Here is a 57671-nt window from a genome sequence, read left to right on the forward strand (position 1 = left end):
CCGCACCCCTCTCAACGCCATCATCGGCATGACCGGCCTGCTGCTCGACACTCCTCTGGACAATGAACAGCGCTACTTTGCCGATACCGTGCGCGGCAGCGGCGAAGTGCTGCTGACCCTCATCAATGACATCCTCGATTTTTCCAAGATCGAAGCCCAAAAGATGGAGCTGGAGGAGCAGACCTTTGATCTGCGCCGCTGCATAGAAGAAGCCCTCGATCTGACCGCCCCCAAGGCCTCGGAAAAGAAGATCGAGCTGGCCTACATGATTGAAAACGACCTGCCGATGTACATGGTGGGGGATGTCACCCGCCTGCGCCAGATTCTGGTCAACCTGCTCAGCAACGCGGTCAAATTCACCGAGCAAGGCGAGGTGGTCGTTTCGCTGACCGGTGCATTGTTTGAGGGCGGCCAGTACCAGCTGCATTTCAGCGTGCGCGACACCGGCATGGGCATCCCCCCCGACCGCATGAACCGCCTGTTCCAATCCTTCAGCCAGGTGGATGCCTCCACAACGCGCAAATTCGGCGGCACCGGCCTGGGGCTGGCCATCAGCAAACGCCTGTGCGAAATGATGGGCGGCAGCATGTGGGCCGAAAGCAGCGGCGTGCCCGGCGAAGGCTCCACCTTCCATTTCACCATCCTGCTGCACGAGGCGGAAGATCAGACCCCCGAGCCGGCCGTCAACCAGCCTGTGGATCTGACCGGGCTGCGTGTGATGATCGTGGATGATAACCGCACCAACCGCGAGATCCTGCTGCGCTATCTCAGTTCCTGGAAAATGGTTCCGACCGCCTACGAATCGGGGCCGCAGGCGCTGGAGCAGCTGCAAAACGGCGCCCAGTTTGACCTGGCCATTCTGGACATGCAAATGCCCGAAATGGACGGGGTCAACCTGTGCCGTTCGATTCACGAGCTGCTCAAAGACAAATCCTTCCCTTCCATCCTGCTGTCTTCGCTGGGCTATCACCGCGCGCAGGATGACGAAGCCTTCTTTACCGCCTATTTGACCAAGCCGATCAAACCTTCCATCTTGTTCGACAGCCTGGCCAGTTCCGTTAACCGAAAACCAACCGTAGAAAAGGTTAATTTTGTGGCTCCAATCTCCACTTTTGATCGCGAAATGGGGCAAAAACACCCCCTGCACCTGTTAGTGGTAGAAGATAACACGGTCAACCAGACGGTGGCCCTCAGCATGTTGGGCAGAATTGGCTACCGGGCAGATGTGGCCAGCAACGGTATCGAGGCTCTGCAAGCCTTGGAACGCCAGACCTATGACGTGGTGTTCATGGATGGGCAAATGCCGGAAATGGACGGCGAAGAAGCCACCCGCCAGATCCGGCGGCGGCTGCCGGCCAATCGCCAGCCGCGCATCATCGCCATGACCGCCAACGCCATGCAGGGCGACCGTGAGCGTTATTTGGAGGTAGGCATGGACGATTACATCAGCAAACCCATCCGCATGGAAGAATTGGTGCGCACGCTTTCCGCCAGCCAGCCGCTTTCGGCGGATGACGCGCCCGCCAGCCCTTCCGGCGCCGAAGAACAGCCTGTCAGCGCCAACGCCCAGGGTGCCCCGGTGGATTTCACCGCCCTGCGGGAATTTGAGGAAATGATGGGCGAGGGCGGCGCCGAAATGGTGCGCGACCTGGTGAACATGTACCTGCAAAATGCAGCTGCTTTGATCGCCGAAATGCACAGCAGCAAGGCCGAAGCCAACTTTGAGGTGCTTCGCCGTGCGGCGCACACCCTGAAAGGCAACAGCCATCAGGTGGGGGCCGTTCCGCTGGCAGAGCATTGCGCCGAGCTGGAAAAGCTGGCCAAAGCCGCCAGCCTCGAAGGGGCTGATGCGCTCCTGGTGCACATCCAGGCGGAATTTCAGCGTGTAAACGCCGTCCTGCAAAAATCTATTCAAACCGCGGCCTGATCCGTCCAGTCTGAAAAAGGAGGTGTTTTGATGACCAACAAACCCATCCAAGATTTTCCATCCCTCGCTGAGGTGGAAAATGAGGTTGAAAAACAGAGCGCAGCGCAGGAGAAGGCTCAGGCGCGCTCCCGGCGGCCCTGGACGCGCTACCCCACCATCGCCCTGTTGATTCTGGCGTTGGGGCTGACCGTCCTTCAGCTCCTCCCCCGCGGCGCTGCGGCCCCCGCAAACGGCACAGGCGGCGTAGCCGGGCAGGTGGTCAACCAGAGCCTGACCCCCATTCCGGCCGAGGTGTACATCCTCCAGACCGAAAACGTCACCACTGCCGACTCGTCCGGAGCGTTTACCTTAAGCAGCGTGCCCGAAGGCCCGCAGGAGCTGATGGTCAGTTACGGCGGCGTGGGGTATTCCACCCGGGTGACCATTGAACGCGGGAAGACCTTCAATGTTGGCCAGATCCGCGTGCAGGAAACCATGCTGCCGCCCGAGCAGTGAGAAAAGGGAGAGCCATGATGAAAAACCATTCACTGCGCAGCGAAAAAGGACAGGGCCTGATCGAATATGCCTTGATGATCGCCCTGGTTGTGTTGGTTGTGGTGCTGGCCCTCTCCCTCACCGGCACCAGCCTGGCGGATGTGTACTGCAATATCGTGCGCCAGATCGCCCCCGACACCGCGCCGGGCTGTTCCGCCTATGTGGAAGACGAATTTATCACCATGGGCGATTGGATCACCGTCTACGGCAAGGCCGACTGGTCCATCAACGACGGTGAAATCGAAATGCGGGGCGGCGATCAGCGCATCATCAACACCGCCGAGCTGCCCGACGATTACCGCGTCACCGTTAACCCGGCCGTTCTGGAAGGCGGACCCGGCTACGGCATCCTCTTCCGGCAAACGCCCAACGGCACCAGTTATTCCGGCTATTCCTTTCAGGTGGACAAGGGCCTGGGTAATAAGTTTGCCTTCCGCCGCTATGACAAAAACGGTGTGGAGCTGGGCGCGCCCCTGGCCGTGGTCAACACGCCCGGCAAGTTCGACTGGCAAGGGCCCCACAAAGTGGAGGTCGAGGTTCGAGGTTCCACCTTTAAAGCCTACATTGACGGCACCCTGGTGCTCACCGCCACCGACAGCACTTACCCCACCGGCAAGGCCGGCCTACGCACCTGGCACGGCACCAAAGCCACCTTCGGCAGTTTCACCGTTTCCCCTCCCTAAGAAGCCAGATCGGGTAGAATCAAACGGTCACGACACCCCTGCCGGTTGGAGATGCTCTGATGGAATCTGCGCATATTTTAGCAGTCGAAGACAGCGAAATCACCCTCTTTAAGTTAAAAGCCATCCTGGTGCGGTTGGGCTACACCGTCACCACCTACGCCAATCCGGTGCTGGCCCTGGAATGGCTCAACACCTCCGGCGTGAAGCCCGATCTGGTGATGACCGACGTGATGATGCCGGAGATGGACGGCTTTACCTTTGTGCGCAGCATCCGCGCCATGCCCAGCCTGGCCGCCGTGCCCATCATCATGCTCACCTCTGTTTCCGACGTGGAAGCCCGCGTGAACGGCCTCAAAGCTGGCGCCGATGATTATCTCAACAAATCCGTCACCCCCACCGAGCTGGAACTGCGCGTCAAGGCCCTGCTCTCGCGCAGCCAGGCGGATGAGACCACCTTCGTTCAATCGGTGGGGCGCACCATCAGCGTCTTCAGCCAGCGCGGCGGGGTGGGCACCACCTCGGTGGCCATCAACCTGTCCATTGCCATCGCGCAGCTGTGGGGCATTGATGTCTGTCTTTGGGATCTGGCGCTCAAGGGCGGGCACTGTGCCACCATGATGAACCTCAAGCCCAAGAATTCCCTGGCCGAGTTGGGCGAGCTGGGCGGCGAGAATATCGAAGCCAGCCTGCTGGAAAAATTCCTGGTCAAACATGAGGCCGGGGTGTACCTGATGCCCGCCCCGCCCTCCGTGTCTGAATCGGAGCTGGTGACCTCCAAAGTGGTGGATCAGGTCATGCCCTTTCTGCAAGTGCGCTCCCCCTACCTCATCGTGGACGCAGGCAACCACCTCAACGAGCCGGTGATGAACGTGCTGGAGCGCTCCGACGCCATTTTGCTCACCCTGGCCCCGGATATCGCCTCGGTGAAATCCTGCAGCGACGCGCTGGATGTGTTTGAGCAGTTGGGCTACGACCTGCGCAAAGTCTATCTGGTGATCAATAATATCTTCCCCATGCGCCTGCTGCCGGTGAAGCAAATAGTCTCGGTGCTGAAAAACCGCCCCTATCACGAAATCCCCTACGACAGCAGCGGCTTTGTGCGCGCCATCAACACCGGTGAACCGCTGGTGGCCACCGCGCCCAAATCGGAGGCCGGGCTGGCCCTCATCTCATTGGCCTACCGCCTGAGCTACAAGAGCATGGAAACCAGCAAAAAGGCCGAAAAAGCCTCCCCCCTGCTGGATTTGTTCCACAAGCTGCGACCGCAGTAAACCGCTTGCCCTATTTTCCACCCCAGCCCCTTGGCGCTCCTGCCGCCCTGGGGCCTTTTTTTTATGGGGGCAATTGACCTCTTGACAAGGAATAATAAACGCTGTATATTTATTATATATACACCGTTTATTTAAAGAGGCCCCGCATGTCCCCACGCCCGCGCCGCAGCGCGCAAATCCCCCACCTGCAAGCCGCCATCCAGGAAACCGCCTGGGCGCAGATCGCCGAGTTCGGCGCCGCTGCCCTCAGCCTGCGTGCCGTGGCCCGCGCCCTGCACATCACCGCCCCGGCCATCTACAACTATTTCCCCAGCCGCGACGACCTCGTCACCGCCCTGATTGTGGATGCCTTCAGCTCGCTGGCCGATTCGCAGCAGGCCGCCCTGAGCCGCCTGAGCGCCGCTAGCCCGCAGGAGCAGCTGGTTGCCCTGGGGATGGATTACCGCCAGTGGGCGCTGCGCTACCCCCAGCGCTACCAGCTCATCTTCGGCACCCCCATCCCCCATTACCACGCCCCCGAAGACGTCACCAACCCCGCTGCCAGCCGCGCCCTGCTGTCTTTGATGCAGGTCATCCAGCGCCTCTACACGATCCAAAATCCGCCGCGGCCCCACCTGGCCCCCATGACCCCCGCCCTGGAGGCCATGCTGACCGCCTGGCAAAGCGCCGGGCTGCCCCTGGAGCGCGAGGTCATTTATCTGGCCGTGGTCATCTGGAGCCGGGTGCACGGCCTGGTGCAGTTGGAAATTGGTCGTCAGTTCCCACCCCACATCACCGACCCTGGCGAAGTCTTCCAGCGGGAAATCCGCAGTATGCTGATTCAATATTCATTGAATGGAGAATAACCATGTCTGAGCTTCACGTCATTTTTGGCAGCGGGCCGCTGGCCCAGGCTGTGCAGCGCGCCCTGCTGCGCCGCGGTCGCAAAGTGAAAATGGTCAACCGCAGCGGCAAACGCCCCGCCGGGGTACCCGCCGAAGTGGAAATCGCCGCGGGCGACGCCTACAACCTGGATTTCACCCGCACCGTCACCCAGGGGGCCGCGGTGGTGTATCAATGCGCCCAACCGCCCTATCACCAATGGGTGACCCAATTCCCACCCCTGCAGGCCGCCATCCTGGCGGGCGCGGCCGAAAACCGCGCCAAACTGATCGCCGCCGAGAACCTGTATATGTACGGCGACACCGACGGCCAGCCCCTGCACGAGGGTCTGCCCTACAGCGCCCGCACCCGCAAGGGCAAAGTCCGCGCCCAGATGGCCCTGGCCCTGCAGGAAGCCCACCGCAGCGGCAAAGTGCAGACCGCCTCGGCCCGCGGCTCCGATTTCTTCGGCCCGGGCGTGCTGGGCTCCGCATTGGGCGAGCGCACCTTCCTCCCCCTGCTGCAGGGCAAGCCCGCCGAGGTGACTGGCGCGCTGGATCTGCCCCACGCCTACACCTACATTGACGACTTTGGCGAAGCCCTGGCCGTGCTGGGTGAGCGCCCCGAGGCCCTGGGACGCGCCTGGCACGTGCCCAACGCCCCCGCCCTCACCCAGCGCCAACTGCTGACCCAGTTCTTTGAAGCCGCCGGCCTGCCGCCCAAATTCACCGTGATGAGCAAATTCATGCTGGGCCTAGGCGGGCTGTTCATCCCCGCCGCCCGCGAGATGGTGGAGATGGCCTATGAATTTGAAAAGCCCTTCCAGGTGGATGCCAGCGCCTTCACCCAGGCCTTCGGCGATATCGCCACCCCCCTGGCGCGCGCCGTGCCCGAGACATTGCAGTGGTACCGGCAGCACCTGGCCGCGCATAGAGGGCAAGCCTAAAGTTAAAGAAAAACAGATGCAATAAAGGATCTTCCCCTGCCCAGACGTTCGCGCTCAGCTGCGCTACCAGAATGGGCAGGGATTTTCTGTATTTGGCTCCCAGCCGTTCGGGAACCGGGCACGAGGTCAGCCAGTTCTGCCTCGACGCTGAGCCGTGACCCAGACGCACTGCTGGCAAGCGAATCTCTTGGCAAACCTGTGGAGGGCCAAAATGCGGAAGCCGATGTTGTTGTTCCTGTTGTGAGGATTGTTGTTGTTGCGGTTAGACACCCGCGCGTTGTCTTGATTGTTGTTCCAGGAGCCGCCGTGCCCTTTGACCCGCGCCCAGAAAAGGGCTACTTGCTGCCCATTTCGTCTTTGATCCAGCCGCCCAGGCAATTGCCAGTTTCTGTCACCATACGGGCAAAATGCTCGTACTGCGGCACCGAGATCAGTTTCTGATCCCGCGCAAAGCGCATCCACAAGCGCAGCTGCTCCAAACGGACATCCGCCTGCCGCAAATGGGTTTGACGCTGGCTGGCACGGCTTTTGCCTGCCGCAATCAATTGGTCTTGAAAATCGAGGGCAATATTCTGGATCCGCTCTGACAAACTGAAGCGGTACGCGCGGGGAAATCCCTGAACCTGCGGAATCAGCCACAGCAGTAAATCGTACGTGCGGGTAAAAACCGGGGATTCATTCATAATACAATCGCTCCTAGAACAGCCTTCCGCAGACCCCAGGTGTCGCCAAAGCGCACATGGTTGATCCAGCCCTGGATGCAGGCGTTGAGTTGGGTGATAGAAACGCCGCCGGTGGAATATTCTTCCAACTGGCGGCGCAGTTTGCGGCGAAAATGGACGACCTTGCGGTGTTTGATGCGCCGGTGATCTGGGTAAATTCGAAATCCCAAGAACGGGATACCGGTAGCGGTTGGAAAGACCTGCGCGCGTTTCTCATGCAGGGTCAAACGCAAGGATGCCATTTTTTCAAAGATAGCGTTGCGCCAATTCAGAAGCGAACTGATGTCATCCCCAAAGAGCAGGAAATCATCCACATACCGGATGTAGGCCGGGCATTTCAGGTCGCGTTTGACGAAGTGGTCGAAGGTATTGAGATACACATTCGCCCAAAATTGGCTGGTAAGATTGCCGATCGGAAGCCCGCGCGGACGGATGGCTGCCAGCAAATCGTCTCCTGGGAAATACACCGTTTCATATTCTTCCTGCAAAACGCCCTCCCCGCTGCGCAAAATTTTGTCGCACAACCAGAGCGTGTTCTCATCGGGGATGAGCCGGGCCAGCTCAGCGCGCAGAATGGCTAGATCAATAGATGCAAAAAATTGGCGCACATCGCATTGCAGCACATAGCGGTATTGGCGGGCAAACTGGGTGGTGCGGTCCAGCGCACGGTGGGTCCCTTTTCCGACCCGATTGGCATAGCTGTCGTAGATGAAGCGGTTTTCCCAGATGGGTTCCATCAACCGGCAAAGCGCATGGTGCACCACCCGGTCGCGGAAGGGTGCAGCAGAAATCAATCGTTTCTTGGGGTCGTGGATATAAAAGCTGTGGTAGGGACCGGGCTGGTAGGTGAAATGCTGCAGTTCCGCTTGCAGAGCCAACAGCTCCTCCTCCTGAACACGTTCAAAAGCAGCCGCTCCTTCACGATACCGCTTGCCTTTGCGAGCCTTTCGCCAGGCATCATACAGGTTTTCAAACGAACAAATCTGCGGATACAAGTTTCGATAGGTTTTCACAGGCCTCCTCATGGTGTTTTTTAACGCGGCCCCGCTGCGCGGGGTTGGCAAAGAACCCCTTTGCTCAGAGTCAGACAATGACCGACCGAGCAGGACAGAACACCGAAAACAGAAAACGGAACGCAGCCCCTTAACTGGGGAGGGCCAAAATGCGGAAGCCGATGAAGTAGTCCCTGAGGTGAGGATTGCCGTTGTAGCGGACAGACACCCGCGCGCGGCCTAGATTGAAGTTCCAGGAGCCGCCGCGCAGGGATAAAACATCGTGATCCTTATCGCGGTAATTGGCCAGCCACTCCCAGACGTTCCCGCTCAGATCCATCACCTCACGTGGGCTGGCGCCCTGCGGGTACATCCACACCGGCGTGGTGCGATTGATCTGGCTTTCGCTGGTGTTGGCGTAACGGGAAATTTCTTGACTGGGGGTGCCCAGTTCACCAAAGGCAAAACGACCCTTTTCGTCCCCGCCTGCCGCTGCTATCCATTCCGCCTCCGTCGGCAGCCGCAGTTGGGCCGGCCTCGCCAGGCCGCGCTGACCCTCTTCCAGCTTCTCCCAGTGGGTCCACAGCCATCGGCAGTAGGCGTTGGCTTCATACCACGAAATTCCCACCACAGGGGCATTTGTCCGCCGGGCCCCAAAGCGGGCGTCCTGCCAGTAGCGCGGGAGGAGCACACCGTTTTCTTTTTTCTGGCCTTGCAGCCAATCCCAAGCCTGGCTGCCCCAGTTGCCGATCGGTTTGTAATTTTCTTCGGGCTCAGCCAATTTCGGGAAGCCTTCCCACAGTGAACGATCCGCGAAGTTCTCCGGCTGCAAAAAGCGCGCATACTGGGCGTTGGTCACCGGGTATTTACCGATGGAGAATCGGGTGAGACCCGTCCCGATCTCCACAAAATCAAAAACATCCTGCGGTGCAAAACCCAATTCGTCAGCAACGTCAGCCGCATTGGCGCGGGATGTTGGAGGAAATTCGGAGTTTTGTGCAAGGCTGACCAAGTGATTCTGCGCCATCCTATGCTGCGGGCCTTGGGTGTCAGGCTCTCGTTCCTTCAGCGCAGCCAGCACTTCACGGATTTTTGCCAGGTCGCCGCTTTCCAATTCACGCGCCCAGTCTTCCGAAAGCTGCAAAGGGGGTGGAGCACCGTCCACAGTATCCGGCTCAAATGCGCCCACCAACCCCACATAAACTTGCACTTCGCTTCGCGTCAGGCCGCCAAACCGGGCACGCTGAGACCCCTTCCCGGCTTCTAAAGGGTAGCGCAGCAGTTCTGCCAGCAAGGCATACTTCTGGCGGTCATTCAAAAATGGCGCCATCAGTCCCGACGCCGCCGGGCGCCGCGCAGGTCGAAGGGATGCCTCACGGTCAGCATTCCCGGCACTAGGCTGCACCTTCTCACCCGGCGTTTCCTCAACGTTGAGGCCGCGCAAAAGCTCATCTTCCGAAACCGGCTGGCGTGTGTATTCGTCTTCCAGGGTCTGGATCAGGGTGGGGTATTGCCGCCAAAGCTTGTAAAGTTCTGGCCATTGGCTCTGGATGAGAACCGTTTTCGCCAATAAGGGAAAGGCCAGGAAATCCTTGGGAATTAACGCTCGCTTTTCCTGTTCTTGCGCCACCTGCTTTAACAAGAAAAACACGTTCAACGCGCGCTTCACCTGACGCGGGTTGGGGTACATCCCGCGCGCAAAGGCCTCACGGGTCATTTCATCCAGATGGTAATCAGCGGGGAGGTCGGTTTCCAGGTTCTGAATGAACTTTTCGCGAGCCTTCATGTCCAGCGGCGGCAAGTTGAACGGGATTTGGATGATTTTTTGCAGATAGACATCGCCGTTGATGGGCATTTCGTCTTCGCTGCTGGTTTTGAGTAAGGCGCCGTAATGAGCTTCGATGCCGCGCCGGACAACCTCCCGATCCATTCCCAAAACAAAGACGGTACCGGGCACGTCTAAAAAGAGTTTGATTGCTTCCAGCACTTCAATGGCTTTTTCAGGCAAGCAGCGGTCCAAATCATCCACAAAAACCACCAGCCGCCCATCATTTCCTAAAACCAGTTGAATGGCTTTTTGAAATTCTTCAGCAAACTGCTCCATATAATTCAACTGGTTCAAATGGTGTTCGCGCACTTCGCGCTCAAGCAGTTGGGCCAAATCTGGATTGAGCCCCAGGTCTTTTGCCGCACTTCCCAAGCCCGTCAAATGAAAAGCCAGCCAAATCGGCAGTTTGCTGCCCTGTTTGAGCAGCTCACCCGTGTTAAGGCTCCACTGTCCTTCATCCTGCCAATTGACAGTCTCATAAATGCTGCGTTCCAGGCGGCCCAGGTGCTCCAATTTTTCGCGTTCGGCTTTTTCGGCGTCTTCCTTAAAATCCTCTGGCTGGTAACGCGTTCCGTCCGCCTTCCGTGGGTGCAGGCTGTCCACCACGCGCAGCATGAAGGCGCGCCAAAGGGCATCATGTTGTTCGTATTTCCAGGCGGTGAACCAGACTGTTTTCAAGGACGGGCTTTTCTGGTTATCCAGCTCATCCTTTAGCATGTTCAACAACGTGGTCTTTCCGCTTCCCCAGGTTCCAAAAACGCCCACGGTCAGGGGCGTATCAGCGGTTTGTAAAATATTCAGCAGAGCTGGTTTGAAAATCGAGAAATCCAACCCATCTTCCGAAGCTCGGTAGTCGCTGATAAACCCGCTCTTTTTGACCATACCCTCTCCCCTTCATTCAACGTTCCGGTTGTATTAACCTGGGCCGCCATGCCCATGATATGCCCTCAATCTTGCCGTTCTGAACCAAAGACACTCACAGCTTCAATTCCATGCGAGGATCCCCCATAAAGCAAAGGCCAGGATGGCGGTCAACTTGCCCGCCAGGGTATCAAAGAAATCTTTAAAGTAGGGGATAAAGCTCTTCCAATCAGGCATGTTTCCCTCCAGCCGCCCATGTGTTTGCCGTCAGGTTGATTATACAATGCGATGGAAAGGCAAGGTGAAATTTCAGGAGCCCACCTTGGGGCGCGCATCTCGGTTTTGAATCCAAAAAGCCAACCGTACTGGCTGGCTTTAGTTTGGTGCCCCCAAGGGGACTCGAAACATCCCCCTTGTGGGGATAGAATCCCCCCCGAGGGGACCCCTGTTTTGAAACAAAAAAGCCAACCGGTATCGGCTGACTTTTGTTTGGTGCCCCCAAGGGGACTCGAAACATCCCCCTTGTGGGGACCCCTGTTTTGAAACAAAAAAGCCAACCATAACTGGCTGGCTCTTCCGTAGTGCCCCCAAGGGGACTCGAAACATCCCCCCCGAGGGGACCCCTGTTTTGAAACAAAAAAGCCAACCGGCATCGGCTGACTTTTGTTTGGTGCCCCCAAGGGGACTCGAAACATCCCCCTTGTGGGGATAGAATCCCCCCCGAGGGGACCCCTGTTTTGAATCCAAAAAGCCAACCGGTATCGGCTGACTTTTGTTTGGTGCCCCCAAGGGGACTCGAAACATCCCCCCCGAGGGGACCCCTGTTTTGAAACAAAAAAGCCAACCGGTATCGGCTGACTTTTGTTTGGTGCCCCCAAGGGGACTCGAAACATCCCCCCCGAGGGGACACCTGTTTTGAAACAAAAAAGCCAACCATAACTGGCTGGCTCTTCCGTAGTGCCCCCAAGGGGACTCGAATAGAATCCCCCCTGCGGGGGCCCCTGTTTTGATACAAAAAAGCCAACCGGTATCGGCTGACTTTTGTTTGGTGCCCCCAAGGGGACTCGAAACATCCCCCCCGAGGGGACCCCTGTTTTGAAGGGTTTGCACATTAAATCAAAAGAGCCAACCGATGAAGGTTAGCTCTTCCGTAGTGCCCCCAAGGGGACTCGAACCCCTGTTTTGGCCTTGAGAGGGCCGCGTCCTGGGCCGCTAGACGATGGGGGCCAGATCATTCTCAAGCGGGTGAGATTTTATCATGCCTTATAACTCCTGTCAACGAATTGCCCGCGAAGGTTGACGCTTCCCCCGGTGCGTGATACAATCGGGGTCGAGTTTGGGCGCGTAGCTCAATGGCAGAGCAGTGGCCTTTTAAGCCATTGGTTGAGAGTTCGAGCCTCTCCGCGCTCACACAGTCCCAAACCCCAAACCTGCCTTGCGGCAGGTTTTTGATTTAACAAAGCAGAGAATTGTCGTTGCATCCCCCCGCCCCTCACCCGCTACGGGCATTGAATGAACCCCTGCGCCCAAAGGCAGCCTCCGCAGGCCGGCTGTGAATTGCCAAAGCAATCTTCCAGGTTTGCTTCGGCCATGTTGCAGCTGTTGCAAAAAACGCATGGCGAAAAATCAAATTGCAGCAGCCGCTCGCGAAATTGCTGATATTCCCCCCGCTCCCAAATCGCGCGCAATGGCTGCGCGTTCACATTCCCAAACGAAAACGACTGCGACACACGCAGATTCTGGCACAGATAATTTTCATGGGTATGCAGCAAGGGCAGGCAAGGGCTGACCTCGCCGTCCCAGCGCACCGCCAAACTGCCGCTTTCCGCAAAGGGGCAGCTGTCGCCGCCGGTTCGCACCGTTCGTCGGGCCACCTGCAGTTGGGTTCGCGCATTGTAGATCTTGCCGATCACATCCAGCACGTTCGCATCCAGGTCCATGCGCGGCAAAGAAATCTCGGTTGACCACACGGAGGACTGCAAATTGCCGTCCTGCATGGCGCGCGCATACAAACCTTCCGAAACCAGTTCCCGCGTATGCGGATACACATTGCTGACAGAAAACCTGTCGGCCCCCAGCTGCTTGCCCAAACGGATGACCTCCGGCAGCTCGTGCAGGTTGCGCCGCATGGCCACAAAAGCCACCCCGATTTTTGGATATCCCAATGGGTGTTTTTTTCGCAGGCTGTTCAGCAGCGACACATTGTGAATCACCGAAGCGAGCTGATCACCCAGGCGGACATCCGTGTAGCTTTCGCGCGAGGCCCCGTCAATGGAAACCCACACGCGCTGAACGCCGCATTCAATCATTGGCTGAATGAGCTTTTCGGTCAGCAGAGTCCCATTGGTAATCAACTCCACCGCAATCCCCAGCCCCCTGGCCGCCGCAATCATGCGGATCAGTTCCGGGTGTGCCAAGGGCTCCCCAAATCCCCCAAAGAAAAGCAGCGGGAGCGGCGAACACGAGGCCGCCCCCTGCAAAACGGCCTCGTAGGTGCGCCACTCCATTTGCCCCAGGGGTTCATCCCAGGCGTTTCGCATGCAGGTCCGGCAGCCCAAATTGCAGGCGTTGGTCGCTTCTACATAGATTTTGTTGAGATTAAATGTGGATCGAGAAAGGATAATCTCCGTATCGGAAACATCCACACGCATTTTCGCGCCGTCCGCAAAGCCAAACTGCTCCGCAAGTTCCTGCGGAATAATATACTGGCCAGCATCGTTTTTTTGAACGGTGAAGAAGAAGGACTTTTTCATGGGTTCAATCAAGAGGGGCAAACCTATGTCGGTCTGCCCCTCTTGGAAAATCCTAGCAAATATCCGAGGTGGGTTTCCCGGCCGTGACCTGCCCCTTGTACAATTTCTTCTGCAGCCAGAACGCCACATTGACCAGCCCGATCATCACCGGAACTTCCACCAGCGGGCCGATCACCGCCGCGAAGGCTTCTCCTGAATTCAATCCAAAAACGGCCACAGCCACCGCGATGGCCAGCTCAAAGTTGTTGGAAGCCGCCGTAAAGGACAGGGTTGTGGTCTGCTTGTAATCCGCGCCGATGCTCTTTCCCATCACAAAACTGACCAGGAACATCCCTACAAAATAGATCAGCAGCGGAATGGCGATGCGCACCACATCCAGCGGGATGCTGACGATCAGATTCCCCTTCAGGCTGAACATGACCAGGATGGTAAAGAGCAGCGCAATCAGGGTGATGGGGCTGATCTTGGGGATAAAGACCTTGTAAAACCAATCTTTTCCCTTGACCCGCGTTAGCACCTGATTGGTGATAAACCCGGCGATGAACGGAATGCCCAGGTAGATGAACACAGATTTGGCAATTTCACCGATGGTAATATGCACGGCCATGCCTTCCAGCCCAAACCAGGTGGGCAGCACCGTGATGAAGACATACGCATACACGCTGTAAAACAACACCTGGAAGATGCTGTTGAAGGCCACCAACCCGGCCGCATAATCCGTGTCGCCCTTCGCCAGCTCATTCCACACGATCACCATGGCGATGCAGCGCGCCAGCCCAATCATAATCAGCCCGGCCATGTATTCGGGGTAGCCGCGCAGGAAAATGATTGCCAGCGCAAACATCAGGATCGGCCCAATGACCCAGTTCTGGATCAGGGACAGCCCCAGCACCTTCCAATTGCGGAAGACTTTGCCCAGTTCATCATAATGCACCTTGGCCAGCGGCGGGTACATCATCAGGATGAGCCCAATCGCGATGGGGATGTTGGTGGTGCCCACCGACACGGCGGTGTTGAAGCTTTCCACCGCGGCGGGGAGCAGATACCCCAGGCCAACGCCGACCGCCATGGCCAGAAAGATCCACAGCGTCAAATACCGGTCCAGAAAAGATAATCGTTTGGTTACACTGGTGCTTTCCATTGCGGAGTTCTCCTTAACGGGGATTCAAGAGGTTTGATTTCGTCTGGTTTCGGCAAGTTAATGCAGGGTCAAGGCCAGGGCTGCACTGCGGGCAAGGGCAGTTCGCCATGGGCCTCGTTTTTAAGGTTTCCAATTCCAGCGGGTCAACGCCGATCAAGCCCGCCGTCTGCTCAATCACAGCCAGGATTTCGGGGTGCAGCAGGCGGTAAAACATGTTCCTGCCCATGCGCCGCGAACCCACCAGGCCCACTTTTCGCAGCACCATCAGATGCTGCGAGATGCTGGCCTGTCTGAGGCCCAGGACGGCTTCAAAATGACAGACACAGGCTTCCTGTTCAGCAATCACCATCAGAATCTGAATTCTGGCGGGTTGGCTGACAGCAGCCAGTACATTCGATATTTGAATTTCAGGGTCAGAACGCGGTGATATATTCATTTTAGCGAATGTATTTTATCAGCTTTGCTGGATCCGCGCAATTCTTTTTTGAGGGGAACAGCCGAATCTGCACCCCGCGCCGGTTCCGCCGCCGGCAGCACCTACCAAACCAGGGTCAGCGCCGTTTCTGCGGTGGTGTCCCGCACCCCCGTCCTCACCCGCACGAACGTACCGTCCCAGCTCCAGCCCACCTCCGACTGTTCCCAAACCTGCGCCGTTTGGCGCGGCAGGGCCGCCCCATTCATGAGCACCTCGCGCGGCGCGCCTTTGCCCCCCGTCACCACCTCCACCACGTTCTGACGCTGCGCCGTCATCCCCGCGTACGCTCCAATCGCCGCGCCAATCACCACCCGCAGCCCCCCATCCTCCGTCCAGCCCTGGCTCAGCAGCGTGCGCCGCACCTCGCCGCGCTGGTAGGCCGTCGTCTGGCCGTCATCCTCAAACAGCTCAAAGCTGCCCTCCCCCGCGTAGGCGCGCACGATCAGTTCATCGCGCACACTGCCGTCCTTGCGCCGTCCAAAAGCGTCCAGGGTCTGCTCATCCACAAACATCATCGGCACCACCGCCCCCGCGCGCGCATACAGCGGCACGCGGTACACCCCCTGCGCATACATGGGCACATCCTTCAGCACCTGCCCCTGCGAAACGATCTCCTCCTGGGTGTAAAAGTCAAACCAGGTGCCCGCGGGCAGGTACACATCCCGTTTCTGCAAATTCAGCCTGGCCCCCACCGCCGCCATCAGCCCCGGGCCGATCATCTTCTGATCCCCAATCGTCAGGACCGCATCGTCCTGCGGAATGGCCAGCGCCAGCGGGGGATAAACCGCCTCGCCCGCCAAATAGGCGCGGTGCGCCAGCGAGTACAGGGTTGGGATCAGCGCGTAACGCAGCCGCAGCGCGTCCAAATTGGCCTGCGCATCCCCAATGCGGTCGGGGGCTGTTTCTTTGCAGTTGCACAGGTTCTCCGTGTGCGGCCGCACCGGCACATCAAACAGCGCGCCGTAGGCAAACCACTGCGTGTACATCTCGTCCAAGTTGGCCTTGAGCATGGTGTTGCCCTCCAGCCCGCCGCGGTGGAACCCGCCGATATCTGTGCCGTAATAATCCATGCCGGAAAAAGACATGTGCATCTGCGCGTTGAAATGGGCCGCCAGACTGGTGCGGTTGGAGCCAATATCCCCCGACCACATGGCCACCCCAAAGCGTTGGCTTCCCGCCGTGCCGGAACGCGACAGGATGAACAAACGCTGCTCCACCCCGTTGCGCGCGTAGCCCTCAAACAGGCTCTGGCTCCAGAAGAAGTTGTACAGGTTGCTCACGTCGGCATGCGTGGTCAGCGGGCCGTAATCCCCCGGCAGCCCCGCGTAGCGCGCCGCCGCCGAAAACTGTTCCGGCTCGCCCAGGTCGGTCCAATGAGCCATCACGCCTAGATCCACCAGCGGCTGGCGGCGGATATCGTGCCAATAGGCCCCCGCTTCCGGCTGGGTCCAATCCAGCATGCCGCCCTTGCCCCACCAGGGGTTATCCTGCAAAAATACCGGCTCGCCGCCCTCGCCCTGCCGCACCAGATAGCCCCGCGCCGCCAGATCGGCGTGTTCGGGCAGCCCGCGGCTGATGTAAGGCTCCTCGATGGTCATCACCCCGATGCCGTCCGCGCGCAAGGCCTGAATCTTGCCCGCCGGGTTGGGAAAATTCTGCGTGTCCCAGCGCAGCGACCCCATGCGCGAATTTTCGTCTGGCTGGATGCCCCCAAACCACTGCAAATCCAGCACCACCCCGTCCACGGGGAAATTCGCCGCGCGCAGGCTGCTGAGCTTGTCGTCCATCTCGGCCCAGTTGTCAAACCCATATTCCGACACCCACATGCCAAACATCTTGCGCGGCGGAACCGGCGGGCGGCCGGTCAATTCCAGGTACTGCGCCCGCACCCCAGCCGGCCCCTCACCCAGCAGCACGTAGCCGCGCATCCAATCACCAGAGGTGGTGAACACATACGGGCTTTCGCGAAAATCCCAGCGCTGCGGGGCGGCGCTGTCCATATACAGTCCAAAGGCCTGCCCGCCCGCACGCAAAAAGGTGGCCACCGGGATCTGCGTATTGCCCACCGCGCCCCCGTTGTAGCCTTCCATCACATTCCCGTACCCCGAGCTGCTGAAGCGCACCCGCCCCAGCCAATCGCCGTTAGAAACGCCCGGTTGGGGGAACTGCTGCCCCAGGCCGTACACCCCCCGCACCTCAGGGAAATCCAGGCGCAGCCGCTTGCGGCGCTGGGTCAAATTCTCCGGGCAGATCACCCCCAGCGCCCCACCCGCGCTCAGGCGGGTATCCTCCAGGTGGATGCACAGCTCCGCATCCACCGCCGCCGCCAGCCCCCCGCTCACCATGCGCCCATCCGGCGCTAACTGCCAGGCGCTGAGGCCCGCGCCCTGTGTTTGCAGCACCGAGGGTGTGGTGAAGATCGGCTCGTCCAGGCTGCGCCCGGCAGGGATCTTGCCCATCTCAAAGTGCAGGCGGTCGTCCGCCAAAAATTCCAGAATCAGGCTGGCCTCGCCGCGGTCAAAGCGCAGGCGCATGACCCCGCCCGCCCCATCCCCCACCCAGGCGCTCGGCTGGATTCCCGTGAAAGCCGCCTCCTCAGCAGGCGCGGCCGTGGGCGCCGCCGGGGCGGCCGTGTGCTCCGGCACCGCGGTCCGGTCTACGGGGGTCGGCAGAATTTTCTCAGGTCCGCCGCACGCCGCCAGCAAAAGCGCCGCCGCCACTGCCAATCCCCAAACCCGCCCATTCCGCCGTCTGTTTGTCATGGTTCCGCTCCTCTCTGTGCGCTCCGCCCGGGTACTGCCCTCATTGTACAACATCCAGCCCCGGGCCAAAACGGGGAATAGCGGCTTTTTGGGGGAATTCAAGGGAGGCCGATGTATAATTCTTTATAGCCTTGCGCGCAGTGCCTTTTCCGGCAGGGTGCGTGCCCAACGCACCAATTACGTTTGGCCGTGCGGTGCGTTCGATGAACCTGAACGCATCCTACCCGCTACCGCCGCAACAATCGCTCGCTGCGCAGCACAGGCAAAGTTAGCCCCATTATCCGACCCTTTCACTTCACAGGTAACCCATGACCACAAACATAGATCTATCGGTTCAAGTTTTCGGCCACACCTTTCGCAATCCCATTATTCCCGCGGCGGGGCCAAATGTGGGCTCAGGAGCCATGGTGCGCCGCGCAGCAGAAGGCGCCGCCGGCGGATTATTGGCGAAAACCATTTCAAGGATTGCCGCGCCGGTCCCCCATCCCAACATGGTTCGCCTGGGAAGAGACAGCCTGCTCAACACCGAGCTGTGGAGCGAGCTGTCACCCGAACGATGGTTTGAGCACGAATATGATCTTGCCCTGGGCGCCGCCCGTGAATACCAGCTCCCCCTCATCGCCAGCGTCGGGTATACCGCCGAGGATCTGACCGCCTTAGGCCCGCGCTTAGAGCAAATCGGGGTGGATATTATTGAGTTTTCCATTCACTACCTGGATAAACAGCGGCTGATCGACACCGCCCAGGCGCTGAGGGAGGCCGTCTCCCTGCCCATCGTGGCCAAGCTCAGCCCCCATGCCGGCGATCTGGGAGAAATTGCGCAGGTGCTCGACCCGTATGTGGACGGCTTTGCCTGCATCAACAGCTTTGGCCCCACCTTAATGATTGACATCGAACGCGTTGAATCGCCGTTAGGCTCGCAGTATGGGTACGGCTGGCTTTCCGGCTCAGCCGTTAAGCCCCTGGCCTTGCGCTCGGTCTTCGAAGTGGCCCGCGCCACCCACAAGCCCGTCATCGGCGTGGGCGGCGTAACCCACGGCGAAGACGTGATTGAGTTCTTCATGGCCGGAGCGTCCCTGGTGGGCGTTTGCACCGCTGCCATTCTGAAAGGCCCGGCGGTGTATGGAAAAATTGCCGCAGAAGCCGCCCAATGGCTGGAAGCCCACGGTTACCGCAGCATGGACGAAGTCAAAGGCCTGTATCTGGAAAAATACCGCCACGGTCAGCCCGTGGTCACCACCGTGGAACAGACCGCCTGGGTCAACGAAAGCCGCTGTAAGGCCTGCGGCACCTGTGAAAAAGTGTGCCAGTTCAATGCCCTGCACGCCCCGCTCAAACAAATCGCCCATGTAGACGTGGAACACTGCGCCGCCTGCGGTTTGTGCGTGTCGGTTTGCCCGTCCAATGCGCTGGAAATGCACCAGCGGGAAATGGCCGCGTAAGCCAATTTATAAATTGCTGACAAAATACCGGGTGCTGTGGTGGCGGTGATTCTGCGGCGTTTTTAGGGATTTTCAATACTTCTCGGTATTCCGACTGCCGCACATGGTTGAGCCGCGAAAAGCGCCGCCGCTTCCCTCCTATCACTTCTTCTGTTGGTGAGCGAAAAAGAACCTTATTCTGAATGTTTCGCGAGAGGAAAGGTCACGATAACCTAAATGTGGAGCATTGATTATAGGGTCTATCGAAATGCATATATGTACTTCGGTTGCCTATTGATTTCATGGCTTCTAGCCAGCTGTGACGGCGCGCCGCTTGCCACTGCTGCTGCAACCATCAATGCCAACCAAACCCCCTCCCCCCTTCCCACCCCCTCAAAGCCCACCGCCATTCCCTCACCGACCACCCTTCTTTCCATTCCGAAAGAACCAATAATTCCTGAGGTTGTTAACCACGTAGAGGTGGTGACCCGCCTGGGGAAAGGAAAGGGTGAACAGGTGGCTTTTTCTCCGGATGGAGACCTGCTGGCTGTGGCTTCTTCGCGCGGCATTTACCTTTACCAAACCGAAGCGCCAGAAAAAGTGCGTTACCTGGATAGCGGCAGCTGGGCCTCCAGCTTGACATTCTCCTCAGACGGTCTGCTTCTAGCTTCAGGGGCAAAAGACGGCACAGTTCTTGTGTGGGGTGTAGCCAGCGGCGAGCGCCTGCGCACCTTGCAAGGTCATAGCGATTCGGTTCAAAGCGTGGCATTTGCTCCGGATAGGAAAGCCCTGGTCTCGGGAGCAATGGATGGTACAGTCATCCTTTGGGACATTCTCAGCGGCGAGCGCCTCACCACCCTTCAAGGGAATGTCACTTCGGTGCGAAGTACGGCCTACACATCGAACGGGCAGGCGCTGGCCTTGAGATACGAAGACAGCGCGGTCATCCTGAGGGATGCTGCCAGCGGCGAGATCATCTACGCCTTGCCAGAAGCCAATGATCGGATCACAAGTGCAGCCTTCTCGCCGGATGGGCGCATCCTGGCTCTAGGATCCAACGAAGGCTCGGTCGTCCTGCGGGACATCACTAGCGGAGAACAACTCCGCCTTCTACAAGTGGGAAATAGTTATGTCAGCAGTCTGGCGTTTTCATCCGATGGACGCACCCTGGCCTCAGGAGGCAGGGAGGAGATCACCTTATGGAATACGGCTACCGGGGACCAATTGGGCATCCTGCAAGGGCACAGTTGGGATGTCAGGAGCGTGGCCTTCGCACCGAATGGGCATACTCTGGCTTCCCTGGGGTCAATTGATGAAACGGTCATCCTGTGGGATACCCTCAGCGGTAAACGTTTACACATCCTGCAAGGATACGGCTCAACCGTAGAAGACCTGGCCTTTTCACCAGACGGGAGCACTCTGACCTGGAGGTCAAGCAGCAAGGTTAACGTTTGGGACGCTGTCTCCGAAGAAATGCTTCAATCCCTGCAAGGGCAAAGTATATTTGTCAACGGCCTGGCCTTTTCACCAGATAGTAGTACTCTGGCATCGGGGGTCAATGAGGAGATTACCTTGTGGGATGTATCTACCGGCAAGCCCAGAGCGAACCTGCAAGGGCACAGCGGGGATGTGCGCTGCCTAGCCTTCTCGCCAGATGGGCATATGCTGGCCTCAGGGTCAGCGGACCAAACGGTGATCCTTTGGGATGTTTCCAGTGGCAAGAGCCTGCGCACCTTGCATGTATACAGTGATTACGATGTCACCAGCCTGGCCTTCTCGCCGAATGGCCGAACCCTGGCTTCAGGGACCCGGTTCCAGATCGATCTGTGGGATGTTGCCAACAAAGAACTGCTCCGCACCTTATCAGGGCCATCTTATTTTGTAAACAGCCTGGCCTTTTCACCGGACGGTAAAACCCTGGCTGCCGCAGGTACAAACACTGCACAAGTTATCCTTATTGACCTTTCCTATCTGGATAATAGTGTATTGAAAGGCCCTAAGGGCGCTTTAACGACGCTGACCTTCTCCCCAGATGGGCGAATCCTGGTCACGGGTTCGGATGACAAGACAATCATTTTGTGGGATGCGATCAGCAAACAGCCACTCCGGACTTTGGAAGGGCAAAGCGATAATGTAACAAGTTTAGCCTTCTCACCAGATGGGCATACCCTGGCCTCAGGATCAGAGGACGGCACAGTTCTTTTATGGGGCGTACGGTAGGTCAGATCTCGCCATTCTGAAAACATGGGAATATAAACCTGTTTTTGATACGACCGGAAAATCTGGCAAAGGGCCGAATCGGTCGGTTTTCAGGATATAATTTATCCATATATGCATATTTTTTCTCCTCAGCAGGAATTTATTACGCCAAATCAGCTCCGAGCAGGAGTGCATCAGGAGCCGATCATGGAACTTCTTCTCACGTCAGCAGGTGCCACCAAAACCAGCAATCATAATATGCTGATTAACTTATTGTGCAAACTGATTGCAAAAGTCACACTCGCAATCAAAGCGCCGCCCCCGACCACCGCTCATGCTCACCGCTGGCCGGCTCTGCGAAAAAATGTTGAATCGTAAACTGCTCATTGAAGGAACCGAATCATGCGAAAAATCATGGTGCTGGAACATATCTCCCTGGACGGCGTGATTCAGGCGCCGGGCGGGCCAGACGAAGACCCCAGCGGCGGCTTCACCCACGGCGGGTGGGTCAGCCCCTTTTCCGATGAAACCCTGGGGACGTTGCTGCGAAAGCAGATGAATCTGCCCTTTGATCTGCTCTTAGGGCGCACCACCTTTGAAATTTGGGAGCCGTACTGGCCTCAGCATGGGGATGTTTGGCCCAACGTCAACAAAGCCGTCAAATACGTGGCCTCCCAAACTCGAAGCTCCAGCCCCTGGCAGCCGTCCGTGTTTTTCAGAGGGGACATTGCCGAGCAAGTGGCCCACCTCAAGCAGCAGCCGGGTGCCGATCTGCACGTTTGGGGCAGCAGCCAGCTGGTTCAGACCCTGATCCAGCATGGGTTGGTGGATACCTTCTGGCTGATGATCTATCCCATCATCTTGGGCACTGGCAAGCGCTTATTTGCCGGCAGCACACCCCCCACCGCCTTCCAGGTGACCGCAAGCACGGTCACCCCAAACGGTGTTGTGGTTATCAACTACGAACGCGCATAAGCGCTTCGCAGAAACCGGAGCCGCGCTCACACCCCAGCCCATCCCAGCGAATTCGGCCCCGTGAGCGCGCAGCCCCGGTTTTCCCCGCTAAATTCCCCCCTTCACCCCAAAAAAAGGGGTTGACAAGCCCCCCATTTTTGGTTACGATAGTCCCAGTTAAAAATTAAATATCTGGAGATCTAGCGGCTGAGTCTCGCGCCCCGCGCGAGATGACGAGGTGGAGGTTCCTCTCTGCGAAGAGAGCGCTAACCCGGTGGGGGCCAAACCGGGAAAAATCGAATGATCAGCGGATGCCTCTGAAGCCTGACCACGGGCTTCTTTCTCCCTTCCCAATCAGCACAAGCTGAAAAACGTCCGGCGACGGGCGTCACAGAGCCTGCGCAGTGGTGTCGAGCCAATTCCCGGCCCGGCCTTGTTTTCGTTTGGAAGGGATGCCCCTCATCCAAGTTGTTTGGCTATTCAACAGGCATGCCTTGCATGCCTGCATATTTTAAGTTAAGGAGATTTGGTATGGACGCAAAAGATCTATTTGCGCGCACCCGTGAAGACGGCGTAAAGTTCATCGCCCTCCAGTTCACCGACGTCACCGGCTCGGTGAAAAGCCTCGATATCCCCGTGGAACAGCTCCCCGGCGCCCTGGAAAACGGGGTGTGGTTCGACGGCTCCTCGGTCGAAGGCTTCGCCCGCATTCAGGAATCCGACATGCACCTGCGCGTGGATATGGACACCTACGCCGTCCTCCCCTGGACTCCCGCCGATCTGCGCCGCGCGCGCCTGTTCTGCGACATCTACACCCCCGACGGCCAGCCCTTCCCCGGCGACCCGCGCGGCGCGCTTAAGCGCATGATCGCCAAGGTCGAAGCCCGCGGCTGGACCTACAACGTCGGCCCTGAACCGGAATTTTTCCTCTTCAAGCGCAACGGCAGCGACACCATTCACCCCGTGCCCTTTGACGTCGGTGGTTATTTTGACTTCTCCCCCAACGACGACGCCGTGCGCGTGCGCTCTGAACTGATGGACACCCTCAACAATATGGGCCTGGAGATTGAGGTCGGCCATCACGAAGTGGCCCTGGGCCAGCACGAAATTGACTTCCGCTTTGCCGAGGCCCTGCGCACCGCTGACAACGTCCTCACCCTCAAATACACCGTCAAAGCCATCGCCGCTCAGCACGGCCTGGTGGCCTCCTTCATGCCCAAGCCCATCTTCGGCATCAACGGCTCCGGCATGCACTGTCACCAGTCCCTGTTTGACGCCAACGGCCAGAACCTGTTCTTCGACCCCACCGACGCCTTCAACCTGTCGCCCCTGGCCTACGGCTTCATCAGCGGCCAGCTGGCCCACGCCCGCGCCCTTTCGGCCGTGGTAGCCCCCTCGGTCAACTCCTACAAGCGCCTCGTTCCCGGCTACGAAGCCCCCGTGTACGTGGGCTGGGCCCAGACCAACCGCTCGGCCCTCATCCGCATCCCGCGCTTCACCAAAGGCCTGGATAAGGCCGTGCGCGCCGAGCTGCGCTGCCCCGACCCCTCCTGCAACCCCTACTTGGCCTTCGCCGCCATGCTGGGCGCCGCCCTGGACGGCATTGACCAGGGCCTCACCCCGCCCGCCCCGCTGCAGAACGTCAACGTCTATCACCTCACCGCGGAGGAACGCGCCGAATTGGGCGTGCGCGAACTGCCCGCCTCCTTGCGCGAGGCCTTGCAGGAACTGGAACGCGATTCCGTCCTGCGCGAAGCCCTGGGCGAAACCGTCTTCGAAGCCTTCTTCCGCGCGAAGTGGGAAGAATGGGACCAATACCGCATTCATGTCATGGATTGGGAAGTTCAGCGCTATTTGGAAGTGGCCTGAGCCGTCGGTTCATGGGGCTGCCCCGCGCCGGGGCGGCCCCAAATTTTTTCTTACTCCTGGGGCGCGCTGCCGTCCACCAGGCGGCAGAACAGGCACAGCCCCGCCGTGGTGGTGGGCTGACCGCAGCTTGGGCAAAATTGCAGCGGCGGCGGCTCCGCGTTCCCCTCTGCCCCGCTCGCAAAGGCCCCCTGGGCTTTGGCCTTCAAAAAGGTGCTGTAAAAGCGCAGCTTGGAGCCCGGCGACTGCTGTTCCAGCTGGTTCAGCAGCGCCTTATTCACCAAAGACGTGCTGCCCACCGCGTGCGGGCACTCTTCATAGACATATTCAATCCCGTTGAGAATGGCGTAGGCGGCTGACTCGCGTTCATAAAAGCGGCACAGCGGCTTCACCTTGCGCGGGAAGCCGGGGCTTTCGGGCAGCACCGGGTTTTGCCGCAGGAGCATATCCACCGACCAGCTCAAGGTATTGTTAAACAGCACCGCCGCCTCATCATCCAGGTTGTGGCCGGTAGCCAGCACCCCGCAGCCCAGGCGCATCGCGGCCTCGTTCATCGAGTGGCGCTTCACCACCCCACACACCGAACAGGCGCGGTGCCGTCCGCGCGCCGTGCGCGCTGCCATCTGCGGGATGGATTCGCCGTAACGCTCCGGCACATGCGTCACCTCCAGCCGCAGCCCGCGCGCCGCGGCAAAAGCCTGCGCCAGCGCCAGCGAATGATCCGAATAGCCCTCGGCTTCTTCAATCCCCAGGTGAATATACAGCCCCACCGTCTCATAGCCCAGCTTGGCCAGCACATCCCACAGCGCCAGCGAATCCTTGCCCCCCGAAACCGCCACCAGCACGCGTTCATCCCTCTTAAACATGCGGTACTTGTGGATGGTGCGCTCGGTCTGTTCCACAAACCATTCCGAAAAATGCTCCCGGCACAGGGCCAGGTTGTGCTGCTTCATCTGCACCGCGGCCTTTCCGCCGCACTTCTTGCAGCGCATCACGTTCATGCCCGCCCCCCAGAAATCACCGCGATCAACTGCGCCGTATCTCCATCGCGCAGCAGGGCGTCATCCGTCAGCAGTTCGCCGTCGCGCAGCACCAAATGCGTCTCCGATGACACCCCCAACCGTGCCAATGCCGCCGCCACGGTGATTTTTTTCTTATCCTCAATGCGGTGTTCCTGCTTGCGTAGAATTAGAATAATGGCCACGAGCACCTCCTGGGGGTATTGTACCATGCCGTGAACAGCCAAATTCGCCCCTTCAAAACGGATCGGCTTTCACTAAAATGGCGTACAATCAATTAGGACTGTTGTCATTCGGCAACGGACGCCCGGGTTATTCTATTCATCAATCTTCTGGTGACTCATGGCCTTATCTGTATCGGTCAAATACCGCATTTCGGGGGACAAACTTGTCGGTTGAGGATCAACACCCGCGTCCTTCTGGCAGCCGCGCCGCGCCCCGGCTGCGCACGCGCTACCTATGGCTCATCACGGCCAGTGTTGCGCTGATTTGGCTTGTCATGGCCGCCTGGATCCTGAACACCGCTCTGAATCAGCTCCACCAGCGCGGAGAAGCCCAGATGCTGCTGGCTGCGCGCGCCACCCAAACCCGCCTGCTGGATTGGTCGCACGAGCGTCTGACCCTGGCCTGTGCGGCCGCGGCCCAGCCCGAAGTGCGCAGCTTTGCCCGCCAGCCCTCCAGCCAAACCGCCCTGGTGGCCGAAGCCATGTCTCCCTTCACCCTGCCCAAACCCGCCGCCCTGGCCGACGGCTGGCATGTGGCGCACCTCGGCGGGGGTTCGCTGGGCAGCCTCGACCTTTCGGACCTGGCCCCCCCTTCCGCCGCCCTCATGCGCGGCGAGCCCGAATTCCAGTTCACCCGCCCCGCGGGTGAACCCCTGTGGATCGCTGCCTGCCCCGTCCGCGACCCCCTGGGCTTTCGCACCGTGGGCATCGTGCGTCTGGGCGGCAATGTCGAGTTCATCCAATCCCGCCTGATCCGCATGCGCGACACAGGCGGCATGGATGTGGATATCTGGGTCTTTGATCAGCACGGCCAAATCATCGCCATGCCCCCGGGAGCCGCGGCCCCGCCCAGCGATGCCGCCCGCCAGGCGCTGCTCTCTCAACCGGCCGCCAAACGCCAGTCCCTGCCCGCCGGAGCCCTCACCCCCAACGCAGCCCAGGCGGTGTGGGTGAGTCTGCCCGAATATTCCCTGAGCATTGTGGCCGTGCAGGACAACAACAGTTTTTACCGCCCCCTGCGCGGGCTGATCCTGCTGCTGATTTTCAGCGGTCTGGCCCTGACGGCCGCCGCGGCATTGGTCAGCGTTTATCTGGCGCGCTGGTCAGCCCGCCGCCTGGCAGCCTTCGCCGCCGCCGCCGAGCAGATGACCGCGGGCGACCCCACCGCCGCCTTTGACGCTGCCCCGCCGCTGGAATTTACCGCCCTGGCCAATGCCCTCACCACCCTGTACAACCATCTTAATGCGGCTGCCCGCGCCTTGCAGGGCCAACTGCATAGGGAAAAAAGCGCCCACACCCGTACCCGCGAACGTCTGACGCAGGAAACCGCCCAACGAAAAAAAGCCGAAGAGGCCCTGCGCGTTCAGCAGCAGCTTTTCAACCTCGGCCCTGTCATGATCCTGCGCCGGCCCGCCGTGGGTGGGCGCTACGCCCTGCAGGCCACCGACAACCTGCGCCAGTTGGGTCATCCCGCCGAGGACTTCCGTCAAGGCAAAATTTCGCTCTCGCGCCTGATCCACCCCGAAGACCGCCCCCTGGTGGAAGCCCGTATCCGCGAATACGACTGGTCTTCCCCCACCCCCCTGGAACAGGATTACCGCGTTGCCCTGCCCTCCGGCGAGGTGCGCTGGCTGCACGACACCACCTACCTGCGCCCTGACGCCAGCGGGGAGACCCTGGTGTACGACTCCTACCTGCTGGATGTCACCCGCCAAAAACTGGCCGAGCGCCTGGTTGCTGAAAACGAAGCCCTCTTCCGCACCCTCATCCACCAGATACCTGACTTCCTGCAAGTGTGGGATCTGCAAAATCACCGATCCTTATTCTGCAACCGGGGCGAGTTCCTGGGGCGGGCCGCCGAATCGTTCTTCGCCCGCGAGCAGTGGATCCATTTTGTTCACCCCCAGGACCAAACCAGAGTGCAGCACGCCTGGCAGTCGGCCCATCAGGAATATCAGGCCGCCGTGGAATTCCGCCTCCAGCGTCAAGATAACAGCTACGCCTGGTATGAAATGCGCCTGCGCCCCCTGCTCACCCCCCACAGCAGCGCCGCCCAATATCTGCTCATCCTCCTGTCCGAAATTGACACGCGCAAGATGATCGAACTTCAGCTGCGCCAATCCGAAACGAAACTGCGCGGGCTGATCGAACAATCCGAAGACGGCATTCTTCTGGCCGATTCCGACGGCTCCATCCTGGAGTGGAACCGCGGGCAGGAGCGCCTCACCGGCGTGCGCCGCGAAGACGCCCTGGGCCGAAAAACCTGGGAGATGACCGCCGCTCTGTGGCCTGCGCGCGAAAAAACCACCAGCGTGCTGCGCAGCCTGCGCGACCAGACCCTGCTCACCTATGAAAAACTGCGCCAAACCGGCCAAAGCCAACAGAGCGAATTGGCCTTGCGCACCCCCGAAGGCGGACAGCGCGTTCTGCAAACCCTCACCTTCCCCATCCATTTGGACAGCCGCATCATCTTTGGGGCCGTCACCCGCGACATCTCCGAATTTAAACAGGCCCAGCAAAAATCGCAGGAATACGCCCGGGAATTGGAAGAGCTGAACGAAGAAGCGCGCCAGTTCGTGTACATCATCTCCCACGACCTGCGCGCCCCTCTGGTGAACCTCAAAGGCTATTCCGCCGAAATCCGCCACGCGCTGGAACGTCTGCACGACCTTTCCCACACCGTCCTGCCTGCCCTGGAAGAAAAGCACGCCCGCGAGCTGCAAACCCAGCTCACCACCAACCTGCCTGAAGCCCTGGAATTTATTGATTCCTCGGTCATCCGCATGGATCATTACATTAACGCCCTCCTCAAGCTCTCGCGCGAGGGCCGCCGCGAGCTGAAATTTGAGCGGGTGGACATGAACGCCCTGATGGCCTCTACCCTTGAATCCCTCTCCCACCAGCTCACCTCGCGCGGCGTCAAGGTGCATGTGGGCCAGCTCCCCACCCTCACCGCCGACCGCACCGCCCTGGAACAGGTGTTTGGCAACCTGATCAACAACGCCGTCATCTATCTGGATCCCAAGCGCCCCGGCGAGCTGGACATCCGCGCCGAGCACACCCCCGAAGGCTTCCTCTTCCAGGTGCGCGATAATGGGCGCGGTATCAGCGCCGAAGACCTGCCCCTGGTCTTCTTACCCTTCCGCCGCGGCAAAACCTCCGACGTGCCCGGCGAAGGGCTGGGTCTGGCCGTGGTGCAGGCCCTCGTCCGCCGCCACAGCGGGCGCATCTGGGTGGAATCCACACCCGACAAAGGCACCACCTTCTTCATCAACATCCCGGCCCACTTGTAACCCCCTTTGGAGTGGATGATGAGCGCAAATCCTACAACCCGTGTTCTCGCCATCGAAGATGATCTCGGCCTTTCGCGCCTCATTCAGCGCCGCCTGGAACGCGCCGGTTATGAGGTGGAATGCGCCTTCAGCGCCGAAGAAGGCTTGCAGCGCTGGGCCGAAGGCAGTTTTCAGGTTTTGCTCACCGACCACATCCTGCCCAACAAAACCGGTCTGGATGTGCTGCGCGCTCTGGCCGAGCTGGGCGATATGCCCCCCGCGGTGATGATCACCGGCGGCGGCAGCGAACACGTGGCCGTTGAAGCCCTCAAACTGGGTGCATCCGAATACATCGTCAAAGACACCGCCGGGAATTTTCTGGATCTGCTGCCCACCGTGTTGGAACAGGTGCTGCGCCAGGCCCAGGTGCGCCGGGAACACCGTGCCGCCGTCGAAGCCCTGCGCGCCAGCGAAGACCGCTACCGCTCTGTGGTTGAAGACCAAACCGATCTGATCTTCCGCGCCAACACCCAGGGCAGCATCACCTTTGCCAACCCTGCCTTTCGCCGCTTCTTTGATTTTCCCGCGGGCATGCCCGAAATCCCCCTGGAGGCTTCCCCCTTCGCCGCCGACCGTATGCGCTTGATCCAACTGGCAGCGCAGTTGACCCCCGAAAACGCCACCGCCTCTATCGAACAGCACATTCAGGATCAACGTCTGGGCGAGCACCGCATCAACTGGACCTTCCGCGGCATTTTTGATCCCAGCGGTACGCTGGTTGAAGTGCAGGGCGTGGGCTGGGATATCACCGAACGCTATGCGATGGAAGAGCAGCTGCGCCAAAGCGAACTGAAGCTGCGCACCCTCTTTCAGCGCTCGAACGATTTCTTATTCCTCACCGACGAGACTGGCCGCATCACCAATTGGAACGCCGCTGGCGAAGCGCTGACCGGTTTCTCCTTCAACGATGTGCAGGGGAAATACATCTGGGATATTCAATACCAGTTGATCCACCCAGAAAACCGCTCTCCTGATAAATATCAGAACATTTATAATGTCCTTTCCCAGCTACTCACCGCGGTTGAGTCGGATTACAGCGGCAAAATTGTGGAATCAGAGCTGCATGCCAAAGACGGCTCCATCCGCATTGCCCAGCAAAAAATCACCGTCATCCCCACCCAAAAAGGGCACACCCTCTTTGGCATCATCCGCGACATCACCGAATACGCCCGCGCCGCCCGTGAGCTGCGCGAACGCGACTTGCGCCTGCGCATGATCGCCGATAACATTCTGGATGTCATCTGTGAAACCGACCTGAGCGGCATGCTGCGCTATGTCAGCCCCTCCAGCCTGACCGTATTCGGCTGCCTGCCCGAAACCCTGCTGGGCATGTCCATCCACCGCTTTTTCGCCCACGCCGATCAGCCCGATTTCGGCTCCTTCCTGGCGCAGGTCTCCAGCCAAAACATCCCCGGAAAAATCGAACACCGCTTTCAGCGTCCCGACGGCTCTCTCATCTGGTTAGAATCCATCGCCAGCCCGCTGAAAAATGAGGCCGGAGCTTTAGCCGGAATCGTGATTAACTCGCGCGACATCACCCAGCGCAAAGAGGCCGAGGAATCGCTGCGCGTTTTGAACCAGGAGCTTTCCACCTGGGTGTCCGAATTGGAGCACCGCAACAGCGAAGTCACCACCATCAATGAGATGGGCGAAATGCTGCAAAGCTGCCAATCCTGGCCAGATGCCTTTCAGGTGGTCAGCCGGTACGCGCAGCGCCTTTTCCCCTCCCAGGCGGGCGCCTTATTCTCCTACACGGAATCCAAAGAATGGATGGAAGCGGCCGTGTCTTGGGGCAGCCCGCAGCAGACCGCGCTCAGTTTTGGGCCGCAGGATTGCTGGGCGCTGCGCCGCGGGCGGATTCACCGCCTGAACCCCGCCCACAGCCCCCTGTTCTGCGTTCACAGCCAAAAACCCGCATCCGGCGAAGTCGCCCTCCATTCCATCTGCATCCCCCTCATCGCCCAAACCGAATCACTGGGCATTTTCTATCTGGAACTCGCCCCCGGCCAATCCATGAACCATTGGGAGGCCCTGGCGGTCATGGTGGCCGACCGCATCGCCCTGGCCCTGGCCAACCTGGGCTTGCGCGTTACCCTCCACGAACAGGCCATCCGCGACCCCCTCACCAAATGCTTCAACCGCCGCTTTATGGAAGCCACCCTGGAGCGCGAGGTCACTTCGGCCCAACGCCACGAGCGCCCGCTGGCCTTGATTATGCTGGATATTGACCACTTCAAGCACTTCAACGACCATTTCAGCTACGCCGCGGGCGACGCTCTCCTGGTGGAGCTGGCTGATTTACTGCTGCAAAACGTGCGTTCCAGCGACGTGGTTTGCCGTTACGGCGGCGAAGAGTTTATGCTCATCCTGCTGGAATCCACCCTCGATAACGCCCTGCGGCGCGCCAGTGAAATCCAGATTCTCATCCGCAACCTGCGCCTCATCCACCGCGGTCAACCCCTGGGGGCGGTCACAGTTTCGCTGGGCGTGGCAGCCTTCCCCCAACACGGCACCACCGGCGAAGAATTGCTGCGCTCGGTGGACACCGCCCTGCACCACGCCAAAAACACCGGCCGCGACCGCATCAGCATCGCCGAATAACCCCCCCTCGTTACCCTCCGAAATTCTTCACGGCCATCTCGGCGATGGCCTCGCCAATGCGGATGGAGGCGGTGGCCGCCGGGGAGGGCGCGTTCAGCACGTGCACCATGCGCTCGGCTTCCACAATGCGGAAATCATCCACCAGCATGCCGTTCGGCTCCAAGGCCTGCGCGCGCACGCCCGCCCCCCCGCGGCGCAGGTCTTCTTCGCGCAGGTCGGGCAGCAGCCGCTGCAGCGCGCGCGTAAAGGCCTTTTTAGAGAACGAACGGTAAAACTCACCCAGGCCGGTCTTCCAATACTTCATGGACATGCGCCAGAAGCCGCTGTATGCAGCGTATTCCAACACGTCCCGCGGCGAGAAACTCCAGCGGGTATACCCTTCGCGTTTGAAGGACAAAACCGCGTTGGGGCCGGCTTCCACCCCGCCTTTGGCCATGCGGGTGAAATGCACCCCCAGGAACGGGAAGCGCGGGTCCGGCACCGGGTAAATCAGATTCCGCACCAGATGCGCCTTTTCGGGCACAATTTCATAGTATTCACCGCGGAAGGGGATAATTTGCAGCTTGGGATCCAGACCGCACAGGCGCGCGATGCGGTCCGACTGCAAGCCGCCGCAGTTGATCAGATTACGGCAGTGCAGGGTGCCCTGGTTGGTCTCAATGGCAAACTGCCCCCCATCGCGCTTCACCCCCAAAAAGCGCGTGCCGGTCAAAATGCGCCCGCCGCCCGCCTGCACACGCCGCGCGTAAGCTTCCACCACCTGGGTGTAGTTGACAATGCCGGTCTGGGGCACAAACAGCCCTGCGATCCCCGCTGCGTGCGGCTCATATTCGCGGATTTCTTCGGCTTCCAGCCGCCGCATCCCCTCCAGCCCATTGGCCCGCCCGCGCTCGGTCAGCACCTCCAAAGCGGGCATCTCGCCGGGGCGGGTGGCCACCACAACTTTGCCGCAGGTCTCGTGGGGAATGCCCTCCGCTTCGCAAAAGTCCAGCAAGGCGCGGCGCCCTTCAATGCACAGGCGCGCCTTCAAGGAGCCGGGCTTATAGTACAGCCCGGAATGGATCACCCCGCTGTTGTGGCCGGTCTGGTGGCGGGCCAGGCCCTCTTCGGCCTCGATCACCGTCACCCGTAAATGCCGCCCGCAGGTTAACGCCATCGCGGTGGCCATGCCCACAACCCCACCGCCGATAATGGTGACATCGCACACGCCGTCGCTCATATCCCCGTCCTTGGGTTCGTCATCGGAACAAAGCTATCCACGGCTAAATTGTACAGAAGAACAGTCAAAAATGCAAAACTTTCTCGCACCCCCCCGCGCCGTTCCCACCTGAGTGTGATACAATCCACCCCGTGACCCGCCAAATCAACCCCCGAATGCTGCAAGCCGAACCGATGCGCCGCTGCCGCCTGCATCAATGTCAGGCTGCCTGCTGCCTGCACGGGGTATGGCTGGATCTAGGCGAAGTGGAAGCCCTGCGCCAGCGCGCGCCGCAGATTGCCCCCTTCCTGCCGCCCGAGCGCCGCGATCCGCAAGGCTGGTTCACCGGCTTGCCCGAAGAAGACCCTCACAGCCCGTCGGGGCAGGTGCTGCATTCCACCGTGCTGCCCACTCCCTGGCATTACGGCGGCACGGCCTGTGTTTTCCTGCGCCGCGACTTCAAATGTGCCCTGCAGACGGCCGCGCACAGCGCCGGTCTGCACCCCTGGGCCTGGAAACCCTTTTACTGCATCCTGCACCCCCTCGACCTGGACGACCAGGGGCGCATCACCCTGGATGAGGCCGCGCTGCTGTTGGACGAGCCCGGCTCCTGCCTGCGCCCTTCTCCCACCCCCCTGCCCCTGTTGGCTACCTTTGAAGAAGAACTGCGCTACTTTTTGGGGGACGAGGCCTACGAGGCTCTGGCCCGCCAGCAGGGGCTGCCCATGCCCCCAACCCAGAACCCGCCTTCAGCCCCCTGAGCGCACCCTTGCGGCTTAAAAGCACTCTCCCCTTAGCGGGGAGAGTGTGTGGAGGGGGGAGATAATGGCAGTTTGAATCAGCCTCAACCCGTTGAGGCGGCGGGCAGAACCCAGGGTGAAATTGCAGAGCAGACTGCCGATCCGCCCTGCAATACACCCCCCTGAGGATTACGTCTAGCGCTGCCGATTGCGCAGGAACGCCGGAATGTCCAAATCGTCCGTATTCAAAACACGCGCCTGAAATTCGGTCGGCCCAGGTTGGGCAGGCCGCTGTCCTAGCGCCGGTGTCTCCGCGGGCCGGCTCACCGGGCGAGCGGCCGCAACCGTCTGCGGATCGCGGGCGCGGTCCACCAGCGTAGCGGGCTGCATCGGTGAGCTGTGGTCAAAACCCGTGGCGATCACGGTCACGCGCAGTTCATCACCCATGTTGGGATCAATCACGGCACCAAAGATCAGGTTCACATCCGGGTGAGCCGTTTCCTTGATGATGGCCGCAGCCTGGTTGACCTCGAACAGGGTCAGGCTGTTGCCGCCGGTCACGTTGAACAGGATACCGCGCGCACCGTCAATGGTGATGTCCAGCAGCTGGCTGGAAATCGCCGCTTCGGCCGCCACACGCGCCCGTTCCTCGCCCGAGGCCGTACCCACGGCCATCAGCGCCGCGCCGCCTTCGCTCATGATGGCGCGCACATCTGCAAAGTCCAGGTTGATCAGGCCGGGGACGGTGATCAGCTCGGAAATGCCCTGAATACCCTGGCGCAGCACGTCGTCGGCCACCATAAAGGCTTCCTGCAGGCTGGCGCGCTTATCCACGATTTGCAGCAGCTTATCGTTGGGGATCACGATGAGGGTGTCGGCGTGTTCCTTCAGGCGAGAAATGCCGCCTTCCGCCGATTTCTGCCGCCGCATGCCTTCGAAGGTGAAGGGCCGCGTCACCACGCCGATGGTCAGCGCGCCCACGTCCTTGGCGATCTGGGCCACAATGGGAGCCGCGCCCGTGCCGGTACCGCCGCCCAGGCCCGCGGTCACGAAGACCATATCGCTCCCGCGCAGCACCTCGTAGAGCGCTTCCGCTGACTCTTCGGCCGCCTTGGCCCCCATCTCGGGGTTGCCGCCCGCGCCCAAACCGCGCGTGGACTTATCGCCAATGCGAACCCGGGTTTGCGCCTTGGAAAGCTGCAAGGCCTGTCCATCCGTGTTCACGGTGATGAACTCGATCCCTTGCAAACCTTCGTCAATCATCCGGTTGACGGCGTTGCAGCCGCCACCGCCCACACCGACCACCTTGATGCGGGCAAACGACTCGTTTTGGTTCTGACCGAACTGTTCCATGGTTTCCTCCTCCACATTAATGATGAACCGCAGTCATTTTCGAGATAATTACGGAAGCATACGCTTCAAGAAATTTTTGATGATTTCCCAATTGACATTACCTCCTCCACGAGGCCGCCGTCCGCGGGGTGAAACCGGCATGGTCTCGCTCATCATCAAGGCCCAATACAGCAGCCCTACGCTGGTGGAATACGCCGGTGAATGTAATTGATCCACCAGGCCCACCAAATTGTCCGGCTTGGCAATCCGCACCGGCAGCCCCAGCACTTCGCTGGCCAGGGTGCGGATCCCCGGTAAATTGCTCATCCCGCCGGTCAAAACCATCCCCGCCGGAAGCATGCCGTCGTACCCGGAACGCTTAATCTCTTGCAGCACCAGGTCGAAGATCTCTTCCACCCGGGCTTCAATGATGTGCGCCAGGTCTTTGCGGCTGACAATTTCTGCCTGCTCTTCACCAAAGGGGCGCATGGTAAAGGTGTCGTCCGCCGCTACCTCGCGCTCCAGAGCATACCCGTATTGTTTCTTGATCTCTTCGGCCTGATCCATCGGCAGCCGCAGGCCGTGGGCGATGTCGGAAGTCACGTGGTTGCCCCCCACCGCAATCACCATGGTGTGCCAGACATCCCCGTCAATGTAGATGGCCAGGTCTGTCGTCCCCCCGCCGATATCGCAGACCACCGCGCCCATCTGCCGTTCGGTTTCCGAAAGCACCACCTCGGCCGAAGCCAGCGGGTTCAGCACAAATTGAGTGGCCTCAACCCCCGCTGCCTGCACGCTCTGGCGCAGATTTTCCACCGTGGTGGCCGCGGCGGTGATGATGTGGGCTTCCATCTCCAGCCGGAAACCGTGCATCCCTACCGGCATGCGAATGCCGTCCTGCCCGTCCACCACAAAACCGCGCTGGATCACGTGAATGATCTCGCGGTTATGCGGAATGGCCACGGCCTGGGCGGCTTCGAGGGCGCGCTCCACATCATCCTGATCAATCATGCGGCCCGAAACGCCCACCACCCCACGGCTGTTCACCGAGGAAACGTGCGAGCCAGCCAGGCTGACCAAAGCCGAGGTGATCTCCAGGCCGGATGTGCGCTGCGCCTTTTCCACCGAACGTGCGATGGACTGTGTGGCTGCCCCCAGATCCACAATCGTCCCTTTGCGAATACCCTGAGACGGTTCGATCCCTACGCCCAAAATGCGCAGCCCGCGTTCGCCTTCTACCCGCGCCACCAGGGTGCAGACTTTGGTCGTGCCGATATCAATGCCCACCACAATAGGTTCGTCCATAGCCGTCATTCCTCCAGCCTGTAAAAGGGCGCGTGCAGGTATGCCACGCTCACCAGGGCCGGTTGGATGCCCTTCTCTTGAAGTGCCTTCACAATATGTTCATACAAAGCCAGTTTCAGGTCAAAATCCTCAAGGGAGACTCCGACGTATACCTTCCAGCCCAGAGGGTCATTCCACCCCAGACCATTGCTGCTATTATACGTCAGGCTGGTCTCCGGCGGCAATTTCTCAGACAGAGCAAAAATAGCCTTCAAGAACTCCGGCGAAACCTGCTTGGGGACCCTGGGCTTGTTGGCGGGTTTTTCCGCCGCCGCATCCTCAGGGGTAGGGGTGGGGTCTTCCACCAGGGCCGCCAGTGAATCCACCGGCGTAAACAAAGGCGGGGCGCTGTCGGCCACGATGGTCAGCAGCGGAACCGTTGGTTCGCCGCGCGCCGGAAAGATCATGCCTTCCGCATCAATCCAGATCAGGTTGGTGTCGTACTCCCAGGCCAAAATCGGCTGGCGCTCCACCGCGCTGATGATCACGCGGTTAGGCAGCATCACCTTGACGGTGATATCCTTCAATTCGGGGTAAGCCCGCGCCACCTTCGCCTGCACCTGGGCCGGCTGCACTAGGAACACCGGCGTGTTCTCCAAGCGCAGCGTCTCGCTCAAATCCTCGGCGCTGATGCGCGTCAGCCCCGCCACCTCCGGAACACCCACCTGGAACGTGGGAGCCGTGAAACCCATGATCACAGCAGCGCAGCACAGCACCACCAGCAGCCCGCTCACCAAGCGCCACCCTGGGCGAATGGCGGGCAGAGAAGGCAGCTGCATCTCCGCCCCCGGCGAACCCAGGCGGACGTTCACCTGGCGCCGTACCTGACTGCGGGTGCGTTGGATCACCGGCGTGCCCATGCCGCCCCGCATGGTCAGCGGCGGCGTCACCGCCGTGTAGCGCACGCGGGTGGCTGCCTGTTGACTGTGCTGTTGGCTTTCCCGGCTGCGCCGTTCGCGCGCCAGTTCGGCCCGGGTTTTTCCGCGATCACTGCGTGGCGTGTTCATGCTGCACTCCTGTAGGTGTGTTCGGTCGCGCGGCGCTCCGCCTGCCGTTCCAGGGCCAGACGGATCAACTCATCCACCAGCGCCGTGTACGAAAGCCCGCTGGCCTCCCACAATTTCGGATACATGCTCACCGTTGTAAACCCGGGGATGGTGTTGATCTCGCTGATATACACCTTCCCTGAGGTCTTTTCCATCAAAAAGTCCACACGCGCCATGCCCGCCGCGTCCACGGCCAGGTAAGCCCGCCGCGCCAGTTCTTGAATGCGCCGCGCCGCGCCCTCTTCCAAATCGGCCGGGACTGCCAGGCGCGTGCCTCGATCCAGATACTTGGCCGCATAGGTGTAAAACTCTTCCGCGGGGAAGATTTCGCCCACGGCCGAAACGCGCACCTCTGCGTTGCCCAAAACGCTCACTTCCAACTCGCGCGCCTCGATCCCGCGTTCGATCATCACCCGCCGGTCAAACCGCGCCGCCTCCACCAGCCCCTGGTACAGCTCTTCGCGGCTGCGGCATTTGCGAATGCCCACGGAGGAGCCCAGGTTGGCCGGTTTGGTGAAGAACGGGTAATTGCTCAGGCTCTCGGCCTTCAGTAGAATTTCATCCAGCCGCGCTTCAATCTCATGCCGGTTCACCAGCATCGAATCCAGCACCGGCAGCCGGTAGGCGCGCATCACATCCTTAAATAGGGCCTTATCCATGCCCACCGCCGAGCCCAAAACCCCCGCGCCCACATAGGCGACGCCGAGGATCTCAAACAGCCCCTGCAGTGTGCCGTCCTCGCCAAAGGTGCCGTGCAAAACCGGGAAGATCACATCCACAGGCGTCACCGGCCGCAGCACGCGCCCCGATTGACCCTCTTCCAGCGCGTAGAGGACATGGTTCCCCGGCTCCGGCAGCATCGTCACCGCCGTCAGGCCGTCCAGCGACTCCTGTGCCAGCTTTTCCAGCACGTTCTCGCCCGTCCACCAGCGCCCGTCGCGGGTAATGCCCACCGGCGTCACCGCGTAGCGATCGGGGTGCAGCACGTTCAAAATGGAACGCGCGGACATCAGGGAAACTTCATGTTCCCCTGAACAGCCCCCGAACAGCACCGCGATGTGAATCTTCTGCGTTGTCATCGTCATCCTTAATGCCGCCTAAGCCGCGGCCTCCTCAAAATTACCCAGCAGTTCAATTTCCAATTCCAGGCTGATCCCAAAGCGCTCCAACACGGCCTTCTGAGCTGTGCGGATGAGAGCCATCACATCCGCCGCTTTGGCACCTTCATCATTGACAAAGAAATTGGCGTGCACCGGGCTGATCTGCGCCCCCCCCACGCGCGCCCCTTTCAGCCCCGCCGCCTCAATCAGCCGTCCCGCGTAATCACCGGGCGGGTTCTTGAACATGGACCCCATGCTCGCCCCCGGCGGCTGGGTGGCCTTGCGCCGTTCGTTATACTGCTCCATCGTCTCCTGCACCGCCTGCGGGGTGCTGTAGCTCAGGCGCAGCGTGGCGGTCAAAATGACCACCGGGCTGGGGGTGCGCTTCAGTGCGCTGCTGCGGTAGCTGTATCCCATCTGCTCCGCGTTCCACACCTGCCGCCCCTCTGTGCGGTGCAAGATTTCGGCCAGCATCAGGTTGCCGGCCATGTCGCCGCCGTGCGCCCCAGCGTTGCCGTACACCGCCCCGCCCAGGCTGCCGGGAATGTTGGCGGCCCATTCCAGCCCGCTCAGCCCCCGCAGCGCCGCCTGGCGGGCGATGCGCCCCAGGTTGGCGCCCGATTCGGCCCACACGCTGGGCTGGGCATCGTGCGCCTGAATTTTGACGTTGTGCCCGCGGTTCAAAACCACCACCCCGCGCAGCCCGCTGTCGGCTACCAGCACATTGCTGCCGCTGCCCAAAATCACAAAAGGCACGTCCAGATCCCAAAGCTGCCGTACCACCGCTTCCAGTTCCTGCCAGGTCTGCGCGATCACCATTCCATCCACCGCCCCGCCCATGCGGCCGGTGGTGTAATTGGAAAGGCGCACGTTCTCCTGCAGCCGCGTGCCAAAGGCGCTGCGCAGGGCGTGGATCGGTAGGGTGGAACGGCTCTTCGGGCTCATCCGGCTCCTAGAAACCCTTGAAAAAATCAATCAGGCGGTTGACCACCTGCTCTTTTTGCTCGTTTTCGGACGCCTGGGCAGCTTGCGCCTTGCCCTCGGCCCCGCTCTTATCCCGCGGCGGGCGGGGGGTCAAAACCAGCCCGTTCACCGCCGGGACGTCCAACTCATACTTGCGTTTTTCCGCCTCACGCATGCTCCCCTCCTCTTGTTCGCAGGCCGGCCAGCACCTGCGCGCTCACCTGGGTGGCGTCCCCCGCCGAAAGCACCAAAATGACATCTCCGGGGGCCGCCTCGGCCAGCAGCAGCTCAGCGGCCTCGTGCAGCTGCCGCACAAACCTCGCCTGCACACCGCTCATCTTTGCCACCACCGCCGCCGAAGAAAAATCCTGCGGTTTTTCCCGCGCGGCGTAAATCTCGGTCACAATCACGCGGTCCGCGTCCGCAAAGGACTGCGCGAATTCATCCAGCAGCAGCTGCGTGCGTGAATAGGTGTGGGGCTGCCACACCGCCCAAATTCGCCGCCCCGCGTAACGGCTGCGCGCCCCCGCCAGGGTAGTGCGGATTTCGGTGGGATGGTGAGCGTAGTCATCCACCACCACCACACCCGCTGCTTCGCCCAGCACGTCAAAGCGCCGGCCGGTGCCGCTGAACTGGCCCAGGGCATCGGCCGCCGCGTTCACATCCAGCCCCAAATGGTGCGCCACCGCCAAAGCCGCCAATGCGTTGCGCACGTTGTGTTCGCCGGGAACCTGCAAATGCACCTCGGCCAGCGGGGCTTCGGCTCCCGATTCCAGCAGCAGCGCCGCGCGGAAACTGAGCCCCAGGCCCGGACGGCTGCCGGTGATGTGCGCTCGGTAATTCGCCCCCGGCTTCAGGCCGTAGGTCAGGGCCGTGCAGGCGGGCGGCGCAGCTTCCACCAGACCCACCGCGCCCTGCTGGTCGGCGCAGGCCAACAGCAGCCCCCCCGCGCGCAGCCGGCCCACAAACTCGCCAAATGCCTGGTAGTAATCCGCCGGTGTGGGGAAGCAGTCGGGGTGATCATGTTCAACATGCGTCACCACGGCCACATCCGGGTTCAGACCCAGGAACATGCGGTCATATTCATCCGCCTCGATCACAAACACCGGCCCCTGGCCCGCGTGAGCGTTGCTGCCCAGGTTCTTGGCCACCCCGCCGATGATGTACGAGGGTTCTTGCCCCAGCGCGGTCAGCATCCAGGCGATCATGGCAGTGGTGGTGCTTTTGCCGTGCGTCCCCGCCACAGCCACGGTCACGTTCTCAGCCATCAGGCCGCCCAGGAAATCGGAGCGCTTCAGCACAGGGATACCCGCCGCCTGCGCCGCCTGCACCTCGGGGTTCTCATCTGCCACAGCGCTGGAGCGCACCACCAGGTCTGCACCCTGAATGTTCTCCGCGCGGTGGCCCACCTCTACGCGCGCACCCAAACGGGACAGCTCTTCGGTGGCTGCCGAAGCCTGTTGGTCCGAGCCGCTCACGACGTAGCCGCGCTCCAAAAGCAAGCGCGCAATCGCCGAAAGGCCGCTCCCACCCATCCCAATCAAGTGCACGTGTGTCATCAGATAAACACCACCAGAACAAAAGCGAAGGCAATCGCCACAGCGAAATAAATCGCCGGGGTGCCCAACCAATACGGCGGCATCAGCGGCATCATGCGCGCGGTCGCCTCTGCAATCGGGCCTGACATGGGCGCTATGATAACGCTAAAAGGATATCCGGCGTCATCCAGGTAATACCAGATTGAGCCAAATACCAGGTAGCCGTTCAGCGCACCCAAAAAGAAGCCCAGCAGCGAATCTTGCAGCCGTTCGCGGGCAAAGCGGTTGGTGCCGGCCAGCTTGGGGATATTGGGGCCTTGATAGCCGAAAAACACCATCGCCAGCATCAGCAAAAACCGCACCCAAAAGAGGGTCGCCCCACCGGCAAAGACCACGTTATCGCGCATGAAGGGCACAAACCGCTCCAACACAGTGATGATGAACATGGCCAGAATGACCGCAAAGCTGACCAGCAGTTCCTTGGCCCAACCGCGAGTCATGCCGATCACCGCGAACAGCGCCACAAAAATCCAAAAAAGCACATTCAAGCCTATCATGCGGGGCCTCCCGCTTTCGCATCTTCGCCTTTGGCCTGAGCCAACACCAGGGCGGCAATCCGTTCCGCCGCGCCGGGTTGGGCCAAAGAACGCATGGCCGCGCGCATTGCGTCCAGCCGGGATGGGTCTTGCAGCAAGCCCGAAACCTTCTCCAAAAGCTGCGCGCCCAGTTCCTCATCCCGCACCATCACCGCCGCCCCCTGAGCCTCCAAGAAGGCCGCGTTGACCTTTTGGTAGCGCCAGGCGTAAGGATACGGCACCAACACCGCGGGCAGACCGAATTTGGGCAGTTCGCCCAGGGTGGAGGCGCCCGCCCGCATCACCGCCAGATCGGCGCTGGCCAAAGCCGCGCCCATGTCGTGCAGGTAGGGGAAAGCCCGGTAGCGAAAGGTCAGCTCTTCCGGCAGGGCCTGCGCCGCCCGATCCACCTCTTCCCAATCCAACTGCCCGCTGACATGCACCACCTGGCAGAGCTTAAGCAGTTCGGGCAGATGGGCCAGCACCGCACGGTTCAAAGAACGCGCACCCTTGCTGCCCCCCGCCACCAACAGCACGGGCACATCCGCCTTGAAGGCGAAGCGCCGCTGCCCGCCGCGCCGGTCCCACTCATCCAGTTCGGGACGCGTGGGATACCCCGTCACCGTCATGGCCTTGCGCTGGGGGAAGAATTCCCGCGAAGGTTCCGCCGTCAGAGCAATATGGTCGGCGAAGCGCGCCAGGAATTTCAGCGCCATCCCCGGCTCAATATCCGGCACATACAGCACGGTGGGGATGCGCCAGGCCGCCACGGCCATCGGCGCGGCCACGTACCCGCCGGTCATCAGCAGCACGTCCGGACGAAATTCGCGCAGCACGCGGCCCGCCGCCAGCACGCCCTGGATCAGCTTCCACAGGTTCCCAGGCAGCGCGCGCAGACCCACGCCGTGCACCCCCGCCGCCGGAATGGCGCGGAACGGCACACCGGCGCGTTCCACCAGGTCGGCTTCCATGCCGCCCTGGCCGCCCACCCACAAGACGGACTCGAACTTACCCGCGAGGGCTTGCAGCACGGACAGTGCGGGATACACGCCGCCGCCCGTCCCGCCAGCGCAAATCAACAACCGCGCCAAAGGTCTTCCCTCCACTCGTTCCGGAATCCTGCATGCCGATCCGGTTGACATTTAACAGCAGGCCAATACCCGCGAAAATCGTGATCAAAGATGAGCCGCCGTAACTGAGGAACGGCAGCGCGTTCCCCGTAAAAGGCAGCAGCCCAAACAGCACCGCGATGTTCAGCAGCGCCTCCAGGGTGATCCACAGCGTCACCCCGCTGGCCAGCAGCTTGCCCAAGAAATCCGGCGTGCGCTCCGCAATGCGCAGCCCGCGCCACAAGATCAGCCCATAGAGCGCAATCACCACCAGGCCGCCGATCAGACCGGCTTCTTCCACCAGCACCGCAAAAACGCTGTCCGTCCAACCGAAGGGCAGGCCGGTGTTTTTGGTCAGGCTGTTGCCCAGCCCCACCCCAAACACCCCACCCCGCGCCACCGCCTCCAATGCGCGCTGCACGTGGTTCGAAGCGTTGAGCAAGTCCTTCAAGCCCTCAATGTACGAACCCATGCGGTTGCTGCCGGTGGAATACAGCCGCACCACCACCAGGCCCACAGTTGAGACCATAATTAGAAAAGTGGTGATGATGCGGAAGTTGCCGCCCGCTAAGAACAGCATGATCCCGCCCATGATCAGGATGGTGAAGGCCACGCTCATATCCGGCTGGATCATGATCAACCCGGCCATCAGCCCCATAATGCCCAACATGGGCAGCAGACCGGCGCTGATGCTGTTGATCGAGTCCTTGCGCGAGTTCATCCACACCGACAAATAGAGAACCGTCATCAGCTTGGCCAACTCCGAGGGCTGAACCGAGCCTTCCACCAGTGAACGCCCGTTGACCTCTCCCTTGATTTTGGCGATGGTGATCACCACCGCCAGGGCCACCAGGGTCACGCCCATCATCGGCACCACAAAGCGTTTCAGCCAGCGGTAATCCAGGAAATAAGCCGCGCCCATGACGGCCAGGCCCAGCACCACGAAGACGGCCTGCCGCACCAAAAAGTAGGTGGTGGAGCCGTTCTCCTGGGCCATGCCCGCTTTCCAACTGGCCGAATAAATCGCCATAAGGCCAATTAATGCCAGGGCAATCACCGCCAACAGCAGAGGAACGTCCACCGCCAGCCGTAAGTTTCTGCGCGCCGAAACCGCCGCGGGCCTTACGAAAGTTGATTGACCCATTTTCGGAACTCCTCTCCGCGCTCTTCAAAGTCGCGGAATTGATCAAAGCTGGTTCCACCCGGCGAAAGCAGCACCACATCGCCCGCCGAAGCCGCCCGCGCCGCCGCCTGCACAGCTTCCTGCAAACCAGGGCACTGTTCCAACGTGTAGGGGCGCTGACCGGGCTGGGTTTCGCCCAGGGCAGCCAAAATCTTGGGGGCGGCCTCGCCAAACACCACCACATGATCCACACGCTCGTGGATCAGCGCCGCCAGGCCTTCCCAGGGCAGTTTCTTGTCGCGCCCGCCCAACAGCAGCACCAGCGGCTCGCTGAAGGCGCGCACCGCCGCTGCCGTGCGTTCCGGCGCGGTGGCGATCGAATCGTTGTACCAGGCAGCCCCGTTGACCATGCGCACAAATTCCAAACGGTGCGCCACCCCCGCAAAGCCGCTCACCCCGGCGATCATGGCCTCCACCGGAAAACCCGCCGCATAGGCGATGGCACAGGCCGCCAGCACATTCATGCGGTTGTGCATGCCGCGCAGGCGGATCAAGTCCACCGGCATCAGCTCCACAGCTTTGCCGTTGGCCTGCAGCCAGATGCGCCCATCGCGTTCAAATGTGCCGGTTTGATCCGGCGCCAGGCGCTCAAAACCAAAGCTCACCAGCTTGCCGCGCACCTGCCCGGCCAAAGCCCAGGCCCCGGGGTCTTCGCGCCCCAAGATGGCGATGTCTTCCGGCTTCTGGAAAGCCAGAATGCGCCCCTTGGCCGCGGCGTAGGCTTCCAAGGTGCCGTGGCGGTCCAAATGGTTGGGGGTGATGTTCAAAACTGCCCCCACCTGCGGGGAACGCGTCATCTGCTCCAATTGGAAGCTGGACAGCTCCAAAATGACCACATCCTCCGGCTTCATCTGATCCACCAGATCAATCAGCGGCTGGCCGATGTTGCCGCCCACCCAGGCATGCTGCGGTTCACGCACAGCGGCCTGCGCCATGCGCGCCACCAGGGTGGTGGTGGTGGTCTTGCCCGCCGAGCCGGTGATGCCCACCACGCGGCAGGGCACGGCGTCCATGAAGATCTGCGAATCGTTGCTCAGCGGGATGCCGCGCCGCTGCGCCTCGACCACAATGGGCAGATCCAGCGGAACCCCGCCGGAAAGGCACACCAGATCCGTCTGATCCAACAGTTCCAAAGGATGACCGCCCAAGGCCCAGCGCACGCCCGTATCGGCCATGCCTTCCATCGAAGCCAGCATCTGCGCCTCGCTGCGCTGATCGTTGAGGGTCACGCGCGCGCCCATGCGGTCCAGATAGCGTCCCAGGGCCAGGCCCTGACGGGCGGCTCCTAGAATGAGAATTCGGCGGTTCGTCCAATCGTTCATCATCATCACACCAGCGCAATCGCAATGCCTAACATCGCAAACAGCAGCCCCACCAACCAAAAGCGCTGTACCACCTGCGTTTCGCTCCAACCCATCAGCTCAAAATGGTGATGGATGGGGGCCATCTTGAAAAAGCGCTTGCCTTTGGTGAGCCGAAAATAGGTGATTTGGATCACCACGCTGAGCACCTCGCTCACCGGAATGATGGCAATCACCGGGATGAGCAGCCACTGGCCGGTCATCAGCGCCACCACGCCCAACACCGCACCCAGGGCCAGCGAGCCGGTATCCCCCATGAACAGCTCGGCCGGGTGGACGTTGAACCACAAGAAGCCGAAGATCGCGCCCACCAGGGTGAAGCAGAAGCGGCCCAAGAACACCTGCCCCTGCATCAGGGCGATGGCCCCGTAGGCGGCGAAAGCCGTGGCCGAAATCAGCCCCGCCAGGCCGTCTAACCCATCGGTGAAGTTGACCGCGTTGGAGCAGCCCACAATGATAAAAGCTGCCACCGGCACGTACCACACCCCCAGGGGGATGGGGTCTTCATAAGCGGGCCAAAACACCTCCGGCACGCCCAGCATGTATTTCAAAACCAGAGCCGTGCCCACCGCCAGCAGCACCTGGAAGAGGAATTTCGTCCGCGCGCGCATCCCCAGCCCGCGGCGCGGCCCGCGAATCCCTTCCCAGTCGTCAATGCCGCCCAAAATGCTGAAGGAGATCATCACCACCAGCGGCAGCAGCACCGAGCGGCCCAACACATCCACACCCAATACGGTGGCCCCATTCATCAGCAGGGTCACCAGCGTTACCGGCAGGATGATCATCACCCCACCCATCGTGGGGGTGCCCATCTTGGTGAAGTGCCGCCCGGGGCCTTCCACGCGGATCAATTTACCGATCTTGAGGTAGCGCAGCAAACGCACCAGCGGCCCGCCCCAAATCACGGCCATCATGAAGCCCAGCGTGCTCAAAGCCAGCGCCAGAGAAGTCTCTTTCATCGCTTCGGCTCCAATCCAGAAACGATCCGGTCCATGCGCAGGCCGTGGGAGCCTTTGATCAAAACCACATCGCCTTCGTGCAGGTGGGTCTTGAGGTAATCCGTAACCGCTTCGATCTCATCAAAGCAGGTGATATGCTTGGGGTTCATCCCAGCGCGCCGCGCCGCATCGGCAATGATGCAGCCGCGCTGGCCCAAGGTCACCAACTCGCTGCACACCTCAGCCACGCGCACACCCACCATCTCGTGCCCCTGCCGTTCGTACTGGCCCAGTTCCAACATCTCGCCCAACACAGCCACCTTGCGCCCATCAATTTCGCTGAGCAAGTTCAAGGCTGCCAGAGTCGATTCCGGCGAGGCGTTGTAGGTATCGTCCAAAATCAGTGCGCCCTGCGCGCTATGCACCGCCACCAGCCGCAGCTGGGTGTGGCCGTGCTGCATTCCAGACACAATTTCAGACCATGACAGGCCTTCCACCAGCCCCACCGCCGCCGCGCGCAGCGCCGTGTGCACCGAATGACGGCCAATGAGCGGCACGCGCAGATGCAGAGCTTCCTGGCGGTAGTTCAGCCGGAAGCGAATGCCCTCCAGCCCCAGCCCTTCCACGCGGTCAGCCCACAAATCGGCTTCGGGATCCATGCCGTAATAGAACACCCGCGCCTGGGTCTTGGCCGCCATCGGCCGCACCCACGGGTCGTCGTAGTTCAAAATGGCCACGCCCTCTGGCCCGGCCGGAAGCGCCTGCACCAGCTCACTCTTGCCCTGGGCGATGACCTCCTGCGAACCGGCGCGCTCGGCGTGTACCGTGCCCACGTTGGTCACCACACCCACCTGGGGCAGGGCGATATCGCACAGGAAAGATATTTCCCCGGGCACAAAGAAGCCCATCTCCAAAACCGCTCGTTCGTGACCCGGCCCCAGCCGCAAAATGCTCAAAGGCAGGCCGATTTCGTTGTTCAAATTACCCGGGCTTTTCAGGGTGCGGTAGCGGCGGCTGAGCACTTCGCTGACCAGTTCTTTGGTGGTGGACTTCCCCACGCTGCCGGTGATGCCGATCACGCGCAGGTTGAGCTGCCGCCGCCAAAAGCGCGCCGTCTGCTGCAAGGCGGTCAGGGGGTCATCCACCCACAGGCAGAAGGGGCCTTGCGGAACGCTGAACCCCGCGGGCAGTTGGCCGCCGCGCAGGTCCACACAGGTGAACTGGGCGGAAAGGTCGCGCCCCACCAACGCCAGATGCGCCCCGCGCCGAAAAGCGTCCCCGATGTAATCATGCCCATCCACGCGCTCGCCTGGCAGGGCCACAAACATCGAAGCCGGAATCACCTGACGTGAATCAATCGTAGCCTCACTGATCACCAATGAGGCCGCGCCGTCCGGTCGAATGCCCGTCAGGGCCTGCAGCACGTCTGCCAGTGTAAGCACGTTTCCTTTACCTCACTTTTGCGTCAACCCCAGGCGAATATCGTCGGGGGGAATGCGCATCAGTTTCATTAATTCGGTGGTCACCTCGCGAAACACCGGGGCTGCCACCACAGAACCCCAAATTTCTGAGGTCGGTTTTTCAATCCACACATACACCAACACCTGGGGATCGTCCGCCGGACCCCAACCCACAAAAGAGGCATTGGTCAGCTGGCTGACATATCCCAGCCCCGGCACCGCAATTTCCGCCGTACCGGTTTTCCCCGCAAAGCGGTAGCCTTCTACCTTTGCGGCTGTGGTTTCCGTTTCCACCGACTCGGCCAGCATCTCGGTCAGCGCGCGGGCCGTCTTGGCCTTGATCGGGCGCGAGACAATCATGGGCGACAGTTCACGCACCCGCCCCTCGCCGTCAATGGTGGCCTTCACCACATGTGGGGCCATGATCTTACCTTTGTTGGCCACCGCCGAGATCGCCGAGGCGATCTGAATCGGCGTGACCAAAACACCCTGGCCAAACGCATTGTTGGCCAAAGTTCCAACCGTCCAACCGTCATCCCCTGGCAGGCGCATGGTGGGGCTTTGCTCGCCCGCCAGGTCCACCTGGGTGGGCCGGCCAATGCCAAAGGCGCTCATATACTCGTAATACTGCTTATCGCCCAGATCAATAGCCAGCGAAGCCAAACACACGTTCAGCGAGTGGGCCATACAGCCCTGCATGGTCTGCTCGCCCCATGCGCCGCCGTCCCAGTTGGTGACAAAGCCGCCCGCGTAATCCAGCCGGCCCGTATCGTAGAAAGTGGTGTCCGGGGCCACCATACCCGAATCCAACGCCGCGGCCATGGTCAGCACCTTGAAGACAGAGCCGGGTTCGTAAGTCTGGCCGATGGCGCGGTTGAAGTAGTAGGCGGGGGTGCTGTCGTCAGCGGCTTTTTCTTTCTTCTTATCGTCCTTCGCCGCTTCGTCCTTCACCTTCCACATCTTCCAGTATTCGTTCAGGTTCAGGCCAGGGGTCGAGGCCATGCCCAAAATCTCACCGGTCTTGGGGTCCATCACCAAAATGCTCACCGATTTCGCCCCGTTGGCGTCCAGGGCCTCCTGCGCTTTGCGTTCCAGCATGGCCTGAATTTGCAGGTCAATGGTCAGCACCAGGCTGGTGCTTTGGGGCAGGTCCGGCATTTGCTGCAGCTCGGCGGGATTCACGCGGTAGCTCACGTTCATCTCCGGCCCGGCCAGCAGGGTATCGTACTGCTGTTCCACCCCGTAAAAGCCGTGAGGATCATCCGGGTCCAAAAACGTGTAAAACCCCAACACGTTGGAGGCAATGCTGTTCTCTGGGTAGGTGCGCATGATCATGGGCTTCCAAACCACTCCGCGCATGCTCGGCAGCACCTCACCCCGCTTGGGCTTGGTGCTTTCAGAGGCGTCGTTGATGCGCTTCTTGGTCTCCTGCACCTTTTGCAGCGTCTCGGGCGAAACAAAGCGTTTCACCGTCACATACTGCTTATCGGGGTCTTCCTCACGCATCTTGGCAAGTTGTTCCAGCTTGTTGCGGTCCATCTCCAACAGGGTAGAAAGCTCGCGGGCAATGGTTTCGGGGTCGGTGACAAAGTTAAAATCCAGCCCAATTTCGTACATCTCTTTGTTGCCCGCCAGCAAAATCCCCTCGCGGTCGTAGATGTTGCCGCGCGGAGGCCGCAGCTTTTCGCTGACTTCCAGGTACTGCTGGCCGCGTTCCTGCAGTTGCTTGCCCGCGTCCACCGTCTGAATACGCACCATCTGAAACACAATCAGCCCGAAACCCAGGCTCATCAACAGGCCAACCAGATTCATGCGGGAAGAAAAGAGAGATTTCATGGCTGCTTCTCCACCTTCACGCTCCACTCAGACAGCTGATCCAAAGACCACTCCCACAAAGACTGCGTGTATGCCGGCTTAATCATCGGCATCTCCAGCAGCGGCGTTTGCGAGGCGTTCACGCGCAGGGCGCGCATCTCGCGGCCGGGGTATTCGGGAACCACCACATACAGCGCGCTGTCCAAATTGGCGGGCTCAAAACCCATCTCAGCAGAACGGTCGCGCACGGCTTCGCTGGAATAGACCTCCGCCAGTTTAGCGTTTTTGCTGGCGATCGAAAGCTGCAATTCGTCACGCTTGAATCCCATGCGCTGGATCATCACCCCCGCCTGAGCGGTTTGCGCGCCGATGTTCAGGTACAAACCCATCACCAGCATCACCCCGATTAACGCGATCAAGACCCCCACGATCCATTGAATTTGGACGCGCCAGGGGGTCTGCCGATAAGCCTGGATGAGGCGTTGTGTCGTTTGCATACTTCGTTTCCATCCTTTAGATCTGCGATACAGAAGTCATGCAAATCTCGTGCCAGCTACCGTTTTTCTACCACACGAAGTTTGGCGCTGCGTGCGCGACTATTTCTTTGAATTTCCACTTCTCCCGCCGTCAATGGACGGCGGCTAATTTCATCAATCACCGCCCGGTGGCCGCAGGTGCAAATCAGACGCTCCGGCGGGCACACACAATCACGGCTTTCGCGGTGGAAATACTGTTTCACAATGCGGTCTTCCAACGAGTGAAACGAGATCACCGCCAGCCGCCCCCCCGGGTTCAGGGCCTCCACCGCCTGCGGCAGCAGCTCTTCCACCGCCCGTAGTTCATCGTTCACCGCGATGCGCAGCGCCTGAAAGGTGCGCGTGGCCGGGTGAATTTTCCCGCGCGGGCCGCCGCTGCCCCGCGCAATGGCCTCAGCCAGTTGGCGGGTGGTTTCAAACGGGCGCTGCTGCACCATCAGGCGCGCAATCCGCCGCGCGCTGCGTTCCTCGCCGTACCGCCACAAGATGTCGGCCAGGTCGGCCTCAGCCCACTGGTTGACGATTTGCGCGGCGCTGCGGGGCTGCTCCGGGCCAAAGCGCATGTCCAGCGGCCCGTCGCTTTGGAAGGAAAACCCGCGCTGCGGGGTGTCAATCTGCATGGAAGACACCCCCAGATCCACCACGATGCCGTCCACACCCTGCCACCCCAGTTCTGCCAGAGCCTCGCGCAGGTGTACGTAGGAACGCTGCACCGCGCTGAAGCGGCTGCCATAACGCGCCAGGCGCTGGCGAGCGATGGCCAGCGCCTGGGGATCCAGGTCCATTCCCAACAAGCACCCGTCTGGGCTGCTTGCCTCCAGGATCCCCCCCGCATGACCTCCGGCCCCCAGGGTGGCATCTACATACCGCCCTGGGCTTTTTGGGCGTAAAGCGAGTATAATTTCATGGTAAAGTACAGGGTCGTGCGGGGCGTTCTCTTCCGCTGGATTCGTCATGGCTAGTGCACCGGCAAATTCAGGGCCGCGAAACCATCCATTTTGAAATCCGGATCCTGAATCTGAGCTTCCTGCGCGGCCCAGGCTTCCTTTGACCAGATTTCGATGCTGTCGCCCACCCCGATCACCATCACCGTCTCGCGCAGATTGGCCGCATCGCGCAGGAACGGCGGGATGAGCACCCGGCCGGTTTTGTCGAATTCCACGCGCACCGCGTTGGAAAACAGCAGCCGCCGCAGCAGCCGCGTGCGCGGGTCGGTCAGGCTCATTTCGTTCACCGCGCGGTACATGGCCTCAAACGAGGCCGCGGTGAGCACGGTCAGGTTGTTGTCGAAGCCCTGGGTCAGGTACGCGCCGGTTTCCAGCAGCTCGCGAAAACGCGCTGGCATCATCAGGCGGCCCTTGTTATCGAGGTTGTGTTCGAATTGACCCAGGAACATACGTTCTACCTTCCCGATATATGCGGAACGCCGGATTGCTCCGGCGTCCCACTTTCTACCACTTTTTACCACTTGTGTCCTCAGTATAAACGAATTTTAATCAATTTGCAAGTGCTTTTCACAATTGCAAGGCAAATTGTGAGTATTTTGCTCCAAAAATTCGCGCTTTTCCCCCACCCCATTTCCCATCTTTTCACAGGAGATCCAATCATATGAAACCACAGCTTTTCGCCTTACTCACCGCCATCGCCTGGGGTGTCGGCGGCTACTTTGAGAAAAAGGGCCTCCATCTCGGCAACCTATCCCCCCAAATGGGCATCACCATCCGCACCGCCATCGCCCTCATCATCCTCGGCGCGGTCAGCTTCCCCCAATGGAAGACCCTCACCCAGGCCGGCCCCAAGGCCATCCTCTACATGGTCGTCGGCGGCGGCGTGGTGGCCGGGGCGGTCGGCATGCTGTGCTTTTACACCGCCATCAAAGGCGCACCCCTGACCAAGGTCATGCCCATCGCCTTCACCTCCCCCCTCTTCGGCGCGCTCATGGGCATCCTCTTGGGCGGCGAACCCCTCACCGTGAAAACCGTGGTGGGCATGCTGCTCACCATCGGCGGGATTGTGGTCTTGACTGTGGGGTAAACCGCCGCACCGGATACCCTCATATTAATGAAAGAAAGGGCTGAACTCTGATGAGTTCAGCCCTTGATATTCACTCCTTGGACCGACTTTATTGGCTGTTCAGCCACACGGTGAAGGTGCTGCCTTGCCCCAGGGTGCTGCGCACTTCAATCCGCCCGTGGTGCTGCTCAATCACCGCCCGCGCCACCGAGAGGCCCAGGCCCACCCCGCGGAACAGATGCCCCCCCACCTGATCCAGATGGAAGAAGCGGTCAAAGATCTGCGGCAGGGCTTCGGGCGGAATGCCCACCCCGTGATCTTCAATCCGCACCCACACCACGCCGTCCTGCTGGCCCACCTCCACCGCCACCTCGCCCCCCTCCGGGCTGAATTTGATCGCGTTGTGCAGGATAGCCTGAATGGCCCGTCCCAGACTTTTGGCGTCAATCATCGCCGTGGGCACATCCGGCGGCAGGGTTAATTGCACGCCCACATGGTTGCGCTGGGCGTCTTTGTGCAGCGCCTCCACACAGGCCGCCACCACCGCCCCCACGTCCCCTGGCTCAAACGCCGGTAGGATCAAATCCATTTCCTGCAGGAATAAAATATCGTTGGTCAGGGTGATGATGTCCTGCAGATTGCGCGCCACCGTCTCCAACCCCGATTTCAGCGCGTCGCCCTGCAAATTGGCAGTGCGAATGACCTGCACAAAGCCGTTCGCGGCCATCAGCGGCGTGCGCAGCTCGTGGGCGATGGTGGTCAAGAATTCGCGCCGGGCATAATCTTGCTCAGCCAGGTGTTGGTAGGCTTCGGCCAGCTCTTTGGCCTTCAGGCGCAAATCGCTGATGGCCATGTCGTCGTTCTCGCGCAGCCGGCGGCTGACCTCGCGTACCATCGCCAGCGACATGCTGGTGTTGCGCTCCAGCAGGGCAGAAAAGGCTTCTTTGGGGAAACACAGCAGGGTGCTTTCGGTCATGGTGGCCACGGTGGCCGCCCGCGGGGCCTGGTGCAAAATGGCCATCTCGCCGAAGAAATCCCCCGCGCGCAGCCGGTTCAGCAGGCGCTCATCTTCCCCTTGCAGCTGCTTGGTAACCTTCACCTCGCCGTCCAACACGATGTAAAACGTGCTTTCAAAAGCCCCTTCCCGGCACAACACCGTCCCTGCCGGACAGTTCATCACTTCCCCCTGTTCCACCATTTCCTGCGCTTCTCCCAGGTCCAGCCCAGGGAAGGCGCGCTGCAAAACTTGAATTGGGATGATTTGCGGCTTCATAGGCACTCCAGCCTGTGAGAAGGATGGCTCCCCGTTGAGGGTGGCCAGCGGCGATTTTCCGGATAAAATAATTGTACCATCCCTGTTCCGGTGAGTGGCCCATTCACCGCCAGCCGGATTCCATTTTTCCTGAAAGGACCGATCCATGACCCAACCTGTGCAGCGTTTCCCTCTGGCGCATACCTTTTCCATCGTCGCCCGCGACCCCAACAGCGGACAAATGGGGGTGGCGGTGCAGTCTCACTGGTTTTCTGTCGGCTCGATGGTCACCTGGGGGGAAGCGGGGGTCGGCGTGGTCGCCACCCAATCCATGGTCGAGCCCTCGTACGGCCCGCTGGGGCTGGAACTGATGCGCGCGGGCATCAGCGCGCCCGATGCGCTGCGCGCGCTCTTGGCCGCGGATGAAGGACGTGACGTGCGCCAGGTGGCGATGGTGGATGCCCAGGGGCGCGTGGCTGCCCACACCGGCGCCCGCTGCATCCCGGCCGCCGGACACGAAACCGGCGAGGGCTTTTCGGCCCAGGCCAATATGATGGCCCACCCCACCGTGTGGCCGGCCATGGCCGCTGCCTACCGCGCCGCCAGCGGGGACCTGGCCGATCGTCTGCTGGCCGCTCTGCAGGCCGCCCAGGACGCCGGCGGGGATATTCGCGGGCAGCAGTCCGCCGCCATCCTCATCGTCAAGCCGCATTCTTCCGGCCGCCCCTGGGTTGACCGTGTGGTGGAACTGCGCGTGGAAGATCACCCTCAGCCGGTGGCCGAGCTGCGCCGCGTGGTCACCCTGCATCAGGCTTACGAGCACATGAACGCCGGGGATGCCCACCTGAGCGCCGGGCGCATTGCCGAAGCCCTGGATGATTACCGCGCCGCCGCCGGGCTGGCCCCGCACATCGCCGAGCTGCCCTTCTGGCACGCCGTGACCCTGGCCGACCTGGGGCGCGTGGAAGAGGCTCTGCCCATTTTCCGGAAGGTCTTCGCCGAAAACCGCGACTGGGCCGAGCTGCTGCGCCGCCTGCCGGGTGTGGGCCTGCTGCGCGACGATCCTGAAATGCTGCAAAAAATTCTGGCGGTGCAGTAGGGGCACGTCTGAGACGTGCCCCTACCCGCCAACCATGTCATCGCGAGCCCTCGTACTTCGAGGGTGTACCCTCGCACTTCGAGGGCGTGGCGATCTCCACCTCGGCACATCCTCTTCCTTCAGGGTAGAGACTGCTTCGACCGGAAACCCACCGGTCTCGCAGTGACATGTGTATAGGATGTCATCGCAACTACCGCCAACCATGTCATCGCGAGCCCTCACACTTCGAGGGTGTACCCTCGCACTTCGAGGGCGCGGCGATCTCCACCTTTCGGGGTAGAGAATGCTTCGACCGGAACCCCCCCGGTCTCGCCCTCAAAAGGCGAGGGCAGGCAGTGACACTTGCTTGATGTCATCGCAACCACCGCCAACCATGTCATCGCGAGCCCTCGCACTTTGGCGGCGTGCCCTCGTACTTCGAGGGCGTGGCGATCTCCACCTTTCGGGGTAGAGACTCCTTCGACCGGAACCCCCCCGGTCTCGCCCTCAAAAGGCGAGGGCAGGCAGTGACACGTCAATAGGATGTCACCACGGCCGCAGTGACATGCATGACTCTACGGCAGCACCCGAATCAGATCAAAATTCACTTCCCCGCTGCCCGTCTGCATCAGCGTCAGCGTATGCGTGCCAGCCTGCGTCCAGCGCCGCCGCCACACCCGCCCCCACAGCTCACTGCTGCGCCGCTGGTCAATCGTCGTCACCGCCTTGCCGTCCACCCACAGGCGCAGCTTACCCGCCTCAGGCAAACGCGCATACACCAGTTCTACCCCCCGGCCGGTAAAGGTCAGCGCCGCGGCCTCGTGCACACCGCCCGTGACCACGTAATCCCCGCCTACCGCGGAAATATGCTCCCGCGTCATCCAGCCGTTGCCGTAGCTCATCAGCGGCTCACCCAGGGCCTGGTACTCCCCCGGCCCCGCCGCCGCCCACGGCTGAAAATCCAGGTCAAGGCCCAAAAGCGAAGGGCTGGGCTGCAGCGGATCGAGCGGGGGATGCCCACCCACTTCAATGAAGTAAGTCAGGCCAGCCACCACCGGCATGGCGTTGATCTTGGTCTGAAACACGCTCGTACCCGCGTCCTCGCCTTCAAAAGGCGGCATCTGACCGCTGTACCCCACCCAGGCGGCCGTGTCATAATTGCTGCGCGCCGTGTCCAACGTCAGCCAACCCGAGATGACCGGCTTAAAGCGGTACCACACCGTGCGTTCCAACACCGCGTTCACCACCGGCGGGTCGCTGGCTGCCTGGGTCGCCCGCCAAACATCTGTATCCGCCGACCAGGTGAAGGGCGTGCTGCTGGCAGGCACTTTGACGGCGTAGGCGCGCGCATCGTTGACCGCCCGCGCCGGCTGAAAGCGTGCGCTGAGGTGCAGCTGCCCCTCGGCAGGGGTTTTGGCCGCCAGCACAATGCGCACTTCCTGGCCGCCTTTCAATGCCGCGCTCAACTGGGAATACTTGCCGCGGGATGCGTTGTCGTTCCATTTCAGCGGTTTGGCGCTCAGACTGCCGTCCGGGTTCACCAGCCATACCCCCAACAGGGTGTCCACACTGCTGCCCTGGCTGCTCAGGCGCAGACTGCCGGGGGCGTGTGTGCGCAGGCGGTACCACAGGGTGGCGTAGCCGCTTTGCGCCTGCCCGCGCAGGGGAAAGAGCGGGTCATCCCCCGCGCTGCTGGCGCAGGCCGTCTCCTGGGTGTCCTCCCAGGTCTGCAGCCCGCCGGTCAGCGCCCATTCCTGCGCTCCTTCGGCCAAATCATGCAGCGCCGGGCAGTCCGCCTGTGCCTGCACGCCGCCAACCAGCCCGCCCAACAGGGCGATCACCACGCCCCACAAAGAGAATTGGAACCATTTGAGCCGCAGCATAGTCTCCCTCCCGCATTGCCCCATATACCCAAGCAAACCATGACCCACCTGTGCTTTCATTTTATTGAATTTTCGCCGGAATGGCAACAAAAAAGGCGAAGCAGGATGGATCCCACTTCGCCTTGGAGATCTTGGAAACCAGGGGCTACGGCAGCACCCGCACCGCGTCCACGTTTACCATCGCGCCAGAGCGGTGCACAAAGGTGATGGTATGCACCCCCGGCTTCAGCTTTGGCGTGCGCCACACCACCTGATCGGTCTCGGTGCTGCTCTTCTGCCCGCGCAGGGCGGTCACGCGCCCATCCACCAAAATCTGCACCACTCCGCCCTGGGTCAGGCGTGAATACACCACCTCAGCGCGGCTGCCCGTAAAGGTCAGCCCGCTGGCTGCGTACAGCTCCTGCGAGGTTAGCAAACTGCCATTCAGCGCGCCCTCTCGTCCGGCGGGCTGCCAGCCGCCCAGCGTCACCAACCCATCCGCGGGCAGGTCATATTCGCCCGCACTCAGCGGCGCCCCCGGCACATAGCGCAGATCCAATTCCAACCACGAGGGCGCATTGGGGTCTTGGGAGACTACTTCAATATAATAGGTCAGCCCGCCTACCAATGCCGTCCCCTCCAGGCGCGCCTCCCCCTGAACTGCCGTCCGCAGGCCGCTGGGCGAAGAAGTGTACACCCCCACCCGCCCGGCAAAGTCGCTGCCCGCCAGGTCCACCGTCAGCGTCCCGTTTTGGCGCGGCTTATAGCGGAACCACACACTGCGGTGCAGGGGGCTGCCGTCAAAGAGCGGATCGCTGGCGGCGGTGGTGGCGTTCCACACGTCCAGGCTGGCGTGGTAATGGGTCTCCCCCGCCAGGGCATCCGTGATGCGCAGCGCGCTGCCGCGGGCGTCGTTGCTGGCCTTGCGCGGCGTGAACTGGCCGTCTACCACCAGCACACCGGCGGTGGTGGTCTTGCTCACCACCTCAATCCAGTAGGTTTGGCCGCCTTTCAGGCTCGCCGAAAGGGAAGAATGGCGCTTCTTTCCGGCGTTATCATTCCACTTCACCACTTTCGGTTCCAAACCGCCGCCCGCAGCCTCGGCCCACACCGCCGCGATGGTGTCGTATTCGCTGCCCAGGGTGCTCAGCCGTAAAGTGCCCGGCCCCAATGGGGTAAAGCGGTACCACACCGAACGGTAACCCTGCGGCGCGCTCTTGCGCGGCAGCCGCGGATCATCCGGCGCCGTGCTGGCATTCAGCGTGTTGCGCGTATCATGGAAGCTTTGCACCCCGCTCTGCCCCGCCCACACAATCGCCTGATCGCGGTCATCGTTGACCGGCGGTTCGATCAGCCGGAAGTTGGCCGTGACGCTGCTGTTGGCCTTCACCACCAGGGTGGTCATGCCGTCCGTGCTGGTCACCGCCCCGCTCCAGCCGGTGAATTCATAGCCGTACTCCGGCGCGGCGGTCATCTGCAATACCGTGCCCTGGCGGTAACCGCTGCCGCTGGGGCAGTTGGGCCCAGGGTTCACCTGCACACTGCCGCCCGCGCTGGACTGCACATTCACCGCGTAGCAGGTGTCGCCCGCGGGGGTGGGGTCAAAGACCACGAAATTGGCCGCCGAGCCCAGGTTGGAAATGCCGCGCTGGATGCGCATGTAGCCCTGCTCGCCCCACCAGCTCCCCCAGGAATTGCGGATCAGCCAGGTGTTGTCGGCGTCGTTCCAGCCCACAATCACCACCGCGTGGTTGGTGGACCAGCTGTTCCCGCCGCAGCTGCTGGCTTCATTTTTCGCGAACACGCCCCCGCGGTAATTTTGAAACGCCGGCCCCACGCACACCGAGGCCCCCACC

Annotated in this window: 46 protein-coding genes and 2 tRNA genes (2 of these 48 cut by a window edge); 17 read left to right on the top strand and 31 right to left on the bottom strand. The window is 61.0% G+C overall.

Going from position 1 to position 57671, the window contains the following annotated elements:
- The 6 genes from ADN01_RS11230 to ADN01_RS11255 form a co-directional block, all read left to right on the top strand.
- Positions 1-1927, top strand: partial view of a PAS domain-containing hybrid sensor histidine kinase/response regulator gene (locus tag ADN01_RS11230; protein WP_160318417.1) — the 3' portion only. Its footprint begins 2195 nt before the window's first position; only the last 1927 of its 4122 coding nucleotides appear in the window; its start codon lies off the left edge, out of view; the stop codon is at positions 1925-1927.
- 30 nt (positions 1928-1957) lie between these two features.
- Positions 1958-2422: a carboxypeptidase-like regulatory domain-containing protein gene (locus ADN01_RS11235; protein WP_062417713.1), complete on the top strand. Its 465-nt coding sequence runs from the start codon at positions 1958-1960 to the stop codon at positions 2420-2422.
- A 14-nt stretch (positions 2423-2436) separates the two neighbouring features.
- Positions 2437-3144 (top strand): family 16 glycoside hydrolase, encoded by a 708-nt coding sequence (locus tag ADN01_RS19650; RefSeq protein WP_082142697.1) that lies wholly within the window; start codon positions 2437-2439, stop codon positions 3142-3144.
- A gap of 59 nt (positions 3145-3203) precedes the next feature.
- Complete coding sequence (locus ADN01_RS11245; protein ID WP_062417711.1) at positions 3204-4415, top strand: response regulator; 1212 nt, start codon at positions 3204-3206, stop codon at positions 4413-4415.
- A gap of 146 nt (positions 4416-4561) precedes the next feature.
- Positions 4562-5260, top strand: a complete 699-nt coding sequence (locus ADN01_RS11250; RefSeq protein WP_062417710.1) for a TetR/AcrR family transcriptional regulator — start codon at positions 4562-4564, stop codon at positions 5258-5260.
- A 2-nt stretch (positions 5261-5262) separates the two neighbouring features.
- Positions 5263-6222, top strand: a complete 960-nt coding sequence (locus ADN01_RS11255; protein ID WP_062417709.1) for an NAD-dependent epimerase/dehydratase family protein — start codon at positions 5263-5265, stop codon at positions 6220-6222.
- 335 nt (positions 6223-6557) lie between these two features.
- Here ADN01_RS11255 and avd read toward each other — a convergent pair whose 3' ends face one another.
- The 4 genes from avd to ADN01_RS11275 form a co-directional block, all read right to left on the bottom strand.
- Positions 6558-6905, bottom strand: coding sequence for a diversity-generating retroelement protein Avd (gene avd, locus ADN01_RS11260; RefSeq protein WP_062417708.1), 348 nt, complete (start codon positions 6903-6905; stop codon positions 6558-6560).
- Complete coding sequence (locus ADN01_RS11265; RefSeq protein ID WP_062417707.1) at positions 6902-7957, bottom strand: reverse transcriptase domain-containing protein; 1056 nt, start codon at positions 7955-7957, stop codon at positions 6902-6904. Before ADN01_RS11265 ends, avd begins: the two co-directional genes overlap by 4 nt.
- Positions 7958-8087: 130 nt before the next feature.
- On the bottom strand, positions 8088-10646 hold the full coding sequence (locus ADN01_RS11270; RefSeq protein ID WP_062417706.1) for a P-loop NTPase fold protein: 2559 nt from the start codon (positions 10644-10646) through the stop codon (positions 8088-8090).
- Between the two features lie 1133 nt (positions 10647-11779).
- A tRNA-Glu gene (locus tag ADN01_RS11275) sits at positions 11780-11852 on the bottom strand.
- A 111-nt stretch (positions 11853-11963) separates the two neighbouring features.
- Here ADN01_RS11275 and ADN01_RS11280 point away from each other — a divergent pair.
- Positions 11964-12035, top strand: a tRNA-Lys gene (locus ADN01_RS11280).
- An 89-nt stretch (positions 12036-12124) separates the two neighbouring features.
- Here ADN01_RS11280 and ADN01_RS11285 read toward each other — a convergent pair.
- The 4 genes from ADN01_RS11285 to ADN01_RS11300 form a co-directional block, all read right to left on the bottom strand.
- Positions 12125-13378 carry an SPASM domain-containing protein gene (locus tag ADN01_RS11285; protein WP_160318418.1) on the bottom strand — a complete coding sequence of 418 codons (1254 nt, stop codon included), beginning with the start codon at positions 13376-13378 and terminating at the stop codon, positions 12125-12127.
- Between the two features lie 52 nt (positions 13379-13430).
- A complete protein-coding gene (gene arsB, locus ADN01_RS11290; RefSeq protein WP_062417704.1) occupies positions 13431-14519 on the bottom strand; it encodes an ACR3 family arsenite efflux transporter in 1089 nt (362 codons plus the stop codon).
- A 13-nt stretch (positions 14520-14532) separates the two neighbouring features.
- Complete coding sequence (locus ADN01_RS11295; protein WP_075071137.1) at positions 14533-14955, bottom strand: ArsR/SmtB family transcription factor; 423 nt, start codon at positions 14953-14955, stop codon at positions 14533-14535.
- Positions 14956-15056: 101 nt separating this feature from the next.
- Positions 15057-17756 carry a glycoside hydrolase family 31 protein gene (locus ADN01_RS11300; RefSeq protein WP_152974016.1) on the bottom strand — a complete coding sequence of 900 codons (2700 nt, stop codon included), beginning with the start codon at positions 17754-17756 and terminating at the stop codon, positions 15057-15059.
- A gap of 308 nt (positions 17757-18064) precedes the next feature.
- Between ADN01_RS11300 and ADN01_RS11305 the strand changes: the two genes are divergently transcribed.
- From ADN01_RS11305 to ADN01_RS11320, 5 genes are all read left to right on the top strand, one after another.
- Positions 18065-19198 carry a 4Fe-4S binding protein gene (locus ADN01_RS11305; RefSeq protein ID WP_075071139.1) on the top strand — a complete coding sequence of 378 codons (1134 nt, stop codon included), beginning with the start codon at positions 18065-18067 and terminating at the stop codon, positions 19196-19198.
- 255 nt (positions 19199-19453) lie between these two features.
- Positions 19454-21397: a WD40 repeat domain-containing protein gene (locus ADN01_RS11310; protein ID WP_160318419.1), complete on the top strand. Its 1944-nt coding sequence runs from the start codon at positions 19454-19456 to the stop codon at positions 21395-21397.
- A gap of 111 nt (positions 21398-21508) precedes the next feature.
- Positions 21509-21754: a hypothetical protein gene (locus ADN01_RS19290; protein WP_147239002.1), complete on the top strand. Its 246-nt coding sequence runs from the start codon at positions 21509-21511 to the stop codon at positions 21752-21754.
- Positions 21755-21778: 24 nt separating this feature from the next.
- Positions 21779-22351 (top strand): dihydrofolate reductase family protein, encoded by a 573-nt coding sequence (locus ADN01_RS11315; protein ID WP_062417699.1) that lies wholly within the window; start codon positions 21779-21781, stop codon positions 22349-22351.
- 510 nt (positions 22352-22861) lie between these two features.
- On the top strand, positions 22862-24199 hold the full coding sequence (locus ADN01_RS11320) for a glutamine synthetase family protein (RefSeq protein WP_062417698.1): 1338 nt from the start codon (positions 22862-22864) through the stop codon (positions 24197-24199).
- Between the two features lie 50 nt (positions 24200-24249).
- Here the strand turns inward: ADN01_RS11320 and ADN01_RS11325 are convergent, their stop codons facing one another.
- Positions 24250-25197: an ATP-binding protein gene (locus tag ADN01_RS11325; RefSeq protein ID WP_201778674.1), complete on the bottom strand. Its 948-nt coding sequence runs from the start codon at positions 25195-25197 to the stop codon at positions 24250-24252.
- A complete protein-coding gene (locus tag ADN01_RS11330) occupies positions 25194-25400 on the bottom strand; it encodes a MoaD/ThiS family protein (RefSeq protein WP_062417697.1) in 207 nt (68 codons plus the stop codon). The genes ADN01_RS11325 and ADN01_RS11330 overlap by 4 nt, the downstream gene beginning before the upstream one ends.
- 203 nt (positions 25401-25603) lie before the next feature.
- Here ADN01_RS11330 and ADN01_RS11335 point away from each other — a divergent pair, with 203 nt between their 5' ends.
- The gene (locus tag ADN01_RS11335; RefSeq protein WP_062417696.1) at positions 25604-28732 is read left to right on the top strand and encodes a sensor histidine kinase; all 3129 of its coding nucleotides are present in this window, start codon (positions 25604-25606) and stop codon (positions 28730-28732) included.
- 18 nt (positions 28733-28750) lie between these two features.
- A complete protein-coding gene (locus ADN01_RS11340) occupies positions 28751-31372 on the top strand; it encodes a diguanylate cyclase (protein ID WP_062417695.1) in 2622 nt (873 codons plus the stop codon).
- A gap of 10 nt (positions 31373-31382) precedes the next feature.
- On the opposite strand, the gene lhgO is transcribed toward ADN01_RS11340, so the two are convergent.
- Positions 31383-32591, bottom strand: a complete 1209-nt coding sequence (gene lhgO, locus ADN01_RS11345) for an L-2-hydroxyglutarate oxidase (protein ID WP_062417694.1) — start codon at positions 32589-32591, stop codon at positions 31383-31385.
- A 131-nt stretch (positions 32592-32722) separates the two neighbouring features.
- Between lhgO and ADN01_RS11350 the strand changes: the two genes are divergently transcribed.
- On the top strand, positions 32723-33331 hold the full coding sequence (locus ADN01_RS11350) for a DUF3109 family protein (RefSeq protein ID WP_075071142.1): 609 nt from the start codon (positions 32723-32725) through the stop codon (positions 33329-33331).
- Positions 33332-33505: 174 nt separating this feature from the next.
- On the opposite strand, the gene ftsZ is transcribed toward ADN01_RS11350, so the two are convergent.
- From ftsZ to mraZ, 17 genes are read right to left on the bottom strand one after another with little or no spacing between them, the layout of a single operon-like run.
- Positions 33506-34663 (bottom strand): cell division protein FtsZ, encoded by a 1158-nt coding sequence (gene ftsZ / locus ADN01_RS11355; protein ID WP_062417692.1) that lies wholly within the window; start codon positions 34661-34663, stop codon positions 33506-33508.
- 48 nt (positions 34664-34711) lie between these two features.
- The gene (gene ftsA / locus ADN01_RS11360) at positions 34712-35947 is read right to left on the bottom strand and encodes a cell division protein FtsA (protein WP_075071143.1); all 1236 of its coding nucleotides are present in this window, start codon (positions 35945-35947) and stop codon (positions 34712-34714) included.
- Positions 35948-35952: 5 nt separating this feature from the next.
- Positions 35953-36993: a cell division protein FtsQ/DivIB gene (locus tag ADN01_RS11365; protein ID WP_062417690.1), complete on the bottom strand. Its 1041-nt coding sequence runs from the start codon at positions 36991-36993 to the stop codon at positions 35953-35955.
- Positions 36990-38117 (bottom strand): D-alanine--D-alanine ligase family protein, encoded by a 1128-nt coding sequence (locus ADN01_RS11370; protein ID WP_062417689.1) that lies wholly within the window; start codon positions 38115-38117, stop codon positions 36990-36992. Before ADN01_RS11370 ends, ADN01_RS11365 begins: the two co-directional genes overlap by 4 nt.
- Positions 38118-38129: 12 nt before the next feature.
- A complete protein-coding gene (murB, locus tag ADN01_RS11375; protein ID WP_062417688.1) occupies positions 38130-39077 on the bottom strand; it encodes a UDP-N-acetylmuramate dehydrogenase in 948 nt (315 codons plus the stop codon).
- A gap of 7 nt (positions 39078-39084) precedes the next feature.
- Positions 39085-39270, bottom strand: a complete 186-nt coding sequence (locus ADN01_RS11380) for a hypothetical protein (RefSeq protein ID WP_062417687.1) — start codon at positions 39268-39270, stop codon at positions 39085-39087.
- On the bottom strand, positions 39263-40654 hold the full coding sequence (gene murC, locus ADN01_RS11385; protein WP_062417686.1) for a UDP-N-acetylmuramate--L-alanine ligase: 1392 nt from the start codon (positions 40652-40654) through the stop codon (positions 39263-39265). The genes ADN01_RS11380 and murC overlap by 8 nt, the downstream gene beginning before the upstream one ends.
- A complete protein-coding gene (locus ADN01_RS11390) occupies positions 40654-41190 on the bottom strand; it encodes a hypothetical protein (protein ID WP_062417685.1) in 537 nt (178 codons plus the stop codon). Before ADN01_RS11390 ends, murC begins: the two co-directional genes overlap by 1 nt.
- The gene (gene murG, locus ADN01_RS11395; protein ID WP_160318420.1) at positions 41187-42257 is read right to left on the bottom strand and encodes an undecaprenyldiphospho-muramoylpentapeptide beta-N-acetylglucosaminyltransferase; all 1071 of its coding nucleotides are present in this window, start codon (positions 42255-42257) and stop codon (positions 41187-41189) included. Before murG ends, ADN01_RS11390 begins: the two co-directional genes overlap by 4 nt.
- A complete protein-coding gene (locus ADN01_RS11400) occupies positions 42217-43461 on the bottom strand; it encodes an FtsW/RodA/SpoVE family cell cycle protein (RefSeq protein ID WP_075071145.1) in 1245 nt (414 codons plus the stop codon). Before ADN01_RS11400 ends, murG begins: the two co-directional genes overlap by 41 nt.
- A complete protein-coding gene (gene murD, locus ADN01_RS11405) occupies positions 43440-44828 on the bottom strand; it encodes a UDP-N-acetylmuramoyl-L-alanine--D-glutamate ligase (protein WP_075071146.1) in 1389 nt (462 codons plus the stop codon). Before murD ends, ADN01_RS11400 begins: the two co-directional genes overlap by 22 nt.
- Positions 44828-45820: a phospho-N-acetylmuramoyl-pentapeptide-transferase gene (gene mraY, locus ADN01_RS11410; RefSeq protein ID WP_062417681.1), complete on the bottom strand. Its 993-nt coding sequence runs from the start codon at positions 45818-45820 to the stop codon at positions 44828-44830. Before mraY ends, murD begins: the two co-directional genes overlap by 1 nt.
- Entirely contained in the window at positions 45817-47241 is a 1425-nt protein-coding gene (locus ADN01_RS11415; protein ID WP_075071147.1) for a UDP-N-acetylmuramoyl-tripeptide--D-alanyl-D-alanine ligase, read from the bottom strand. Before ADN01_RS11415 ends, mraY begins: the two co-directional genes overlap by 4 nt.
- Before the next feature lie 12 nt (positions 47242-47253).
- Positions 47254-49095, bottom strand: coding sequence for a peptidoglycan D,D-transpeptidase FtsI family protein (locus tag ADN01_RS11420; protein WP_062417679.1), 1842 nt, complete (start codon positions 49093-49095; stop codon positions 47254-47256).
- Positions 49092-49571, bottom strand: coding sequence for a hypothetical protein (locus ADN01_RS11425; RefSeq protein ID WP_062417678.1), 480 nt, complete (start codon positions 49569-49571; stop codon positions 49092-49094). The genes ADN01_RS11420 and ADN01_RS11425 overlap by 4 nt, the downstream gene beginning before the upstream one ends.
- Before the next feature lie 56 nt (positions 49572-49627).
- On the bottom strand, positions 49628-50566 hold the full coding sequence (gene rsmH, locus ADN01_RS11430) for a 16S rRNA (cytosine(1402)-N(4))-methyltransferase RsmH (RefSeq protein ID WP_062417677.1): 939 nt from the start codon (positions 50564-50566) through the stop codon (positions 49628-49630).
- 2 nt (positions 50567-50568) lie between these two features.
- Positions 50569-51006 carry a division/cell wall cluster transcriptional repressor MraZ gene (gene mraZ, locus ADN01_RS11435; RefSeq protein WP_062417676.1) on the bottom strand — a complete coding sequence of 146 codons (438 nt, stop codon included), beginning with the start codon at positions 51004-51006 and terminating at the stop codon, positions 50569-50571.
- Between the two features lie 212 nt (positions 51007-51218).
- On the opposite strand from mraZ, the gene ADN01_RS11440 reads away from it, so the two are divergent.
- Positions 51219-51644 (top strand): EamA family transporter, encoded by a 426-nt coding sequence (locus ADN01_RS11440; RefSeq protein WP_062417675.1) that lies wholly within the window; start codon positions 51219-51221, stop codon positions 51642-51644.
- An 88-nt stretch (positions 51645-51732) separates the two neighbouring features.
- Here the strand turns inward: ADN01_RS11440 and ADN01_RS11445 are convergent, their stop codons facing one another.
- Positions 51733-52896, bottom strand: coding sequence for an ATP-binding protein (locus ADN01_RS11445; RefSeq protein WP_062417674.1), 1164 nt, complete (start codon positions 52894-52896; stop codon positions 51733-51735).
- A 145-nt stretch (positions 52897-53041) separates the two neighbouring features.
- On the opposite strand from ADN01_RS11445, the gene ADN01_RS11450 reads away from it, so the two are divergent.
- Complete coding sequence (locus ADN01_RS11450; protein WP_062417673.1) at positions 53042-53974, top strand: DUF1028 domain-containing protein; 933 nt, start codon at positions 53042-53044, stop codon at positions 53972-53974.
- Positions 53975-54528: 554 nt separating this feature from the next.
- Here ADN01_RS11450 and ADN01_RS11455 read toward each other — a convergent pair.
- Together ADN01_RS11455 and ADN01_RS11460 are read right to left on the bottom strand one after the other, a co-directional pair.
- Positions 54529-55836 carry a hypothetical protein gene (locus tag ADN01_RS11455; RefSeq protein ID WP_062417672.1) on the bottom strand — a complete coding sequence of 436 codons (1308 nt, stop codon included), beginning with the start codon at positions 55834-55836 and terminating at the stop codon, positions 54529-54531.
- Positions 55837-55981: 145 nt separating this feature from the next.
- Positions 55982-57671, bottom strand: the 3' portion of a protein-coding gene (locus ADN01_RS11460; protein ID WP_062417671.1) for a C1 family peptidase. Its footprint extends 1190 nt past the window's final position; the window shows 1690 of its 2880 coding nt (coding positions 1191-2880); the start codon falls outside the window, past its right edge; it ends in the stop codon at positions 55982-55984.

Source organism: Levilinea saccharolytica, from assembly GCF_001306035.1.
GTDB classification, from domain to species: domain Bacteria; phylum Chloroflexota; class Anaerolineae; order Anaerolineales; family Anaerolineaceae; genus Levilinea; species Levilinea saccharolytica.

Excerpts from the sequence above, each read along its gene's own strand:
- ADN01_RS11235 (WP_062417713.1), top strand. The coding sequence starts at position 1,958 with ATGACCAACAAACCCATCCAAGATTTTCCATCCCTCGCTGAGGTGGAA.
- ADN01_RS19650 (WP_082142697.1), top strand. The coding sequence starts at position 2,437 with ATGATGAAAAACCATTCACTGCGCAGCGAAAAAGGACAGGGCCTGATC.
- ADN01_RS11245 (WP_062417711.1), top strand. The coding sequence starts at position 3,204 with ATGGAATCTGCGCATATTTTAGCAGTCGAAGACAGCGAAATCACCCTC.
- ADN01_RS11250 (WP_062417710.1), top strand. The coding sequence starts at position 4,562 with ATGTCCCCACGCCCGCGCCGCAGCGCGCAAATCCCCCACCTGCAAGCC.
- ADN01_RS11255 (WP_062417709.1), top strand. The coding sequence starts at position 5,263 with ATGTCTGAGCTTCACGTCATTTTTGGCAGCGGGCCGCTGGCCCAGGCT.
- avd (WP_062417708.1), bottom strand. The coding sequence starts at position 6,905 with ATGAATGAATCCCCGGTTTTTACCCGCACGTACGATTTACTGCTGTGG.
- ADN01_RS11270 (WP_062417706.1), bottom strand. The coding sequence starts at position 10,646 with ATGGTCAAAAAGAGCGGGTTTATCAGCGACTACCGAGCTTCGGAAGAT.
- ADN01_RS11285 (WP_160318418.1), bottom strand. The coding sequence starts at position 13,378 with ATGAAAAAGTCCTTCTTCTTCACCGTTCAAAAAAACGATGCTGGCCAG.
- arsB (WP_062417704.1), bottom strand. The coding sequence starts at position 14,519 with ATGGAAAGCACCAGTGTAACCAAACGATTATCTTTTCTGGACCGGTAT.
- ADN01_RS11295 (WP_075071137.1), bottom strand. The coding sequence starts at position 14,955 with ATGAATATATCACCGCGTTCTGACCCTGAAATTCAAATATCGAATGTA.
- ADN01_RS11300 (WP_152974016.1), bottom strand. The coding sequence starts at position 17,756 with ATGACAAACAGACGGCGGAATGGGCGGGTTTGGGGATTGGCAGTGGCG.
- ADN01_RS11305 (WP_075071139.1), top strand. The coding sequence starts at position 18,065 with ATGACCACAAACATAGATCTATCGGTTCAAGTTTTCGGCCACACCTTT.
- ADN01_RS11310 (WP_160318419.1), top strand. The coding sequence starts at position 19,454 with ATGTACTTCGGTTGCCTATTGATTTCATGGCTTCTAGCCAGCTGTGAC.
- ADN01_RS19290 (WP_147239002.1), top strand. The coding sequence starts at position 21,509 with ATGCATATTTTTTCTCCTCAGCAGGAATTTATTACGCCAAATCAGCTC.
- ADN01_RS11315 (WP_062417699.1), top strand. The coding sequence starts at position 21,779 with ATGCGAAAAATCATGGTGCTGGAACATATCTCCCTGGACGGCGTGATT.
- ADN01_RS11320 (WP_062417698.1), top strand. The coding sequence starts at position 22,862 with ATGGACGCAAAAGATCTATTTGCGCGCACCCGTGAAGACGGCGTAAAG.
- ADN01_RS11325 (WP_201778674.1), bottom strand. The coding sequence starts at position 25,197 with ATGAACGTGATGCGCTGCAAGAAGTGCGGCGGAAAGGCCGCGGTGCAG.
- ADN01_RS11340 (WP_062417695.1), top strand. The coding sequence starts at position 28,751 with ATGAGCGCAAATCCTACAACCCGTGTTCTCGCCATCGAAGATGATCTC.
- lhgO (WP_062417694.1), bottom strand. The coding sequence starts at position 32,591 with ATGAGCGACGGCGTGTGCGATGTCACCATTATCGGCGGTGGGGTTGTG.
- ftsZ (WP_062417692.1), bottom strand. The coding sequence starts at position 34,663 with ATGGAACAGTTCGGTCAGAACCAAAACGAGTCGTTTGCCCGCATCAAG.
- ftsA (WP_075071143.1), bottom strand. The coding sequence starts at position 35,947 with ATGGACGAACCTATTGTGGTGGGCATTGATATCGGCACGACCAAAGTC.
- ADN01_RS11365 (WP_062417690.1), bottom strand. The coding sequence starts at position 36,993 with ATGAACACGCCACGCAGTGATCGCGGAAAAACCCGGGCCGAACTGGCG.
- ADN01_RS11370 (WP_062417689.1), bottom strand. The coding sequence starts at position 38,117 with ATGACGATGACAACGCAGAAGATTCACATCGCGGTGCTGTTCGGGGGC.
- murB (WP_062417688.1), bottom strand. The coding sequence starts at position 39,077 with ATGAGCCCGAAGAGCCGTTCCACCCTACCGATCCACGCCCTGCGCAGC.
- ADN01_RS11380 (WP_062417687.1), bottom strand. The coding sequence starts at position 39,270 with ATGCGTGAGGCGGAAAAACGCAAGTATGAGTTGGACGTCCCGGCGGTG.
- murC (WP_062417686.1), bottom strand. The coding sequence starts at position 40,654 with ATGACACACGTGCACTTGATTGGGATGGGTGGGAGCGGCCTTTCGGCG.
- ADN01_RS11390 (WP_062417685.1), bottom strand. The coding sequence starts at position 41,190 with ATGATAGGCTTGAATGTGCTTTTTTGGATTTTTGTGGCGCTGTTCGCG.
- ADN01_RS11400 (WP_075071145.1), bottom strand. The coding sequence starts at position 43,461 with ATGGGTCAATCAACTTTCGTAAGGCCCGCGGCGGTTTCGGCGCGCAGA.
- murD (WP_075071146.1), bottom strand. The coding sequence starts at position 44,828 with ATGATGATGAACGATTGGACGAACCGCCGAATTCTCATTCTAGGAGCC.
- mraY (WP_062417681.1), bottom strand. The coding sequence starts at position 45,820 with ATGAAAGAGACTTCTCTGGCGCTGGCTTTGAGCACGCTGGGCTTCATG.
- ADN01_RS11420 (WP_062417679.1), bottom strand. The coding sequence starts at position 49,095 with ATGAAATCTCTCTTTTCTTCCCGCATGAATCTGGTTGGCCTGTTGATG.
- ADN01_RS11425 (WP_062417678.1), bottom strand. The coding sequence starts at position 49,571 with ATGCAAACGACACAACGCCTCATCCAGGCTTATCGGCAGACCCCCTGG.
- rsmH (WP_062417677.1), bottom strand. The coding sequence starts at position 50,566 with ATGACGAATCCAGCGGAAGAGAACGCCCCGCACGACCCTGTACTTTAC.
- mraZ (WP_062417676.1), bottom strand. The coding sequence starts at position 51,006 with ATGTTCCTGGGTCAATTCGAACACAACCTCGATAACAAGGGCCGCCTG.
- ADN01_RS11440 (WP_062417675.1), top strand. The coding sequence starts at position 51,219 with ATGAAACCACAGCTTTTCGCCTTACTCACCGCCATCGCCTGGGGTGTC.
- ADN01_RS11445 (WP_062417674.1), bottom strand. The coding sequence starts at position 52,896 with ATGAAGCCGCAAATCATCCCAATTCAAGTTTTGCAGCGCGCCTTCCCT.
- ADN01_RS11450 (WP_062417673.1), top strand. The coding sequence starts at position 53,042 with ATGACCCAACCTGTGCAGCGTTTCCCTCTGGCGCATACCTTTTCCATC.
- ADN01_RS11455 (WP_062417672.1), bottom strand. The coding sequence starts at position 55,836 with ATGCTGCGGCTCAAATGGTTCCAATTCTCTTTGTGGGGCGTGGTGATC.